This is a genomic window from Mycobacterium montefiorense (genome assembly GCF_025823255.1).
GTDB classification, from domain to species: domain Bacteria; phylum Actinomycetota; class Actinomycetes; order Mycobacteriales; family Mycobacteriaceae; genus Mycobacterium; species Mycobacterium montefiorense.
The window spans coordinates 57,672-113,479 of sequence record NZ_JACKVL010000003.1 but is presented as its reverse complement, the minus strand read 5'-3'; the positions used below and the strand labels follow the sequence as shown (position 1 = coordinate 113,479).

The 55,808-nt window shown below is 63.8% G+C and carries 58 protein-coding genes and 4 pseudogenes (2 of these 62 cut by a window edge); 33 read left to right on the top strand and 29 right to left on the bottom strand.

From position 1 onward, the window contains the following. Together H7K34_RS01295 and H7K34_RS01290 are read left to right on the top strand one after the other, a co-directional pair. Positions 1-832, top strand: partial view of an AAA family ATPase gene (locus H7K34_RS01295; RefSeq protein WP_264059001.1) — the 3' portion only. 347 nt of this gene lie to the left of the window's left edge; 832 of the gene's 1,179 nt are visible here — the last part of the coding sequence; its start codon lies beyond the left edge, outside the window; its stop codon occupies positions 830-832. 168 nt (positions 833-1,000) lie between these two features. Then, the gene (locus H7K34_RS01290; protein ID WP_264059000.1) at positions 1,001-2,143 is read left to right on the top strand and encodes a glycosyltransferase; all 1,143 of its coding nucleotides are present in this window, start codon (positions 1,001-1,003) and stop codon (positions 2,141-2,143) included. A gap of 3 nt (positions 2,144-2,146) precedes the next feature. Here H7K34_RS01290 and H7K34_RS01285 read toward each other — a convergent pair whose 3' ends face one another. Next, a complete protein-coding gene (locus H7K34_RS01285; protein ID WP_264058998.1) occupies positions 2,147-2,611 on the bottom strand; it encodes a hypothetical protein in 465 nt (154 codons plus the stop codon). A gap of 111 nt (positions 2,612-2,722) precedes the next feature. On the opposite strand from H7K34_RS01285, the gene H7K34_RS01280 reads away from it, so the two are divergent. Then, on the top strand, positions 2,723-3,577 hold the full coding sequence (locus H7K34_RS01280) for a sulfurtransferase (RefSeq protein ID WP_264058996.1): 855 nt from the start codon (positions 2,723-2,725) through the stop codon (positions 3,575-3,577). Here H7K34_RS01280 and H7K34_RS01275 read toward each other — a convergent pair whose 3' ends face one another. After that, positions 3,578-4,537, bottom strand: a complete 960-nt coding sequence (locus H7K34_RS01275) for a 5'-methylthioadenosine/S-adenosylhomocysteine nucleosidase family protein (RefSeq protein WP_264058994.1) — start codon at positions 4,535-4,537, stop codon at positions 3,578-3,580. Here H7K34_RS01275 and H7K34_RS01270 point away from each other — a divergent pair. After that, complete coding sequence (locus H7K34_RS01270; RefSeq protein ID WP_264058993.1) at positions 4,536-5,381, top strand: alpha/beta hydrolase; 846 nt, start codon at positions 4,536-4,538, stop codon at positions 5,379-5,381. The genes H7K34_RS01275 and H7K34_RS01270 overlap by 2 nt on opposite strands. On the opposite strand, the gene H7K34_RS01265 is transcribed toward H7K34_RS01270, so the two are convergent. Continuing rightward, positions 5,334-6,593, bottom strand: coding sequence for a cytochrome P450 (locus H7K34_RS01265; protein ID WP_264058990.1), 1,260 nt, complete (start codon positions 6,591-6,593; stop codon positions 5,334-5,336). The genes H7K34_RS01270 and H7K34_RS01265 overlap by 48 nt on opposite strands. 8 nt (positions 6,594-6,601) lie before the next feature. Next, positions 6,602-7,168, bottom strand: coding sequence for a TetR/AcrR family transcriptional regulator C-terminal domain-containing protein (locus H7K34_RS01260; protein ID WP_264058988.1), 567 nt, complete (start codon positions 7,166-7,168; stop codon positions 6,602-6,604). Between the two features lie 145 nt (positions 7,169-7,313). Here H7K34_RS01260 and H7K34_RS01255 point away from each other — a divergent pair, with 145 nt between their 5' ends. From H7K34_RS01255 to H7K34_RS01230, 6 genes are read left to right on the top strand one after another with little or no spacing between them, the layout of a single operon-like run. After that, entirely contained in the window at positions 7,314-8,096 is a 783-nt protein-coding gene (locus tag H7K34_RS01255) for an SDR family NAD(P)-dependent oxidoreductase (RefSeq protein WP_264058987.1), read from the top strand. Continuing rightward, positions 8,093-8,971, top strand: a complete 879-nt coding sequence (locus H7K34_RS01250; RefSeq protein WP_264058986.1) for an LLM class F420-dependent oxidoreductase — start codon at positions 8,093-8,095, stop codon at positions 8,969-8,971. The genes H7K34_RS01255 and H7K34_RS01250 overlap by 4 nt, the downstream gene beginning before the upstream one ends. Then, positions 8,971-9,693 (top strand): hypothetical protein, encoded by a 723-nt coding sequence (locus tag H7K34_RS01245; protein ID WP_308203177.1) that lies wholly within the window; start codon positions 8,971-8,973, stop codon positions 9,691-9,693. The genes H7K34_RS01250 and H7K34_RS01245 overlap by 1 nt, the downstream gene beginning before the upstream one ends. A 37-nt stretch (positions 9,694-9,730) precedes the next feature. Further along, entirely contained in the window at positions 9,731-10,246 is a 516-nt protein-coding gene (locus tag H7K34_RS01240; protein ID WP_264058983.1) for a lipoprotein LpqH, read from the top strand. 59 nt (positions 10,247-10,305) lie between these two features. Next, on the top strand, positions 10,306-11,307 hold the full coding sequence (locus H7K34_RS01235) for an alpha/beta fold hydrolase (RefSeq protein WP_264058982.1): 1,002 nt from the start codon (positions 10,306-10,308) through the stop codon (positions 11,305-11,307). Positions 11,308-11,343: 36 nt separating this feature from the next. Further along, on the top strand, positions 11,344-12,558 hold the full coding sequence (locus tag H7K34_RS01230; RefSeq protein ID WP_264058980.1) for an MFS transporter: 1,215 nt from the start codon (positions 11,344-11,346) through the stop codon (positions 12,556-12,558). Positions 12,559-12,575: 17 nt separating this feature from the next. On the opposite strand, the gene H7K34_RS01225 is transcribed toward H7K34_RS01230, so the two are convergent. Further along, positions 12,576-13,778, bottom strand: coding sequence for a cytochrome P450 (locus H7K34_RS01225; RefSeq protein WP_264058979.1), 1,203 nt, complete (start codon positions 13,776-13,778; stop codon positions 12,576-12,578). Between the two features lie 15 nt (positions 13,779-13,793). Next, positions 13,794-14,444 carry a TetR/AcrR family transcriptional regulator gene (locus H7K34_RS01220; RefSeq protein WP_264058975.1) on the bottom strand — a complete coding sequence of 217 codons (651 nt, stop codon included), beginning with the start codon at positions 14,442-14,444 and terminating at the stop codon, positions 13,794-13,796. A gap of 219 nt (positions 14,445-14,663) precedes the next feature. Between H7K34_RS01220 and H7K34_RS01215 the strand changes: the two are divergent. Continuing rightward, positions 14,664-15,450 (top strand): annotated as a pseudogene (locus tag H7K34_RS01215) (spirocyclase AveC family protein). Between the two features lie 11 nt (positions 15,451-15,461). Next, on the top strand, positions 15,462-16,574 hold the full coding sequence (locus H7K34_RS01210) for an ABC transporter substrate-binding protein (RefSeq protein WP_264058971.1): 1,113 nt from the start codon (positions 15,462-15,464) through the stop codon (positions 16,572-16,574). Between the two features lie 3 nt (positions 16,575-16,577). Here H7K34_RS01210 and H7K34_RS01205 read toward each other — a convergent pair whose 3' ends face one another. Genes H7K34_RS01205 through H7K34_RS01195 form a run of 3 tightly spaced genes read right to left on the bottom strand, consistent with a single transcriptional unit; the run spans position 16,578 to position 19,649 of the window. Continuing rightward, complete coding sequence (locus H7K34_RS01205) at positions 16,578-17,552, bottom strand: LLM class flavin-dependent oxidoreductase (RefSeq protein ID WP_264058969.1); 975 nt, start codon at positions 17,550-17,552, stop codon at positions 16,578-16,580. A gap of 45 nt (positions 17,553-17,597) precedes the next feature. Continuing rightward, positions 17,598-18,659, bottom strand: coding sequence for an NAD(P)H-dependent amine dehydrogenase family protein (locus H7K34_RS01200; RefSeq protein WP_264058968.1), 1,062 nt, complete (start codon positions 18,657-18,659; stop codon positions 17,598-17,600). A 12-nt stretch (positions 18,660-18,671) separates the two neighbouring features. Continuing rightward, entirely contained in the window at positions 18,672-19,649 is a 978-nt protein-coding gene (locus tag H7K34_RS01195; RefSeq protein WP_264058966.1) for an LLM class flavin-dependent oxidoreductase, read from the bottom strand. 187 nt (positions 19,650-19,836) lie between these two features. Here H7K34_RS01195 and H7K34_RS01190 point away from each other — a divergent pair, with 187 nt between their 5' ends. Then, a complete protein-coding gene (locus H7K34_RS01190; protein ID WP_264058964.1) occupies positions 19,837-20,934 on the top strand; it encodes an NAD(P)H-dependent amine dehydrogenase family protein in 1,098 nt (365 codons plus the stop codon). A gap of 35 nt (positions 20,935-20,969) precedes the next feature. Next, complete coding sequence (locus tag H7K34_RS01185; protein ID WP_264058961.1) at positions 20,970-22,169, top strand: MalY/PatB family protein; 1,200 nt, start codon at positions 20,970-20,972, stop codon at positions 22,167-22,169. Positions 22,170-22,192: 23 nt separating this feature from the next. Here the strand turns inward: H7K34_RS01185 and H7K34_RS01180 are convergent, their stop codons facing one another. Next, positions 22,193-22,921, bottom strand: a complete 729-nt coding sequence (locus H7K34_RS01180) for a DUF2652 domain-containing protein (RefSeq protein ID WP_264058957.1) — start codon at positions 22,919-22,921, stop codon at positions 22,193-22,195. 115 nt (positions 22,922-23,036) lie between these two features. On the opposite strand from H7K34_RS01180, the gene H7K34_RS01175 reads away from it, so the two are divergent. Continuing rightward, positions 23,037-23,942, top strand: coding sequence for a haloalkane dehalogenase (locus H7K34_RS01175; RefSeq protein ID WP_264058952.1), 906 nt, complete (start codon positions 23,037-23,039; stop codon positions 23,940-23,942). Here H7K34_RS01175 and H7K34_RS01170 read toward each other — a convergent pair. From H7K34_RS01170 to H7K34_RS01155, 4 genes and pseudogenes are all read right to left on the bottom strand, one after another. Further along, positions 23,875-24,894: pseudogene (locus H7K34_RS01170) on the bottom strand (amidohydrolase family protein). The gene H7K34_RS01175 and the pseudogene H7K34_RS01170 sit on opposite strands and share 68 nt — an antisense overlap. A 21-nt stretch (positions 24,895-24,915) precedes the next feature. Next, entirely contained in the window at positions 24,916-25,920 is a 1,005-nt protein-coding gene (locus H7K34_RS01165; protein ID WP_264058950.1) for a VOC family protein, read from the bottom strand. Further along, entirely contained in the window at positions 25,917-26,768 is an 852-nt protein-coding gene (locus tag H7K34_RS01160) for an alpha/beta fold hydrolase (RefSeq protein WP_264058948.1), read from the bottom strand. Before H7K34_RS01160 ends, H7K34_RS01165 begins: the two co-directional genes overlap by 4 nt. Next, positions 26,765-28,354: a bifunctional 3-(3-hydroxy-phenyl)propionate/3-hydroxycinnamic acid hydroxylase gene (locus H7K34_RS01155; protein ID WP_264058947.1), complete on the bottom strand. Its 1,590-nt coding sequence runs from the start codon at positions 28,352-28,354 to the stop codon at positions 26,765-26,767. Before H7K34_RS01155 ends, H7K34_RS01160 begins: the two co-directional genes overlap by 4 nt. A gap of 127 nt (positions 28,355-28,481) precedes the next feature. Here H7K34_RS01155 and H7K34_RS01150 point away from each other — a divergent pair, with 127 nt between their 5' ends. The 3 genes from H7K34_RS01150 (at position 28,482) to H7K34_RS01140 (ending at position 30,353) form a co-directional block, all read left to right on the top strand. Next, positions 28,482-29,111, top strand: coding sequence for a TetR/AcrR family transcriptional regulator (locus tag H7K34_RS01150; protein WP_264058946.1), 630 nt, complete (start codon positions 28,482-28,484; stop codon positions 29,109-29,111). 76 nt (positions 29,112-29,187) lie between these two features. Continuing rightward, on the top strand, positions 29,188-29,643 hold the full coding sequence (locus tag H7K34_RS01145) for a hypothetical protein (protein WP_108921542.1): 456 nt from the start codon (positions 29,188-29,190) through the stop codon (positions 29,641-29,643). Positions 29,644-29,735: 92 nt separating this feature from the next. Further along, entirely contained in the window at positions 29,736-30,353 is a 618-nt protein-coding gene (locus H7K34_RS01140; protein WP_264058943.1) for a TetR/AcrR family transcriptional regulator, read from the top strand. On the opposite strand, the gene H7K34_RS01135 is transcribed toward H7K34_RS01140, so the two are convergent. Continuing rightward, on the bottom strand, positions 30,350-31,498 hold the full coding sequence (locus H7K34_RS01135; protein WP_264058940.1) for a DUF1214 domain-containing protein: 1,149 nt from the start codon (positions 31,496-31,498) through the stop codon (positions 30,350-30,352). The two genes, H7K34_RS01140 and H7K34_RS01135, sit on opposite strands and share 4 nt — an antisense overlap. Positions 31,499-31,577: 79 nt before the next feature. Here H7K34_RS01135 and H7K34_RS01130 point away from each other — a divergent pair, with 79 nt between their 5' ends. Continuing rightward, complete coding sequence (locus tag H7K34_RS01130; RefSeq protein ID WP_264058938.1) at positions 31,578-32,852, top strand: sulfotransferase family protein; 1,275 nt, start codon at positions 31,578-31,580, stop codon at positions 32,850-32,852. Here H7K34_RS01130 and H7K34_RS01125 read toward each other — a convergent pair. The 3 genes from H7K34_RS01125 to H7K34_RS01115 form a co-directional block, all read right to left on the bottom strand. Continuing rightward, on the bottom strand, positions 32,735-33,859 hold the full coding sequence (locus H7K34_RS01125) for a hypothetical protein (protein WP_264058935.1): 1,125 nt from the start codon (positions 33,857-33,859) through the stop codon (positions 32,735-32,737). The genes H7K34_RS01130 and H7K34_RS01125 overlap by 118 nt on opposite strands. A gap of 14 nt (positions 33,860-33,873) precedes the next feature. Then, positions 33,874-34,788 carry a metal-dependent hydrolase gene (locus H7K34_RS01120; RefSeq protein WP_264058934.1) on the bottom strand — a complete coding sequence of 305 codons (915 nt, stop codon included), beginning with the start codon at positions 34,786-34,788 and terminating at the stop codon, positions 33,874-33,876. Between the two features lie 172 nt (positions 34,789-34,960). Further along, a complete protein-coding gene (locus H7K34_RS01115) occupies positions 34,961-35,689 on the bottom strand; it encodes a 3'(2'),5'-bisphosphate nucleotidase CysQ (protein WP_264058928.1) in 729 nt (242 codons plus the stop codon). A gap of 128 nt (positions 35,690-35,817) precedes the next feature. On the opposite strand from H7K34_RS01115, the gene H7K34_RS01110 reads away from it, so the two are divergent. Further along, complete coding sequence (locus H7K34_RS01110) at positions 35,818-36,429, top strand: hypothetical protein (RefSeq protein WP_372510659.1); 612 nt, start codon at positions 35,818-35,820, stop codon at positions 36,427-36,429. A gap of 4 nt (positions 36,430-36,433) precedes the next feature. On the opposite strand, the gene H7K34_RS01105 is transcribed toward H7K34_RS01110, so the two are convergent. Next, entirely contained in the window at positions 36,434-37,609 is a 1,176-nt protein-coding gene (locus tag H7K34_RS01105) for a thiolase family protein (protein WP_264058922.1), read from the bottom strand. Between the two features lie 146 nt (positions 37,610-37,755). On the opposite strand from H7K34_RS01105, the gene H7K34_RS01100 reads away from it, so the two are divergent. Next, positions 37,756-38,886, top strand: a complete 1,131-nt coding sequence (locus H7K34_RS01100) for an NDMA-dependent alcohol dehydrogenase (protein WP_264058920.1) — start codon at positions 37,756-37,758, stop codon at positions 38,884-38,886. Between the two features lie 91 nt (positions 38,887-38,977). Then, positions 38,978-39,367: a DoxX family protein gene (locus H7K34_RS01095; RefSeq protein WP_108921549.1), complete on the top strand. Its 390-nt coding sequence runs from the start codon at positions 38,978-38,980 to the stop codon at positions 39,365-39,367. Positions 39,368-39,377: 10 nt separating this feature from the next. On the opposite strand, the gene H7K34_RS01090 is transcribed toward H7K34_RS01095, so the two are convergent. After that, positions 39,378-39,740, bottom strand: coding sequence for a bleomycin resistance protein (locus H7K34_RS01090; protein ID WP_264059234.1), 363 nt, complete (start codon positions 39,738-39,740; stop codon positions 39,378-39,380). 163 nt (positions 39,741-39,903) lie between these two features. Between H7K34_RS01090 and H7K34_RS01085 the strand changes: the two genes are divergently transcribed. The 4 genes from H7K34_RS01085 to H7K34_RS01070 all read left to right on the top strand — a co-directional run bounded on the left by H7K34_RS01085 (position 39,904) and on the right by H7K34_RS01070 (position 42,907). Continuing rightward, positions 39,904-40,653, top strand: a complete 750-nt coding sequence (locus H7K34_RS01085; RefSeq protein WP_108921551.1) for a sensor domain-containing protein — start codon at positions 39,904-39,906, stop codon at positions 40,651-40,653. 99 nt (positions 40,654-40,752) lie between these two features. After that, complete coding sequence (locus H7K34_RS01080) at positions 40,753-41,259, top strand: DUF2505 domain-containing protein (RefSeq protein ID WP_264058916.1); 507 nt, start codon at positions 40,753-40,755, stop codon at positions 41,257-41,259. Between the two features lie 152 nt (positions 41,260-41,411). Beyond that, complete coding sequence (locus H7K34_RS01075; protein ID WP_264058913.1) at positions 41,412-41,879, top strand: hypothetical protein; 468 nt, start codon at positions 41,412-41,414, stop codon at positions 41,877-41,879. 173 nt (positions 41,880-42,052) lie between these two features. After that, positions 42,053-42,907, top strand: a complete 855-nt coding sequence (locus tag H7K34_RS01070; RefSeq protein ID WP_264058912.1) for a GNAT family N-acetyltransferase — start codon at positions 42,053-42,055, stop codon at positions 42,905-42,907. On the opposite strand, the gene H7K34_RS01065 is transcribed toward H7K34_RS01070, so the two are convergent. Next, positions 42,901-43,512 (bottom strand): TetR/AcrR family transcriptional regulator, encoded by a 612-nt coding sequence (locus H7K34_RS01065; RefSeq protein ID WP_264058910.1) that lies wholly within the window; start codon positions 43,510-43,512, stop codon positions 42,901-42,903. The two genes, H7K34_RS01070 and H7K34_RS01065, sit on opposite strands and share 7 nt — an antisense overlap. Positions 43,513-43,624: 112 nt before the next feature. Between H7K34_RS01065 and H7K34_RS01060 the strand changes: the two are divergent. The 3 genes and pseudogenes from H7K34_RS01060 to H7K34_RS01050 all read left to right on the top strand — a co-directional run. Then, a pseudogene (locus H7K34_RS01060) lies at positions 43,625-44,323 on the top strand (GMC family oxidoreductase); the annotation flags it as partial. 67 nt (positions 44,324-44,390) lie between these two features. Next, a pseudogene (locus H7K34_RS01055) lies at positions 44,391-44,492 on the top strand (GMC family oxidoreductase N-terminal domain-containing protein); the annotation flags it as partial. 48 nt (positions 44,493-44,540) lie between these two features. Next, positions 44,541-45,257 carry a GMC family oxidoreductase gene (locus H7K34_RS01050; protein ID WP_264059231.1) on the top strand — a complete coding sequence of 239 codons (717 nt, stop codon included), beginning with the start codon at positions 44,541-44,543 and terminating at the stop codon, positions 45,255-45,257. Positions 45,258-45,272: 15 nt separating this feature from the next. On the opposite strand, the gene H7K34_RS01045 is transcribed toward H7K34_RS01050, so the two are convergent. Next, a complete protein-coding gene (locus H7K34_RS01045) occupies positions 45,273-45,674 on the bottom strand; it encodes a VOC family protein (protein ID WP_264058908.1) in 402 nt (133 codons plus the stop codon). A 265-nt stretch (positions 45,675-45,939) separates the two neighbouring features. Then, positions 45,940-46,806 (bottom strand): nitronate monooxygenase, encoded by an 867-nt coding sequence (locus H7K34_RS01040; protein ID WP_264058906.1) that lies wholly within the window; start codon positions 46,804-46,806, stop codon positions 45,940-45,942. Positions 46,807-46,876: 70 nt separating this feature from the next. On the opposite strand from H7K34_RS01040, the gene H7K34_RS01035 reads away from it, so the two are divergent. Next, the gene (locus H7K34_RS01035; protein ID WP_264058900.1) at positions 46,877-47,557 is read left to right on the top strand and encodes a PadR family transcriptional regulator; all 681 of its coding nucleotides are present in this window, start codon (positions 46,877-46,879) and stop codon (positions 47,555-47,557) included. On the opposite strand, the gene H7K34_RS01030 is transcribed toward H7K34_RS01035, so the two are convergent. Continuing rightward, positions 47,511-48,950 carry an MFS transporter gene (locus tag H7K34_RS01030; RefSeq protein ID WP_264058897.1) on the bottom strand — a complete coding sequence of 480 codons (1,440 nt, stop codon included), beginning with the start codon at positions 48,948-48,950 and terminating at the stop codon, positions 47,511-47,513. The genes H7K34_RS01035 and H7K34_RS01030 overlap by 47 nt on opposite strands. Before the next feature lie 32 nt (positions 48,951-48,982). On the opposite strand from H7K34_RS01030, the gene H7K34_RS01025 reads away from it, so the two are divergent. Further along, complete coding sequence (locus H7K34_RS01025) at positions 48,983-49,627, top strand: GntR family transcriptional regulator (protein WP_201263465.1); 645 nt, start codon at positions 48,983-48,985, stop codon at positions 49,625-49,627. Here the strand turns inward: H7K34_RS01025 and H7K34_RS01020 are convergent. Next, on the bottom strand, positions 49,624-50,067 hold the full coding sequence (locus H7K34_RS01020) for a cupin domain-containing protein (protein WP_264058891.1): 444 nt from the start codon (positions 50,065-50,067) through the stop codon (positions 49,624-49,626). The two genes, H7K34_RS01025 and H7K34_RS01020, sit on opposite strands and share 4 nt — an antisense overlap. Before the next feature lie 17 nt (positions 50,068-50,084). Continuing rightward, on the bottom strand, positions 50,085-50,861 hold the full coding sequence (locus H7K34_RS01015; protein ID WP_264058889.1) for a class I SAM-dependent methyltransferase: 777 nt from the start codon (positions 50,859-50,861) through the stop codon (positions 50,085-50,087). Between the two features lie 249 nt (positions 50,862-51,110). Between H7K34_RS01015 and H7K34_RS01010 the strand changes: the two genes are divergently transcribed. Next, positions 51,111-52,883, top strand: coding sequence for a DUF3556 domain-containing protein (locus tag H7K34_RS01010; RefSeq protein ID WP_264058886.1), 1,773 nt, complete (start codon positions 51,111-51,113; stop codon positions 52,881-52,883). Here H7K34_RS01010 and H7K34_RS01005 read toward each other — a convergent pair. The 3 genes from H7K34_RS01005 to htpG form a co-directional block, all read right to left on the bottom strand. Beyond that, the gene (locus H7K34_RS01005; RefSeq protein ID WP_264058884.1) at positions 52,880-53,098 is read right to left on the bottom strand and encodes a hypothetical protein; all 219 of its coding nucleotides are present in this window, start codon (positions 53,096-53,098) and stop codon (positions 52,880-52,882) included. The two genes, H7K34_RS01010 and H7K34_RS01005, sit on opposite strands and share 4 nt — an antisense overlap. A gap of 70 nt (positions 53,099-53,168) precedes the next feature. Then, complete coding sequence (locus H7K34_RS01000; protein WP_264058878.1) at positions 53,169-53,441, bottom strand: hypothetical protein; 273 nt, start codon at positions 53,439-53,441, stop codon at positions 53,169-53,171. Between the two features lie 49 nt (positions 53,442-53,490). After that, complete coding sequence (htpG, locus tag H7K34_RS00995; RefSeq protein WP_264058877.1) at positions 53,491-55,428, bottom strand: molecular chaperone HtpG; 1,938 nt, start codon at positions 55,426-55,428, stop codon at positions 53,491-53,493. Positions 55,429-55,521: 93 nt separating this feature from the next. On the opposite strand from htpG, the gene H7K34_RS00990 reads away from it, so the two are divergent. Continuing rightward, a protein-coding gene (locus H7K34_RS00990; protein ID WP_264058871.1) for a TIGR03085 family metal-binding protein crosses the window boundary here: on the top strand, positions 55,522-55,808 show its start. 334 nt of this gene lie beyond the right edge of the window; 287 of the gene's 621 nt are visible here — the first part of the coding sequence; the start codon lies at positions 55,522-55,524; its stop codon lies beyond the right edge, outside the window.

The following is a 55,808-nucleotide window of genomic DNA, read 5'->3' as shown; positions in this document are numbered from 1 at the left end:
GTCGGTTTTCGTCCTGGATCCGGAGATCAAACGGGAAGTGTTGTTCGCCGGACCGGTGCTGCGGCGCAGTACGACGCTGGTGCGCCGATCGCGGGTGTTCGCCGAAGCCGTCAGCTCGGGCAACGGTTTTGACGAGCTGTGCCGGTCGTTGCCGTTGTACCGCAGCGTGCTGGCCGAGTACGCCAACCCGCACGCGCTTCCAGAACTCGCGGCCGTACGGGATCGGTTGCGTGGATGGCGATTCTACGACGGTTTCCGCGTCGACAGCGGGGCGCTGGCCCGGCACCCGCAGGTGGGCACCCGCACCACGGTGCTCTCCGACGACGGCAGCGATCTGGCCGCGGCGATTCAAACGATCCTCGAGTCCGGGTCCGACGACTTGAGCCGTGTCGTCGCCGATGCCTTCGATGACGCCACCATCGCCGTCGCCATTCATGACGGGCTGTTCGACCTACAACTGCGCCAGCGCGGCATGCTGCGCCCATTGCGCGCGGCCGAATTATCTGATGGCACACTGCGATTCCTGCTGTGGGCCGCCGCGTTGTTGAGTCCGGAGGTGCCGTCGCTGATGGTGCTCAACGAGCCGGAGACCTCGCTGCATCCCGACTTGGTACGCCCGCTTGCCTCGCTGATCCGCGCCGCGGCCGCGCTGACTCAGGTTGTGGTCGTCACACACTCGCGGTCGCTGCTGGAGTTCCTCGACACCGTGCCGGTCGCCGAGGGCGATTCCGACGGGGCCGTCGAGATCGAGCTCTACAAGGATTGGGGCGAAACCCGTATCACCGGCCAGGGCCTGCTGACCACGCCGCCCTGGGATTGGGGCAAGCGCTGAGTGTGTCCTGGGCGGCAGCGCCCGGCGTGTCGCCGCACTAGCCGCACGCTCAAATCCCTCAACGCACAGCCTCTTCGGCGGGCGAGAATCAGCGGAATTCATGGAGTGTTAAGGCACGCGACAGGCCTGCATTGTTGAGTGCACACAAGCGCCGCGTGTCCTCAGCGTATGCGCGTTGTACAGGTCGCCAACTTCTATGGCCCTCGGTCCGGCGGTCTTCGTACCGCGGTGGATCGATTGGGCGCGGAATACAGCGCCAACGGGCACGAAGTGTTCTTGATCGTTCCCGGTCCGCGCTCAGAGCGTACCCAGCTGCCGACGGGTGTGGTGCGAATCACTATGCCCGCCTGGCTAATTCCCTTCACCGGCGGTTACCGCGCAGTGATGCCGGGTCCCGTCAAGGCGCTGCTGGAAGCACTGCAACCAGATGCGCTGGAGGTTTCCGACCGGCTCACGCTGAGATCGCTAGGGCGATGGGGCCGCGAACACGGCGCCACCACAGTGATGATCTCGCACGAACGTCTGGATCGCCTTGCCGGCCAAGTACTTCCGCGCCGGCCGGCGCGTAGCCTCGCCGACTTCGCCAACGGCCGCACCGCCGCTGACTATGACACCGTGGTGTGTACCACCGGATTCGCACGCGAGGAATTCGACCGCATCGGCGCGACCAACGTCGTCACGGTGCCCCTGGGCGTGGACCTGAAGACGTTTCATCCGAGTCGGCACTCTCCGCTAGTTCGCCGCAAATGGGCCACACCCAAGCAGCTCCTACTAGTGCACTGCGGCCGGTTGTCGGTGGAGAAGCGAGCCGACCGCAGCATCGACGCGTTGGCCGCATTGTGCGATTTCGGCGTCGACGCCCGACTCGTCGTCATGGGCGAGGGACCGATGCGAGCCAAGCTGCAACGACAGGCCACCGGGCTGCCGATCGATTTCACCGGCTTCATCTCCAACCGGGATACCGTCGCCGGCCTGCTGGCCTCCGCGGATGTCACGCTGGCGCCGGGGCCGCACGAGACATTCGGGTTGGCCGCGCTGGAATCGCTGGCCTGCGGGACGCCGGCGGTGGTCTCCCGCACCTCGGCGCTGACCGAGATCATCACGCCGGACAGCGGCGCCTCGGCCGACAACCACCCGGAGGCGATCGCCCGGGCAGTCGGCACCGTCATCAGCCTGCCCGAATATCACCGCCGGACCTGCGCGCGGCGCCGAGCCGAGAACTTCACCTGGCAGCGGGCCGCCGCCGGCATGCTGGCGACGTTGGGACCGGTAATTGCCGGCCCGGGCAACGATTCCGAGCACACCGCATAGCGCTTAGAAGTCCGAAGCCGCCCAGGAACCCGCCGGATAGGGCGGAACGTGGCCGGCAAAGGCGCCATCGGTCAGGATGCACAGCGTGTCGGTGATGGTTCCCGCGTTTGCTAACACCTTCGGCTGGTTGCCGGGCAGGACGCGCGCCACCACCGCTTGCCAGAAATAGCCCACACCGCCGTGCTCGTACCAAACGAACCAGTCGGCGTCCCGATTGCCGGCACGGATCAGGCGCCGGAAGGGCAGCGTCGGGTCGTTCACCGAATCCGTCGTGTTGAACGGTGCGCCGATGTCGGCGATCGGCGGCAACAGTTTGACCAGCTCGGGTGGCAATTCGGAGATGCTGCGCACTTCCCGCACGGGTGTCGCCAGCGGGCACTGGGTGTTTGGCATCGCCCCGGCCGGCGTCGCCGTCATGACGGCGAGGGCGAGGCCCGCCGCGACTGCAACCCGATAGATGTTGCCCATGTCGGCTCCCGTCGCCCCCGGTGATGATCGGGACCTTACGCCGCACTTTGCTGAGCGCAAATGCTTTTCAACCGACGGCTAGGCTCGTGACAGACAACAAGGAGGTGGATCGTGGAAGCCCGCGACCAGGTGCTGATCACCGCTACGGAGCTAGCCGACCTTATCGAGGCCGGCGACCCGCTGACCGTATTGGATGTGCGTTGGCGACTCGACAAGCCTGACGGGCGTGCGGCTTACGAGCAGGGCCACCTTCCCGGCGCGGTGTACGTGTCACTCGACGAGGAACTCAGCGATCACACCGTCACCGGGCGGGGCCGTCACCCATTGCCCTCGGGGCCAAGCCTTCAGGCCGCGGCACACCGCTGGGGCATCCAGCAGGACTCGCCGGTTGTGGTCTACGACGACTGGAATCGGGCCGGGTCCGCGCGAGCATGGTGGGTATTGACCGCGGCCGGGCTTCCCAACGTCCGCATCCTGGACGGCGGCCTGGGTGCGTGGCAGTCGGCCGGGCAAGACCTCGAGACGGGTCCGGTCACCCCGCAGGCGGGGAATGTGACTGTGCCGCATGATGATTTGTATGCCGGGGCTCGACCCACCCTAACGGCCGAACAAGCCGGCGCGGGCGCCGTGACGCTGCTCGATGCACGCGCACCCGACCGCTACAGCGGCGACACCGAACCTGTCGACGCCGTCGCCGGGCACATCCCTGGCGCGCGGAATCTGCCGAGTGGCTCGGTGTTGGCGGCCGACGGCACGTTTCTCGGCGAATTGGCTCTTGCCCAGCAGCTGTCCGACCGGGGCATCGACCGCACCGGTCCGTTGGGCGCCTACTGCGGCTCCGGCGTTACCGCCGCCATCGACATCGCGGCGCTCACGGCGATGGGTTGCGAGGCGGCGCTGTATCCCGGGTCGTGGTCGGAGTGGTCTTCGGATCCGAGTCACCCGGTGGCGCGCGGTCCCGAATAGTCAGCCCGCGGGCCAGCTCTGCAGGAAGGCGGCCGTCACGCGCGCGGCGTTGGTCGCGGCGACCTTCTTGTAGACGAAGAACTGAAACGGGAAGCCGGGCAGCCGAAGCGGATCCCCCGGGCCGTCCGAGATGCCGCGGATACCAAGGAACGGAATGCCGTGCGCATCGGCGACGGCCTGCGCCGCCGCTGTCTCGTTGTCCGTCGCGACGAAGGCCGGGTCCGCCGCCGATACGATCTTCGCGTTACTGATCAGCCCGTGTCGCAGCCACGGCCACGCTGCCCGAAAGAGGTTGCCGGTGTAGAAACGCGAGCGATCGGGAGCGGTCCGAGGCTGGCAGCCGAACACCCCGCCGCCGTTGGGGATGCACGGGAACGCCTGACCGTTGTTGTTGTCGTATGTGCAGCCGTCACCGCCGACCTGCAGCAACGGCAGGTGCACCATCCCTCTGGCGTGGTCCAGTGCGACGGAGAGCTGTTCGGCCACCGCGAGCATGACAGCATCGACCGGATGGAATGCCGCACCGTTGTCCAGCGTCCAGCGCGCCGGCACGGCCACGTCGGCAATGCCTGTCCGCCCGGCACCGCCGGCCACACCCGAAAAGACCACTGCGCCAACGGTATCCGAGAAACGAGCCAACGCGGTCTCAGTGCTTTCCGCCGCGTTCACCGCACCGATACCGGTCATCGCCACGATGACCTTCTGGCCGCGGATCGAGCCAAGGTAGAAATGCCGGCGGTCAGCGACCACTACCGGGTCGCAGTCCAGCACGGTATGGGACAGCACCGCCTCGGCCTCGACGGGAAACGCCGTCAAGACCAGCGTGCGCTGCTCGCATGAATCCACCGGCACGTTCGACACTTCCTTGGGTTCGGCGGTGCCCCAACAGTATCGTCCTTTTCCCTCGTCGACGGTGGCCAAGAAGCTAGTGTCGGAGCGCGACAAAGGAGTCAGCCGCATGCTCGAAGTGATCGAGAGAACACCGCAACGCGAGTCCGGCAAAGCACCGTTGCTCTTCGTGCACGGTGCCTGGCACGGAGCCTGGTGCTACGACGAATACTTCTTGGACTTCTTCGCCGAAAAGGGCTATCGGGCGCTGGCGTTGAGCCTTCGCGGCCACGGAAACAGCACCGCACCAAAGTTCCCGCGGTTGTGTTCGACAGCGGACTTCGTTGACGACGTCGATTCAGTGGCAAGAAGACTTCCCGAGCCGCCGGTCCTGATCGGCCACTTCATGGGTGGCTTCGTGGTGCAGAAGTACCTGGAATCGCACGACGCACCCGCCGCCGTGCTGCTCGCCTCCGTGCCGCCGAGCGGGATTACCGGATTCTTGCTGGGCAGGTTCAAACGGCACCCGTGGCTCACCGTATCGACGCTGACCAGAATGAGGTCACTGCGCGGTATCGGCGGTACGCCCGAATTGGCTCGCGAAGCCTTCTTCTCCGCATCGAATTCCGACGCCGATGTGGCGCGCTACACCGCGCTGCTGTGCGAAGAGTATGCCGCGAGAATCGCGATCGATATGTTGTGGGTGAACCTGCCCAAACCGCACCTCGTCACCACCCCGCTGTTAGTTCTCGGAGCCGAGGACGACGCCTGCTTCACCCAAAAGGAAGTCCTTTCCACCGCGGCGGCATACCGGACCGAGGCCGAGTTCTTCCCCAAAATGAGCCATGACGTGATGCTCGATCCTGGTTGGGTCGCCGTGGCCGAGCGAATTCACGTCTGGCTCGAAACACTTGCCGCGCAACGTAAGTCAATCGGTGCTGCAGGGCAGGCGTTTGATCCCATGAAAGAACGATGAGCGCAGCCGGTCGGGCGGCCCAGTGACCGTCAGCGCCGGCACGTTTAAGTAGAGCTCCTCGAGCATGACCCGCAGTTCCAGACGGGCCAGCTGAGCACCCAGACAGAAGTGCACTCCCCCGCCGCCGAATGCGGCGTGATCTGCGTCGGGGCGAGTGACGTCGAATTCGTCGGCCCGGTCGAACACCTCCTCGTCGCGATTGGCCGACAAGTAATGCAGCAGCACCCAGTCACCTGCGGGGATGTGCTGCCCACGGATTTCGACGTCACTGGTGACGGTACGACGAAAATGCATGACCGGCGTTGCCCACCGCAGCAGTTCCTCGACCGCGGGCTTGACGGCTTCTGGATCGCGGTTCAGCAGGGCCTGCTGCTCTGGGTGCTCGGATAGCGCCAAAATGCCATGGCTCAGCGTATTTCGGGTGGTTTCATTGCCCGCAATTGCCAGCAGCAGGAAGAACTCGTTCAATTGGTCCCGGTTGAGCTTTTCGCCGTCCACCTCTGCAGCCAGCAGTGCCGATAAGATGTCGTCGGTGAGCCCGTACTTGCGCCGGTGTGCCACCAATTCGCCACAGTAGGTGAATATTTCAGCTGCGGCTTGTCCGAGGGCCTCCGGGGTCGGAGCGTAGTCGGGGTCTTCGATGCCCAGGCTTCCGATGGCGTTACTCCACCGGAAAACGTCCATTCGGTCTTCGGCGGGCACCCCGAGCACATCGGCGATCACCTGCAGTGATAACTCCGCGGAAATGTCTGTCACGGCGTCGAATTCACCCTTGGTGGTGATGTCGGCGACGATGTCGCGGGCGACTTTGCGCATTTGCGGTTCCAGACGCTGCACATTGCGGACGGTGAAGCCTTGGTTGATCAGCTTGCGGTAGAGGACGTGACGAGGTGGATCGATACCGGGCAGCAGTGCCGAATTCGGTCCCGCCTCGACCTCGACCAAGGTGTTGCCCTGGCTACTGGTGAAGGTGTCGGTGTCACGGCTGACGAGCCGAACGTCGGCATGCTTGGTCAGCAGCCATGCTCTGGGCAGGCCGGGCAATTGCACCGGATGCACCGGTGAACCGGCCCGCAGCCGGGTCAACGCATCGAACGGGGCGCCCGTGACAAAAGTATCGGGGTCCAGCACCGCCGCGGCATCGCGATCGGATGCGGTCTGCTGGTTCTCGACGATCAGCGACCCCAGCACATTGGGCTTGGGAATGCTCATCGCCTCAGTCATCCCCCTTTCGAGGACGTCGTGATTCCGGCGACGATCACATCCAGCCCGGCGCGAAAGTGTGCCGCCATCTGGCGCCTGGCGCGGGGCGCGGCCTCAGCGGAGCGTGTTTCCTCCAGCGCTATCGAACCCAGTAGGTACGTGTACAAGACGGTGTGGGCCGCAGCCGCAGTGGCTTTCGCGAGTCCCGCCTCGGCCAGCAGCGAGCGGCTGTGCCGATCGAGCCGGCGAGCGGGCTCGTTCCCGGTACTGGTTTGCAGGATGCTAGCGACACCTGGCACACCGAGGATCAATTCCCTTGCAGCACAATATAGCTCGATGAGTCTGGTCATCCACGGTCCATTGTCCGGCATCGGGACTTCCGCGAGTATTGACTCGGCAACCAGCTCAAGCGCCGCTTGCTTACTGGGGACGTGGTAATACACCGAGGGCACGGCGGCGCCGAGTTCGGCGGCGAGCTCGCGCATCGTGACGCGCTGCACGCCCACGCGGCGCGCCAGATTGCGCAAGGCGACTACCACCTCGTCGCGATCGAGCTCGCCATAAGTGCGGCGAGCTCCAGCCATCGTTGCGACCTGATCCCCCTTGGCTACCAAGATGTCAATCCCCCATTCAGATTCGAGCGTTGATAAAGATGAATTCGAGCATTGTTAAAATCTACCCGCTATCGGGCCGCCTAAATCAAAGAATCTGCTATGTAATATTTGCCCAATGACTGGCCGGTTAGCGGGCAAGGTGGCGATTATCACCGGGGCCAGCAGTGGCCTGGGGCCGGTTCTGGGCGCGGTGTTCGTCCGCGAAGGTGCGCGGGTACTACTAGCGGCCCGGCGCGAGGAGCTAGTCCACGACGCGGCGGCAGCGGCCGGGGCCGGCGCCATCGCGATGCGAGCCGACGTCACCAACGAGGACGACGTCGCCGCCATGGTGGCACGGGCGGTCACGGAGTTCGGCCACGTCGACATCCTGTGCAACAACGCAGCCGCACCAGGACAGGACCGGTGGATCTGGGAGCAGACGCTCGACAACTGGAACGCAACAATCGCCATCGACCTCACCGCCGCGATGCTGTGCACTCGCGAAGTGCTCAACCAGTCGATGCTGCAACGCCGCGCCGGTGTCATCCTGAACTTCTCCTCCACGGCCGGTTACCACGGCATCGTCCGCAAAACCCACTACGTCACCGCGAAGGCGTCGCTGCGTGCCTTCACCAAGTCCGTCGCACTCGAGGTCGGTCCGCACGGCATCCGCTGCAATTGCATCGTGCCGGGTGCTATCGACACTGACCTATATCGCAATTGGTTACAGCGGACGGCCGACGAGCAGGGTGTCGAGGTCGCGACCGTGCGGGCGAAGTCCCTCAAAGACGTCGCGTTGCGTGATATTTCGTCTCCCGACGACGTGGCCAACTTGGCATTGTTCTTGGCCAGCGACGAGAGCCGAACCATCACAGGGCAATCGATCCCTGTCGACGCCGGAGGGTACATGCAGGGATGAACACGCCGCGCGCAAAGTTGTCGGTGTCCACACCGGTAGTGATCACGATGCCCCAACTCAGTGCCGACTGGGAGCGGGACGCCTCGATCGAGGAGCTGACTCAAATCGCCGAAGCCGCAGACCGGCTCGGCTACTACCACCTGACCTGCAGCGAGCACGTCGCGCTGCCCGCAATAGAACACCAGCGACGGGGCATGAGTTACTGGGACCCGCTGGCGACGTTGGGCTATCTGGCTGCGCGCACACAGCGAATACGGTTGGCTACCAACGTGTTAGTGCTCGCTTACCACCACCCGCTGGAAATCGCCAAGCGCTACGGCACGTTGGATAAAGTCAGCAATGGGCGGCTGATTCTCGGCGTCGGCGTCGGCAGCCTCAAAGAAGAATTCGACCTTCTCGGAGCTCCTTTCGACGACCGCGGACCTCGCGGCGACGATGCACTGCGCGCATTGCGCGCGTCCTTGTCGGTTCCCAAACCCGCCTACCATGGCGAGTTCTATTCGTTCGACGGCATGGTCGTCGACCCGTGCGCCGTCCAGGGTCACGTCCCGATCTGGATCGGCGGACGCACGCAGCGATCGTTGCGCCGGGCCGTAACCCTGGCCGACGGCTGGGCTCCCTTCAACGTGACGCTGCAACAGGCCCGAGAGTGGTTGGGTCGCTTCGAACTTCCGGCAGGCTTCGAGGTGGTGTTGCCGCCGCCGGCGCCACTGGACCCGATCAACAATCCCGACCGCACCCGCGAACTGCTCGCCGATACCGCCGCGCACGGCGCCACCATCGTCAGCGCCTGGTTCAGGCATGACTCGCTGCAGCAATACCTGGAGAACCTGCACGCTCTTGCCGAGCTTCACCCCCCGGGCGGCCCCGCGTGATCCGGGTCAGGGCAGGCATTTTCAGCCTCACCGCACCGGCCGACGATGAAAGCGGTTATCTGCGTTGGCACCTGCTCGATCACATGCCAGAGCAATATCAACTCGTGGGCATCGTGCACGGGCTGCGTTGGATCGCGGACGGCGACTACCTCCACCACCGTTTAGCGGCTCACGGGCCGCTCGGCGAGGTTGGCAACGTGGTGCACTATCTGGTCAGCGACCCCGTTGAAGAGACCTTCGACGACTTCGTGGCATTAGGGCGCACATTGCGGGACAACGGTCGCTTTCCCGTCGCGCGGCCGCTACTGCAAATCGCGGGGCTGCGCCTGCTGCAGTGGCACTGTTCACCGCACGCCCTCATTTCCCCTGAGGTGGTGCCGTTTCGGCCGCACCGCGGCATCCTGCTGATCGTCGAAGAGCCCACCGACGGCCGCTCCAACGACTGGCTGCAATGGCTACACGCCGAACACTTCCCAGCCCTGCTCGCCACCCCGGGCACGGCGGGCGCATGGACATTCGGTTCGAGCGCCGGCTGGAGCCACATACCCCGCGGATGGCGAAACGATCATCAATACATCACCGTCGTTTACCTCGACGGCGACCCACTCACCACGACAGCCGCCCTGGCCCCGCTCGTCGAAGAACGCTGGCGATCACGAGCGGTGCGACCCGTATTCGCCGGTCCGCTGCGAACGATGATCAATTGGGAGGCCTGGCCGTAGCGTAGGAACGACTGGCGACGTTCGAGAAGGGCTTGCGATGACGAATCCCGACGCTCGGCGGGGAATCAGCCGCCGTGTTGCCGGGTTCGGCGTGGTCGTATTGGTCGGTTTGTCGGCGTGTTCCAGCAAGGGCGGCGGACCCGCGTCTCCGGCCAGCTCACCTCCGGTTCTCACGCACACGACCGTCATGCTCGATCAGCACAGCCATACGATCACCGCAAAAGTCGACTGCACCACCACCGCCTCGGCACCGCACGCCACTCCACCGGAGTCGGGGGATCTGACTACGCGCATCGGCGTTCACGACGATTCGGCGGCGGTGTCATTGTCGTTGTCGGACGAAACGCCGCCAAGCGTTGACGGTATTTCGATTTCACTCAAGGTGGGAAACGGCCAGTACCAGTTGCCCTATCAACCGACCCAGCCCGCCAACCACGTGCAGGTAACCAAAGACGGCAAGAGTTACACGATCACCGGCAGCGGCCAGGGGACGATGCCGGGCCAAACCGGTATGCGACAAGTCACATTCGGCATACACGTGACCTGCCCTTGAACACGCCCTCGGCCAAGCACCGGTTGTCTAACCACGATCCCCTCTGGGATGCTTGCAGCTTGGACATCTTCGCGGAGTGGCAAAAGGGTGGTACCGAACTTCGCTGGCGGTCGACCACTGCTGCCAACGATGGGCAGGAACTGCGGGTGTTCAGTCGCCGCTTCGGCATACCCGAAGCCCCGCCGCTCGTGCTCGTCCACGGCTTTCCGACGTCGAGCATGGACTATTTCGATCTGGCGCATGAGCTGAGCTCCGATTTCGACATGTACATGTTGGACTTTCCGGGCTACGGATTGTCCGACAAACCACCGGAGCCCTACACCTATTCGTTGTACGACGATGCGCGGCTACTCGTGCACGCCATCACCGACGTGTGGAAGCTGAGCGAATTTCGAATCCTCACCCACGATCGCGGCAGCAGTGTCGGCATGATCGCGCTCGACATGTTGGCGGCACTGGATCCGCCGGTGGTACCTCTCGACCTCATCCTGACGAACGCGAACATCTACCTTCCGCTGGCGAACCTCACGCTGTTCCAAACCGCACTGCTCGACCCGGAAACGGGGCGCGCCACCGCCGCGGCGACCACGCCCGAGACCCTGGCCGCCGGCATGGGGGCCAGCACCTTCATGCCGAGAAGGAAACTGACCGATCCCGAAATCGCGGCGCTGGCCAAGTGCTTTGCGCACAACGACGGAATCCGGGTACTGCCGGACACCATCCAGTATCTGCACGAGCGCGCTGCGGACGAAACCAATTGGCTTGAAGCGCTTTCCAGCAGCCAGGTGAACACCACGATGGTTTGGGGCCTGCACGACAACGTCGCGCCGCTGCGGGTCCCTAACCACGTCTGGCTGACCTACCTCAAAAGCAAGCCCGGCCGAAACCGCTACTGGGTGGTGCCGGACGCCGATCACTACGTTCAGTGCGACGCTCCCCGGCAATTAGCCCAGATCATTCGTCTCACTGTGCAAGACGAAGACATTTCGTTGCAGACACTCGGAAACCAGCCCGGCGGCGCGGTTCTCGTCGATCAGAGCACTGGCGAGCCCGAGCAGTAGAACCGTAAGGGCACAATCCGTGGTGAGCCCCCTGCCATGACCGTCGAATCGGATGGCGACCGCAAGTGGCTGACTCGCGGCGTCGGGGCCGTTGGGGCGACGAGCTTTTTCTCCGACGCGAGCCACGAGGTGACCACCTCGGTTTTGCCCACGTTTCTCACCGGGACGCTAGGAGCATCCGCCGCGGCCCTCGGTGTGGTCGACGGGGTCAGTGACGCGCTGATCGGTGTGATGAAGCTGGTCGGCGGACCGCTCGCGAACGACCCCGAACGTCGCGGACGGATCGCGTCCGGCGGCTACCTGGCTACGGCAGCGGCGACGGGAGCGATCGGCCTAGCCGCAACGGTCTGGCAGGTCGGCGTGCTCCGTGCGCTGGCTTGGATGTCGCGGGGCGTGCGGTCGCCGTCGCGCGACGCCCTGCTGTCGTCCCTGAGCCCAGAGTGGGCGCGCGGCAGGACATTCGGGCTCGAACGGGCCGGCGACAACCTCGGCGCGGTGGTGGGCCCGCTGCTTGCGGCCGGGCTGGTGGCCTGGGTGGGCATTCGGCCCGCCCTGTGCCTGGCGGTGATTCCGGGTCTCTTCGCCGCCGTGGCGATCCTGATAGCAGCCCGCGAAGCCCGTCGCCACCACCTGGCCGGCGGCCCGGCGGTCAGACGGCGGTTAGAGTTCGCAGCGCTGCGCGACGCCGGCATGCTGCGGGCCCTGCTCCCGGTGGCGCTGTTCGAATTCGGCAATATCGCAACGACGCTGTTGATCCTGCGCTCCACCCAGCTCCTCACCTCGCCCGAGCGGACGGTGACCGCGGCGACTTCGCTGGCGATCCTGATCTATGCGGGCCACAACGCGGTCGCGACAGTGGCGTCGCTGGCCGCGGGCCGCTGGTACGACCGGACCGGACCCCGCGCGGTATTCGCCACCGGCGCTGCCGTCTACGTGATCGGCTACTTGGTATTCGCGGCCGAGACACACAATGCGGTCGTCATCGCACTGGGCTTCGCGCTGGCCGGCGCGGGCACCGGGCTCGCCGAGCCGACCCAATCGGCCGTCGTGTCCCAGCTGCTGCCAGATCGCCTGCGTGGTAGCGGGTTCGGCGTGCTGGGCGCGGTCCAGGCAACCGGCGACGTGATAGCGACCGTCGTCGCGGGTGTGCTCTATACCGTTGCCTCACCGGCCATCGCCTTCGGCTACGCGGCCGGGTGGATGGCGTTGGCGGCCCTCGCCTCGGGCATGTTGCGTCCGGCCAGCGCCTGACGCCACGAGCAGGGGCATCACCCCACGAGAACAGGCAAGCGCGCCCACCCACGCACGCTCGCAGTGTGCGCCCGTTGGGCGTTGGCATAGTCGACTTCCCAGTCGGGCCAGCGTTTGAGGACCTCTTCGAAGGCCACCCGGGCTTCCAACCGGGCCAGCGCCGAGCCCAAGCAGAAATGCAGGCCCTGCCCGAAGCTGAGATGAGCGCCGCGACGGTGGATGTCGTAGCGGTCCGGATCTGGGAAATGGCTTTCGTCGCGGTTGGCGGAGGCGTTCAGCAGCAGCATGAACGATCCTTCGGGAATGCGACGGCCGTAGAGCTCGGCATCGCGCGCGACGTAGCGGGCCTGCACCGGTGACGGCGGCTCGTAGCGCAGTGTCTCCTCGATCGCGCCGGGGATCAGCGACGGGTCCGCCGCAAGTTCGCGGCGTTGATCGGGGTGATCCGACAGCAACTGTCCCATGAAACCGATTAAGCGAGCGGTGGTTTCGTTACCGGCACCGGCGATCATTGCGGTGTAGGACAGCACCTCGGTCCGCGACAGGGGGCGCCGGGTGCCGTCCGGCTCGTCGATCTCGGCCCGCAACAGTTCGGTCATCAGGTCGTCGGACGGATGACTGGCGCGCCATTCGATGTATTCGGCGAACATGGCAATGGAGCTGGCGAAAACATTCGCATCGACCGCAGCGGGATCGCTGCCCTTGGGCAGTTCGATGTTGGCGACGCTGCGGTCCCGGATCTTTTCTTGATCCTCTTCGGGGATGCCTAGGAGATACCCGATGGTCCGCATCGGCATCATCGCGCCGAGGTCGGCGATGAAATCGAAGCCACTCGCGCCGACCAACGGATCGAGCTCGCGGATACAGAACCCGCGCACCATGGACTCGACCGCGAGCATGCGCCGCGGCGTGAAGACACGGGACAGCAGTTTGCGGTGCAGATCGTGCAGCGGAGGATCTTCGAAGAGCAGAATGCCGGGCGGCACTTCGATATTCGCGAACAGGATGTCGGCGGTGGTCCCGCGGCCGGACCGGTAGGTCTCCCAGTTCGGCAATTCGCGCACCACGTCCTCGTATCGACTCAGCGCGTAGAAGTTGTACTTGTCGTTGTGGTACAGCGGCGCTTCTTCACGCATCCGCTTCCATACCGGATACGGGTTCGAGTCGATGTCGACATCGAATGGGTCGTAATACAACTCAACGGCACTGGGGCTTGTCATGGTCGGATCCCTAACTCAGTCGTTGCGGTGTAAGAAGCCGTGCAAGAGGGCTTGAACGAGTTCCTCGACGATCACCTCTCGCGGCGGTGGTTTGTCCCCGAAGTAAGTCGAACGCAGCGCAGCCATTCCCGCGATCATCGACACCGTTGAGTGGGCCGGTAGGTCTGGGTGGTCGGACTGTAATCCCCGTAATTGCATTCCCTCGACGCTGATTTGGCCCAGCACCGTGACCGCCCGGCGGATCTCGGCGATGCCGGCGTCCGCCTTTTCCTCGGCGCTGAGACTCTCGGCCGCCATCAGGGTCAACAACAGACCCTGATGTTCGACGAACACGTCGTAGAGCTGCGAGACGAAAAGCCGAGTGAGCTCCTGTTCGTCGGTCTCCTCGGGCACCAGCGACTGCCAGGTTCGGCCGAATTCGTCGACGAAGCTCACGAAGGGCAAAACGAGTGCCTCTCGGAACAACGCGGCCTTCGAACCGAAGTTGCGGAACAGCAGGTGTTCGGTGACGCCGGCGGCCTGGGCGATTTCGCGTGTCGTGGTACTGCGATAGTCCTGGCCGGCGAAAAGCTCTCGGGCGGCGTCGAGCAGCAGCCGGCGCGGCTCCCCGCGGGGCCGTCGCACCGCCGTGGCCGGTATCTGCCGCTTAGTTGCTCGCTGGGGCACCGACGTCCACTCCTGTCGCAACGGCTCGTTGTCGGGATAGTATCCACTATCCAGATAAGATAGTATCCACTACCTTAAAGAAGCGCATCGTCGAAAGGGTGACACCATGGGCGCTGTCATCATGCTTGGCACGCTGTTCGGGCTGATCGTCCTGATATTCGGGCTGGTACTCCGCTTCGATCCTGAGGCCCGGCGCTCCCCACGCGACGAGGGACGCCAGTGAACACCGAGATGACGCCGGTGATGGCCGGGGCTCAAGTACTTTTCCTACGTCGCGAGCATCGCGTTCCTGATTGTCGGGATCTATCTGAGCTACCGTCGCCGCCGCATCCACCCGCTGCTGCTTCTTGACATCTCGGCGATCTCGTTCTCGTGGATCGAGTCACCCTACGACTGGGCGATGTACGCACAGTTTCCGCCCGCTCTGCCCCGCATGCCGTCCTGGTGGCCGTTGAACGTGACGTGGGGCGGGTTGCCTCTAGCGGTGCCGATCGGCTACGTCTCCTACTTCATCATTCCTGCCATCACCGGGGCCGCCCTCGGATGCTGGTTGAGCGCAAAGTTCAACTGGCGCAGGCCGATTACCTTGCTCGTGGTCGGCCTCGTCGTCGGTGTCTGCTGGGCATGGTTTTTCAACGGCTACACGGGGGCCCAGCTCGGCAACTTCTACTACGGTTACGTGATCCCTGGCCTCGCGGTCTTTGAGGGGACCAAACACCAGTACCCGCTCTACGACTCGCTGGCGATGGGCATCCAGATGATGGTCTTCACCTATCTGCTCGGACGCACCGATGCGCAAGGACGAAATGTCATCGATATGTGGGCCGACAAGAGATCGAAAACTCGGCTGCAGTCGTCGGTGCTCTCGATCGCGGCCGCCGTCGTCGCCGGGCACCTGGTGTATGGCGCGGTGTTTGCGCCCCATCTCATTACGAAGCTGGGCGGCTGGGTGACTGCGGGCCCGACCGAGCAGCTATACCCGGGCGTACCGAACCAACCCAAGTAAGGCGCGATCGAGTGAGTTACGAAAGCAAGGCCGAGCCCATCAAAATCGGCTACCTGATGGACTTTCTGCTGCCCGAAGGCTTTCCCAAGACGTACTTCGAAGATCTGACAAAGCCTTTCGACCTCGTCTTCGAAAAAGGTGTCGAGCAGGGTCTCATCGACCGGCCGATCGAGATCATCTACCGCGAAGTCGAAGGCCTACCCAAGGGATCGGTCAAAGCAGTCATCGACGCCTATGGCGAACTGTGTGACGAGGGGTGTTTGGCCATTTTCGGCCCGAACATCGGCGACAACGTGATCCCGGCCCGAGAAGCCATCGAGGAGCGTTTCAAGGTTCCCTGCATCAGCGTCACGGGATCCGACGGAGCGCTGGGTGAATGGGTCTTCGCCTTCCCGATGGGCTCACACACCGACGAGCCGATCTTCTGGTTCGACCTGATGGCCAAGGGCGGACACACCGAAGTCGGCGTACTGGTGGAGCAGTCGCTGGTAGGCGAGACATATCTCAAGAACTTCCGGGAAGCCGCCAAGCGCAGGGGAATTCGCGTGGTCGCTGAAGCGTCGATCGCGCAGACCGCCGGCGACGTCACCGCCGCCGTCACCGCGCTGCACGACGCCAAGGCACAGGCCATCGTGCACTGCGGCTTCGGCTTCGGGGTGGTATTCGTCAATCCGGCGTTAGCGGCGCTGGGGTGGGATCCGCCCCGGTTCTGCGGCACCGCCTTCCAGAACGCCTGGCTCAACCCGATCATGTGGAGCGCGTTCATGGGCTGGACCGGCGTCGACCAATACGACGAGGGCAATACGGTCGGGCAGAATTTCCTCGACGAGTACCACGTCGCGTACGGCCGGCGACCGGAATGGTGTGTGCCCGTGGTCAATAGGGACGTCGCCTACACGCTGCTGCGCGCGCTCGCCGACGCCCACCCGTTAAGCCCGCGGGGCGTCAAGGAGGCACTCGAGCGCGTCAAGATGATGCCGGCCGCATCTGGGGCGCCGGGAACCCGAGTGTCGTTCGGCAACTGGACGCGACGAGCCTGGATGGGTGCGGGCTATCTAGTGGCACGCCGACTTGATGCCGACGGCGTCAATTCCCATCTCGTCGATCGCTTCGGCGAGGAGTAACCGTTAGCCCAGAGCCTGCGGCAGCACCACGTCGCCCACCCGCCTGAGATACGGCCACGCGATCTGAGGCGGCAGTCCGCCACACAGCGGCGACAGGTTGAGCACCTGGCCTGCTTTTACCCGCGAGATCGCTTCTGGCACAGAGATAATGATGTGCGATGTGCCCGTCTCGCGCAGCTCGTCGACGGTGTTGACGTGGCTGAATCCCGCCGTCGTCTCATCCCCGGGATTCCAGGCCGCATAGGTTCGCACATCGTGCAGCAGATGCTCGCCGATCTCTTTCCACGCCTGGTCCACATCGTCGGCGACGAATACCACCGAGGGTGTGTTGCGGTCGGGAAACATCGTCGGCCCCGGCGTATTTCCGTGCTCGCGGCATGCCTCTTCGTAGGCCTCCCGCATGCCCGATTCGTTAGCGTTGCCCAGCATGCCCAGGCCGTATCTGCCGGCGCGGCGGGCCGCAGCCACCGTGCCGCCACCCCACATCAGCCCCGGCCCGCCGGGCGTCAGCGGTCGCGGAGTCACAGTGATCCGTCGTCCGTTTTCGACGACCGTCTCCCCGGCAAGCAGTGGCCGCAGCAGCGCGAGTTTCTCGTCGCACAGCCGGCCACGTGTCTTGATCGACAAGCCGAAGTGATCGAACTCCTCGGGCCGGTAACCCAAGGCCAGGATGTACGACGCCCGCCCCTTGCTGATGATGTCGAGCACCGCCATGTCCTCGGCGAGACGGACGGCTTCGTAAAAGGGAAGGATCAGGATCAGGCTCAGCGCCAGCCGCTCCGTGCGTGCGGCCACCGCTGAGGCCAGCAAAAACGGTGATGGCAGGTGGCCGTCCTCGGAGCCGTGATGCTCACACAGCACGGCGGCCAGACCACCGTGTTCTTCGGCCCACGCACACATTTCAGGAGCCGCGGCGTACAGATCGGCTGGGGCCGCAGCCCATTCGGGATCGCGCATATCGAAGCGCAGTGTGTACACGGCAAACTCCTAGGTGGCCTAATCTGTGTGGCGTACGTTACACGTTCAGCCGAAGGCGTAAAGCGGCAGCGTGGTCGGGATGTCCAGCGAGCTCAGCAGGCCCGGCGCCGCCTCGACGACATACGGGATCGCATTGACGACGCGCATGGCCGTGGACGCCATCGCGGCATGTCCGGCAGCATGGCCCTGCGCCGCCCCGAGCGTCATTACGCAATGGATATCGGGAACGCCCTCGATGTCGACCCGGTAGGTTGCGTCACAGTCCGACGTCGGCCAGTCCGGTGCGACATCGCGTGCCATCCGGATGATGTGCTCGATGACGATCGCTTCCGCACCGTTGACGACCCCGGCCGCCCGGGTGCGGACCGCACCGCAGGTGCCCGCCTTGACGGTCCCGAAGGCAACCTCGACGTCCCGGTGCGTCGGTTCACGATCGAGCGAGCCGCGAATTTCTTCCACCTCGACACCAAGGCCCTTGGCGATCAGATAGATCGGTGCCTTCCAAGCCATTTCGATGAACCCGGGCGTTTTGAGCATCGGCTCGAAATCCAGCGGCCGGCCAAAGCCCATCCCGTCCATCATCACGTCGGCCACCGGATAGTGGTCGTTGAGCGCAACCTCGCTGGCGGTGATGCGGCGGATGCTCTTGGCCTGTGTCGTCATCAGCAACGCGAGCTGATCGGAAGCGAAGCCGGGAAAGATGCCCGATGCGTAGAACGACGCCCGGCCGGCTTTGGCCGCCGCGTCCAGCTCGTCGCGCCAGTTGGGCGCAAAATAGGACGGCGGGTACACCAGGCTCGTGGACGTCGTCGACACCACGTTGATGCCCGCCGTCAACAGACGCACGTAGTCGGGCACCGCCGCCCCATCGCGGTCGGGCCCACTCGCCGCATACACCACGCAGTCTGGCGCCAGCGTGATCAGCGCGTCGGCATCATTGGTGGCCGCGACGCCGATGGGCTCGAGGCCGGCCAGCTCGCCGGCGTCCTTGCCGACCTTGTCGGGCGAATGCACCCACACACCAACAAGTTCTAGATCCGGTCGGCGGCCAATGGCATCGATCGCGATGGAACCGACTCCCCCGGTCGACCACACGACAACCCGCATCAGCAATGCTCCTTACTTGTCGTGGGCTCGGCCGGCCGCGGCCGCGGCGCGCTCGAGATATGGCCAGGCCACATCCGGTGCGACGCCGCCACACAGCGGAGCCAGCGGCAGCAGTTGCCCACCGCGCACATGGTCGATCGCCGCCTCGGGTGTGACGATGCGGTACGGGCCGGTGTCCTCGCGAAGCGCCGCCACGCTATCGGCACGGGTGATACTTGCTACCGAATCGTCGTGCGGCCGGTAGGACGCCGCGGCTTTCGCGTCGTGCAGTAGGTGCGGCCCCAGCTCGTCCCATGCCTCGTCGACATTGTCGGCCACGAAAACCGCTGTCGGAGTAGCTGGTTGGGGAAGCTGGATTATTCCGGGTTGGTGTCCGTGCGCGCGGCACTGCTCCTCGTAGTACTCCTTCAAACCCGGCGAGGCGGTCTGGGAGATGAACCCCAGGCCGTGGCTGCCGGCGCGGCGCGCCGCGGCCAAGCTGCCGCCGGCGATCAACACCATCGGCCCGTTGGGCGACGCACCCGGTGGAGTGACGCGGACCTCGCGGCCCCGGTACTCGACGGTTTCGCCCCGCACCAGCGGGCCCAGCACGGCGAGCGTCTCGTCGGCGACTCGACCGCGCGTGCTGATGTCGACGCCGAAGTGGTCGTATTCCTCACGTCGATGTCCCACGCCGAAGGCATAGGACACCCGCCCACGACTGATCAGGTCCAGCACGCACATCTCCTCGGCGAGCCGGACAGGATCCCACAGCGGAATCGGCACGGCCGCCAGCAGAATCGGCAAACTGTTCGTCCGGGCCGCGATCGCCGAAGCCAACGTGAGCGGTGCCGGTAGGTGGCCGTCGTCGGCACCATGGTGCTCAGATAGCACGGCCAGCGCGGCGCCGCGCGTCTCCGCCCACGCGCACATGTCGATGGCCGCGACGTACAGATCGGCCGCCGGCCCGGCCCACGCCGGGGCGCGCATGTCGAATCTAAGCGTGAACAATTGCCCGCTCGTACCTCACACCCCGCACATTAACCTAAGATTTGTTCATTAGGATAGTACTTGCTCTCTTAACCTCTTGACCGTGCGGGCTCGCTGCTGTTAGCTTCCGAAGCGGACGTGGGTAACTGCTGCCGTAAGGGCAACGGCCACCACAGGTTTCATCGCGCATTCAACTGAGGAGAACCAGATGATGGCTCAGCGTGTAGTTGTGTGGGCGACGGGCGGAATCGGTTCAATCGCCATCCGCGCCATCCAACGGCGCCCCGATCTGGAGCTAGTCGGCGTATGGGTGCACTCCCCGGAAAAGGACGGCAGGGACGCCGGCGAACTCGCCAATGGCGAACCGATCGGCCTGAAGGCCACCAACGATGCCGACGCACTGATCGCTCTCAAGCCGGACTGCGTGATCTATGCGGCCAGCGGCCCGGAACGCGACGCCCTGGCCATCCCGGACTACGTCCGGCTGCTCGAAGCCGGAATCAACGTCGTCACGACCAGCACCACGCGACTGGTCAATCCGCATGCGTACGAACCCGCCCAGTGGCGCGACCAACTCGTCGCCGCGGCCAAACAAGGCCAGGTATCGCTCTACGCATCCGGGATCGAGCCGGGCTTCGCCGCCGATTATCTGCCGTTGGTGCTGTCCACGCAATCGTCGTCCATCGACAAGATTCATGCATACGAGATCGGCCTGTACGACGACTACGGCGTCCCCGACATCATGAGTGACGCACTGGGTTTCGGCCGACCGCTCGACTACGAACCGTGGATCGGCTTTCCGGGTGCGATTGCCGGCGAGTGGCAGGGCCAGATCCGGTTGATCGGTGACGCGCTGGGAGTCGAAGTCCAGGAAGTCCGCGAGTTTTTCGACCGCGCAGTCACCAACCGAACGCTGGAGGTCGCCATGGGCACCGTCGAGGCCGGAACCTGCGGTGCCCTGCGCATGCGGGCGACCGGCGTGGTCGACGGCCGCGAAGCCATCGTCATCGAGCACATCACCCGGCTCGCGCACGACGTTGCCCCGGACTGGCCGGAAGGGATCGGCGACCTGTCTTACCGGGTCGTGATCAATGGCGATCCCGACATCGACTGCTCGCTGGCAGCAACGCTGAAGGATCCGCGCAAGGCCGGAGTCGGGGGCATGACGTCGGGTGCGGGCGCCATGGTCGCCACCGCAATGCGCGTGGTGAATGCCGTGCCGTACGTCGTTGCCGCGGAGCCGGGCCTGTTGAGTTCGGTTGACCTGCCGCTGACGATCCCCCGGGGCGCGTTTGTCACCGGGTGAGTCCGCGTGCGGCGTCCGCAGCTTAGTCTGCGAGAGTGACGCTTAATCCGTTCGAGGAACTCACCCTGCAGCACCTGCAGCAGCGCACCAGCATGAAGTGGCGCGCGCATCCCGCTGACGTGCTGCCGTTGTGGGTTGCCGAGATGGACGTGCAGCTGCCGCCCACTGTGGCCGACGTGCTGCGTAGGGCTATCGACAACGGCGACACCGGCTATCCGTCGGGCACCGCGCTCGCCGAGGCGGTCGGTGAATTCGCTTCGCGGCGTTGGGAATGGCACGATTTCAGGGTCAGCCGCACCACGATCGTTCCAGATGTGATGCTCGGAATCGTTGAGACACTGCGACTTATCACCGATCCGGGCGACGCGGTGATCGTCAACCCGCCGGTCTATGCGCCGTTCTACGCTTTCGTCGCGCACTCGGGCCGTCGGGTGATCGAGGCACCACTCGATCACGAGGGACGAATTGCGTTGGACGCCTTGGAGGAAGCGTTCACGCATGCGCGAGCCTCGGGCCGAAAGATCGCATACCTGTTGTGCAATCCGCACAATCCGACCGGGACGGTGCACACCTTCGACGAATTGCGCAGCGTGGCCGAATGTGCCCAGCGCTCACGGGTCCGGGTGGTGTCCGACGAGATCCACGCGCCGGTCATTCTGCCGGGCTCGCAGTTCACTCCCTACCTGAGCGTCCCGGGCGCCGAGGACGCGTTCGCCCTGATCTCCGCCTCAAAGGCGTGGAATCTTTCCGGGCTGAAGGCGGCCCTGGCCATCGCCGGACCCGCGGCGGCGGCGGATCTGCACCGGATGCCCGAGGAGGTCAGCCACGGGCCGAGCCACCTCGGCATCATCGCGCACGCCGAAGCGTTCCGCAGCGCCGACGACTGGCTCGACGCGCTAATGGAAGGCCTGGACGCAAACCGGACGTTGCTCGGCGACCTGGTCGCCGAGCATCTGCCCGGCGTGAAATACCAACGCCCGCAAGGTACTTACCTCGCTTGGCTCGATTGCCGAGAGCTCGGTTTTGCCGAAGATACCGCGGATGGCCTTGCGGTGGTGGCCGACCTATCCGGGCCTGCTCGCTGGTTTCTCGACCATGCACGCGTCGCGCTTAGCTCCGGCCATGTCTTCGGCACCGGCGGCGCCGGACACGTGCGGCTGAATTTCGCTACCTCACAAGCCATTCTGACCGAGGCCGTATCACGCATGGGTCGTGCGCTCGCCGATGCCCAATAACGCTGTACGACATAACGTTTGCGTTATGCGGGGATGTCCTCGGCGCCGCGACCCAGATTCCGGAAGCCTTCGGCAGGCTTCTTGAGGCCCAACAGGAACGGCACTGTGCTCAACTCGAACTTCGCCGTCATACCCAGCCGGCCAAAAAAGCCGCGCTGTGGGGGTGCCGGTGGCACCTCCGACGTGGCGAGGTCGATGTAATGCGTCGACGTTGCACCGATGCCCTCGAAATCGTGCGTCAGCGGCATCGAAAGCCCCCGCATCGACTCGTCGAGGCACGCCGCTACCGGATCGGTCATCAGCACGTACTCCGGCACTGGCACCTGATTTTTCAGCATCCGGTGCACCAGGATGACGTCGACGCCGGCCAGTTCGACGTGGCGTTTGACCTTTTGTTCGGCCACCTCGCCTTCGTGCGCGACGAACTTCAGCGACAGGCTGTCGAGTTGGGAGCAGCTCGCACAATCGCAGGCGATGTCGGCTTTGATCCGCTGCCGCCGCGCGAGGAACGACTGTCGCATGTGCCAGAGCCGATCGCACACCAGCGCTTTGGCGTTACCGTCCGGCGCCCAGAAGAATGCGGCGTCGCCCTCCAACTTCGCCAACTTTAGGCCTTTACCTGCGTCGATAATCGACTCCAGCAGCTGCGCCACCGTCTGCTGCGCGTGCGCGAGGTGCGTCCGGTTCCAAGCCATGTACTGCGTGTAGCCGCCGATATCGGCAATCAGCAGAACGGCGCGACGGATGGCCATAAGTTCGCTATTTTAGTGGCCTGCCGGCTTCTTCCCCAATGAAATCTCGTACTGGACGAAACGCGCTCTGCGGAGAGAGGCTTGCAGGGGTGCCCGTCCACCGGAGGAGCTGAATATGGATGTGCTGCGAACCCCAGACTCCCGATTCGAAAACTTGGAAGGCTATCCGTTCGTAGCGAACTACATTGACGTGGCGGCAAGCGACTGCCCTCCGGTGCGCATGCACTTCCTCGACGAGGGACCTTGCGACGGGCCGCCGATCGTGCTGCTGCACGGCGAACCCACCTGGAGCTACCTGTACCGCACGATGATTCCGCCGCTGGTCGAAGCGGGAAACCGCGTGCTCGCACCCGATCTGATCGGCTTTGGCCGCTCCGACAAGCCCAGCCGGATCGAGGATTACACCTACCTGCGGCACGTCGAGTGGATCACGGCGTGGTTCGAACGCCTCAGGCTGAAGGAAGTCACGCTGTTCGTCCAGGATTGGGGCTCGCTGATCGGTTTGCGCATCGCCGCCGAGCAGGGCGAGCGGATCGCGCGCATCGTCGTCGCGAACGGCTTTCTGCCGACAGCCCAGCGGCGTACCCCTGCCGCCTTCCACGCGTGGCGAGCTTTCGCGCGCTACTCCCCCGTACTGCCCGCGGGTCGCATCGTCGCGGGCGGCACCGTCCGCCGGGTACCTCCGAAGGTGCGAGCCGGTTACGACGCGCCATTCCCCGACAAGACCTATCAAGCCGGGGCCCGCGCGTTCCCGCAGTTGGTACCGACCACGCCCCAGGATCCTGCCATTCCGGCCAATCGAGCGGCCTGGGACGCGCTGGGCCGGTGGGAGAAGCCCTTCCTCGCCATCTTCGGAGCTCGCGACCCGATCCTGGGCCAAGCCGACCGACCGCTGATCAAACACGTCCCGGGGGCGGCCGGCCAGCCGCACGCCCGCATCAGGGCCAGTCATTTCATTCAGGAAGACAGCGGACCTGAACTGGCCGAACGTGTTCTGTCCTGGCAGAAGCCGCTGCTATGAAACCGTCACCGGGTGCTCCTGTGGACGTGCCGAGACGGGGGAACAGTCGCAGCGCATTGCTGCGCTCGATTGCCGCGCGGGCATCGGCGCCGAGTCCGGGGTAGCTCTGAAGGCCTGCGGCGAACAACTGTGCCGCCGGGATAGGCGCGACGGGATAGTCGGAACCGAAGGTCACGTGTCCGGGTTTGGCGAATGCGAGCAGGCTCGGCAACGCGGCGGCGGTGGACGACAAAGCGGTGTCGAAGTAGAACCCCGCGAAGTCGTCCAGGGTATCCGTCAGGCCGTGTCCGGTGTCGCTCATGATGCCGATCGCCATGCGAGGCGTAGGGCACGAAGCCGCCCGCGTGGCTCAGGATGAATTTGATGTTGGGATACTTACGACGAATTTCGTTGCGTACCAAAAGGTATGCCGCGCGGGTTGTGTCGAGCAGAAAATCCGTCGCGAAGGGCAGAATACCGCTGATGGCGGGTCCCGGCAGATCGGCCGGATGGATGAAGACCACCGCCGAACGTGCATCCAGCGCCGCGAACAGGTCGTCCTGACCGTCCTGGCCCAGGTAGACTCCGGCCGCGTTGGCCAGCAAGATGACGCCGTCAGCGTGCAATTCGTCGAGCGACCTGACAACCTCGCTGACTGACTCGTCGACATGCGGCATGGGGATGGTCGCGAAGAATCCGAACCGATCCGCCTGAGCAGCGACCACAGTGGCCAGGTAGTTGTTGAGGTCGCGAGCCAACGCGGCAGCGTCGGCCGGATTCGGCAGGAACGTGGTGCCCGGCGCGGACACCGACAGAATCGCCGTCCCCACGCCGAGTTCGGACATGGCCTGCAGTGAGCCGTCCGGACTCCATTCCGGCACAGCACGACCACCAGCTTCGTCAATACCGGCTTTTGCAACAACTCTCGGTAGGAGGAGGGGACGGCGTGATGGTGGGTGTCGATCCGCATCAGCGTTGCTCCTTGCGTGGTTTTTCAGCAGTCTGGGATACCCGCACCGGCGAGCGCGGGAACGACGTCCTCGCTGTGCAGCAGCGAAGCGGCGCCGGCCTTGAACTGAGCGAGCTTGTCGACAATCGTCTGGCCCTCCGGCGTGTGGCCCCAGATGCTGATGCCCTGGTAAGTGCTGGGTTTCCAGGTCGTCTCGTCGACGACGATGGGATTCCAGCCGAGTTCCCATTCGAATCCGGAGGGCGTGACGGCATAGAAGGACAGTTCCTTGTCGTTGGTGTGCTGGCCGATCCCCAGCGCCATACGGAAGCCGAGTTCCTTGACCCGTTGGTAGGCCTCAGTCATGTCATCGAGGTCGGCGACCTGGATGTTGACGTGCTGCACCCGGGTGCGAATTGGGTTGAGAGGCATGCGATTGACCGCTGCGATCGCGATGGAGTGGTGGCGCTCGTTGACTCGCAGGAACCGGATCTTCAGCTTCAGACCGCTGATCGTCTCATCGATGTAATCGGAGAGCCGCGCGTCGAACACGGTGGTGTAGTACCCACGCACCTGGTGCGGTCGGGTGGTGGTAACCGCGACGTGGCCCATACCGGCCGCCCCGGTGATGAATCCGCTGCGCGCTGCTAGCCGCGGCGGGGTACCCGCAGACCGGGCGCGGATGAACACCTCCTGGGTCAGGCCATTGGGTCCGGGGAACCGCACCAGTCGCTCCACCCCTCGCAGAGCGGCCTGGTCGTCGGTGCCGTCGGTGAACGGCACGCTGTGCTGGGTGACACGGGCGAGCACCGCATCGAATGACTCGTGGTCATCCAGTTGCCAACCGAGTGCGGTGACATCCTCGGCGTCGCCGCGTTCGATTAGGAACCGGCACTCGTGGTCATCGAGGCGAAATCGCATCGCATCCGTCAGCGCGTCATCCAGATGCATGCCGATGGCGTCGCGGCCGAAACGCCGCCAGTCGCCGAACTTTTGGCTTTCTATCACCACGTAGCCCAAACGAACGTTTCCGAACACCGAGGGACTCATGGCGCACCTCCCAGGAAATCGATGGCCAGCCGATTGAACAAATCCGCTCGCTCCCACTGCATCCAGTGCCCGGTGCGCGACGTCATGACCAGCTCGGCATTCGGCAGCAGGTTCAGCAACATCGGACCGCCGGTGGGGCGATTCACCCTGTCGTCCCGACCCCAGAGGATCAGCGTCGGCGTCGTGAGTTGCCCCAGCCGGCGGTCACGGGTGAGATCCATCCGCCACAGCGTGCGCAAACCGGACGGACGGCGCAGCGGCGGATCCGCCACCACCTGCGGGTCAATCGAAGCCTGGTAACGCACGTCGATCAGGTCGTCGGGCACCGACGCGCCGTCGTAAACCAGGTAACGGCGGATGAACGTGGCGAGCTTGTCTCGGCTTGGACCGTCTCCGGTGTAGTACGACAGCAGACTTTTGATCCCGGCACTGGGCAAGCTTCTGGTAGTACCGATCCCGCCCGGCCCCATCAACACCAGCCTGCCGACCCGGTGTGGGGTGTCCAGCGCAAGCCGTAGTGCCGCCGCACCGCCATAGGAGTTGCCCACGAAATGGGCTGTGTCGATGCCGAGTTCGTCGATGAGGCCGCGCATCATGTCGGCCAGATAGCCGAACGGGTCGTGCTGGTCGACGCCCTTGGCCGACCTGCCGTAGCCAGGCATGTCGGGCACGATGACCCGGAAATGCGTCGCGAGGGCATCGATATTGCGCGAGTAGTTGGACAGGCCCGAAGCGCCCGGGCCTCCGCCGTGCAGCAGGACGACGGGCCGCCCGCTCCCGGCTTCGGTCAGGAAGATCGGCTTTCCCGCGACGTCGATAGTGCGCTCGATCAGTTGGGCGGCGGTCATGCAATGGCTCCGGCCGGGATCGGTGCGCTCACCGACAGGTTGGCGACACCTGCCGGGGGTGGCGGCAGTCGGTGTCCGCTACCGGCTGCGGCGAATATGAATCCATCCGGGCGAACCACCATCGCGGCGGCGTTCTTGTCACGAACCCAACGGGTCAGCACACCGTCCTGGTCCCAGATCGCACCCGGATAAGGGTGGTTCTTGGTGACGGCCACCGGCAATGCACCCAGCCTCTCCCAGAAATCCATGCCGACTGGCCGGACACCGAAATACACGACAGCCCAACGTCCACCGATGACATCATCCAGCCGTCGTCTGTCTCCGCCGCAGTCGGTCACCCACGGTTGCGGCAGCTGCCAGCCAACTGCGGGATGAGCAACGCGCGTGAAAAACCCGTCGCGGAAATGCGCGTCGGGGATCCATATCAGTTTCCGCCCGGCCTCGATCACACCGGGTATGCGAGTCAGCGTGCGCAGCAGGTGATTCCGCAGAAAGACCAAAGCCTTTCGTCGTTCGGTGATGAGCCGCCCGTTACGCACCGTGCGGCGGGTGACCTCGGTGACATGGGGTTTACGTTCGACCTGGTAGGTGTCGAGCAGTGATTCGGGCGCTTGGCCGCGGATCACCGCCGCGAGTTTCCAGCACAGGTTGGCCGCATCACGCACACCGGCGGACATCCCTTGGCCGATCCAAGGCGGCATGGCGTGCGCGGCATCGCCGGCCAGGAAGACACGGCCGACGCGCCATCGGTCGGCCACCCGCACGTGGTGGCTGTAGACGACGGCCCGCAAGATCTTCACCTGGTCCTCGGTGATGCCCTGTTCGTGCAGAACCTTCCACACGGCCGCCTCACTCACAAGATTCTTCTCGTCCTCACCGGCACGGGCCGGGTACTCCCAGCGGTGGTGCCCCAATGGCGTCGGACAATCCACGGTCGGGCGTTTCGGGTTGCAGTGAAACCGCATCCGGTCGTGACCGTCCCATTCGCGAAGCATCTTGGTGTCGATGACTACCCAGCGTTCGTTGTAGGTACGACCGGAGTATCCGACTCCGAGCAGGCCGCGGGTAGGAGAAGAACCGCCGTCCGCGGCGATCACGTAAGACGCGCGAATCCGCTTGAGGGTGTCGGTCCGCAAGTCGGCAAGCAGGAGATCGACCCACTGAGACTGTGCGTCAACAACATTCAATACCCGAAAACATTCGTGTTCGAGGAGGACCTCGACGTTGTCGAAGCGCGCGACGCCCTCGCGCAGCACGTGGTCGACCGCCGGTTGGTAGAGGAACTGCTGCGCTGGGTAGCCGCAGTCGCGCGGCGTCATGGTGGTCTCGAGAAACGGCACCCCGTTGGCGTCGACCCAGGCCAGCGGGCGGTCGGCCAGCATGTCCCGGTGCAGTCGATCGGCCAGGCCGATTGACTGCCAAATACGCATGACCTCGTCATCGGTGGAAATGGCACGCGCTCGCCCGTACACGTCCGGATCCCGCTCGATGACGATCACATTGAGGCCAAGGGCCCCAAGCATATTGGCGGCGGTAGCGCCCGTCGGCCCGTAACCGATGACTGCGACGTCGTAGCTGGAGATCATCGCTGTCCCTCATTCGTATCGCCCGGTAATCGGGGGTGGAATCTGTAGTGATCACTACAGTAATGTAGTGATCACTACAGTAAGATGGGATTGAGTCGAAGTCAAGACCCGAGCGCAAGGAGTTTCGATGGCCGACACCAAGCGGCAGCCATCCCAGCGACGCCGCCGCGTCGACGGTGAAGCGTCCCGGGTCCGCATCCTGGATGCGGCAACCCAGATCGCCGGCGAGCGCGGTTACGAGGGCACCAGTATCGCGCTGGTCAGCACCAAATCGGGGCTACCTGCCAGCTCGATCTATTGGCACTTCAAGGACAAGGACGACCTGCTGGCCGCCGTCATCGAACGCAACTTCGAGCGTTGGCGAGCGGCCTGGGAGGTGCCCGACGAAGGCACCGGTCGCGAGCGGCTGATAACAATGGCGCTGCAGCAGGCCAAGGCGTTCTTGGACTCCCCCGATTTCCTCCGGCTCGGTTTGATGCTTGCCCTGGAGCGCCGGCCCGTCGAGCCCCGCGCGCGGGAGATGTTCATCGATGTCCGGACGCAGATGCGAGCCACGCTCGCGACCACCACCCGCGAGATCGTCCCCGGCCTCACCGATGTGCAACTGCAACAATTCATTACCTACGCGATCGCGGGCGCCGACGGGCTCTTTGTCGCCAAGGAACTCGGCGGGGACTCCGTCGACCTCCTCGCATTATTCGAAATGCACGCGACCGCGCTCTACGACCTCGCTACCCGCATGGTTGCCGAGCAGTAATCCTCGACGCCACCCCGACACATGCAAATGCCTCAGTTTTCTTTTGTCACGCGGCCCCGAGTGCAACGATCGGCAGATGGACATGATGACGATGGGCCTGATGGGCACGGTCGTGGGCGCATCGGCCATGGGCATCGCGGGCATCGCAAAGTCGGCCGCCGATAACCTGCTTCCCGGGATGGCGCTAAACGGCACCAACAAGCATCAGATGAGGAGCCAAATACATTCGCAGCGATGCGAAGCGATCCAACAGTGGCGGTGTGGCTTGGCCGGGGCACGCGATGCCTACCGGCAGTGGTCCTGCGGACCTCGCGTCGATGACCCGCCCAACGTCGTGGGCGACGAGTGGTTCGAAGGTTTGCGGCCCCACCTACCCAGCACCGGCGAAGCGGCTAAGTTTCGCACTGCGCACGAAGTCCACTGCGACAATCCCACCCTGATGCAGCTGTCGCTGCAGATCGGACGGGTCGAAAAGGAGTGGACCGAAGAGGCGAAAGGCCGTCGGCGCCGGAGGCGAAATCGGGATCAATAGCCGCGGCCGCAGTTGGCCAGATTCATTTGACAGCACTAGACTCTTTGTATGATCAGGCATTCCCGCGCCGCACTCCGTTAGGCCGTCGAGTCATGGGCCGAAAAGGTTGGGGCGGAGCACCACCGGCCGACGATGAGGAAGCGCGCAAGCGCATCATCGACGCGGCCCTGCGAAGTATCGAACGGCGGGGCCCGCAACACACCAGCCTGTCGGTGATCGCGGGCGACCTCGGCGTTACCCGCCCCACCGTGTATCGCTACTTCGCGACGCTCGACGAACTGGTCACGGCCGCAAGCGACGTCGCCCTCGGAGGCTGGACCTCCCGGATCGCCGAGCTCACCGCCGGCAATGGCGATCCGGTCGATCTCCTCGTCGAAGCCGTCGCCTACCTCGTCGAGCAATTGCCGGAAGAGCCCGTGCTGATGATGCTGCTGGAAACCGATCAAAGCCGCTCGATGAGCCGCCAAATGGTCTTGGGCGAATCAGTCAGGCGATCGCGCGTGCTGCTGGAGCGCACTGAAATCGGCTGGGCTGCTTTGGGTTATCGCGGTAAGAATTTCGACGACCTGGTCGAGTACCTGCTACGCATCATCCAGTCGATGGTCTTGGTGCCACCGGACCCGCCGCGGTCTGCGGCAGAGTTGCGAGCCGTGCTGCGGCATTGGATCGGGCCGGTGGTGCAGACTCCCCCGGCCCGCAAGAGGCGCTAGGACAGCGCGCACGGCGCCTCGCCGGCCGGCACAACCTCGGTAGCCGGCTGCTCGGGCAAATCGTCGGCGTGAAACCAGCGAAACGACATCAACCCTTCCGGGTGGTCTTTGGTCGAGATGGCATTGGGGTGGTCGAGCTTCTCGCGGCTGATCACGATAGTGATGCTGCCGTCCCGGTTGGGGACCGCGGTGCCCGAATTGATACTGCCACGGCCGTATTCGAGGTCGGGCGCGGCCATGTACTGGTTCCACAGCGTCAGATTCCAGAACCGGCAGGTGGGATGGCGCGAGGTAATCACCAGCGCCTCGCCGGGTTCCAGGGCGTACGCGCCCAGGCTGTACACGGCGTTCTGCATGGAGTAACCGTGCGTGGCCGCGCCCGCCCGGTACGGCGGCGCAAGGACGTTGTGGGACAAGTTTTGTCCGTCCGCAAGCTCAGTCGGGATGCGCTCCTGCAGTACCAACGGCACGAGTGCGAGCATGTCCTGGGTGTAGCGCAGCGCCGCCCGCAACGACTTAGCCACCGCCGCATCAGTTTTCGTCGGCGTCGCGGGCTGGCCGCCGTGGTCGATGACCTCGATCTCCCAGTCCACCCTGCGCGTTCGGGTGGGATCCTCGTGGTAGTCGCGGGTGAGCACGCCGTGCGCGTCGTCGTCCAGCGCGATGAACGCGCCGTCATACCCCGCCGGGCATTGCGGACCCAGCACGCAGCTGAACCGCCCGTCGTCGTCGAGCGGCATGTCTTCGTCGTAGAGCACCCCGATGGTGCGGTTCGGCCAGGCGCCCGGCTCGGGTTCGTTGTACACCGCAATGGAGTACAACGAGCTGCCGTTGGCCGCGCCGCTGAGGCGATACGTCCGCATCGGGTCGATGACGACGTAGCTGTAGTAAGCATCCGTGTTGTCACCACCCCAGCGACGGTCGCGGCGAAACGGCGTCAGCACATCGTGGAAGCGGGGTGCCACCGGGTCCGCGAACAGCGTCACGTCCAACGACAGACCGAGCATCGTGGCGAGAAACTCGTAGCCCTCGGCGACGGCCAACTCGCCCCGCACCGCCTTCGGTCCGTCGAGGAACAGAGTCTCGAAATCCGCGAAGGCTGTGAGCAGTTCGCGCCATGCGGCTGAACTCTGAGGATTGGCCATGGGTGGCATCATAAACTCGGGTCAAAATACAGCACAACGTAGGTTGTAAAATGTGTAATGGCGACTGTAGGGTCCGGATGTGACCGACGCCATCCGCATCACCGACCTCGCCAAGCCGACCTTCACACCCCAAGCTCAGGTGATCGTCGACGGCATGGCCGCGATGGCCGACTACTGTCCGCTGACCACCGACGCCCTGCACGACCAGGCCACTACGCAGACCGGCTTGACCGACTTCGGTGAGCAGGATTATCGCGAGCGGATGGCGGTGCTGCTCGAAGCTTTTCACGAGTTGCCGCGCCTAACCGCGTTCGGCCGCACCTACGCGTTCTCACTGATGCTGACCTTCCTCAAGGGCAGGCTGCGCGTCATCGATCATCTCAAGCGCCACCCCGAGATCTTCGACGTCAGCATCCAAGCGCCCCTGGTGATCGCCGGGCTGCCGCGTACCGGCACCACGCATCTGCACAGTTTGTTGGCCGCGGACCCCGCGCTGCGGTCATTGCCGTATTGGGAAGCCCAGGAGCCACTGCCCGCGCCCGGAGAAGAAGGCACCATCGAGCCTCGCCGCCAGCGCACCGGCGACGCACTCAACATTTCCAACACGCTTATGCCGTACTTCACGCTGATGCACGAGATGACGATCGATCACATCCACGAAGACATCGGGCTTATGGTGCAGGACTTTTCGAGCGGCTTCTTCACCACGCTCACCCATCTGCCGCGCTGGTCCGACTACCTGAGCGACCATGACCAGACCCCGGGCTACCAGTTTCTGCGGATGATGCTGCAAGTGCTGCAGCATCAAGACGGCTACGACCGACGATGGGTGCTCAAGTCGCCACAGCACCTCGAGCAGTTCATCCCAATCCTCAACGTATTTCCCGACGCAACATTCATCGTCACCCACCGCGACCCGGTGGACGTCGCGGTGTCGATGGCCACGATGATGACCTACACCATGCGGATGAGCGTCGACGACGTCGACGTGAACACGGTGGCCGAATACTGGATTACGCGGATCGACGAGCTGCTCAGCGCTTGCCTGCGCGACCATGATCGATTGCCGGCGCAGCGCACCATCGACGTCCGCTTCGACGAGTTCATGGCCGACGACCTGGCGATGGCACAGCGTGTCTGGGACACAGCCGGCTACTCACCATCCGAGGACTCGAGAAAGGCTGTGGCACAGTACATGGCCGGCCACCAGCGGGGCCGGCTAGGTCGCGTCGAGTATCACGCCGCGGATCTTGGACTGCACAAGGCCGAGCTGCGGGCACGGTTCGCGCCGTATGTGGACCGGTTCGTCACACCCACCAGCAGCACCGCGACCACGAAACACCCACCGGCGTAAATTAGATTGCCGGTGGGTGTTTCGTCGCTGGTGATGCCGTCCTTAGCCGCGAGGTAATCGGGAAGTGCGGTGAACCAGAGGATTCCGAGGACCAACAGATAGATCGGCCCGAAGATCCGAACGAATAGATTCGGCAGGGCAGCGCGGCGGGCGCTGATCAACACAGGAATCGCGATCGCCGCGAACGCCACGAGTTCGACGACGAAGACAACGGCCTGGGCGGTAATGTTCGGATGACTGCCACCGAAAATCGACGACGGAATACTCAGGATCGCCACCCCGACCGGGACCAGCGCGCCGGCAACGATCGTGCGCCACAACAGGCTTGCCGCGCTGAGCCGGCTTCCGGCCTTGCGGCCGACGAACAGCATCACCAGCAGCGCTAGCACGGCGGGGCCGAGCGTGGCAAAGATGAAGACACTCGTCATCGGCACCGAGGCGAACATCGGACGGTTGAGCGGGTTCTGCGTGTTCCATGCCCACCAACGCAGCTGCGGACCCAACTGGTCGAAGACTTCGTAGCAGCACTGGTGTACCAGGCCGACACATACCGAGCCGACCAGAATGCCACGTGATCGGAAAATTCCTAGCGTGCGGACGATTTCGAATGCCAGGGTCGTCACCGCGGGATACAGCGCGACGATGTAGAGCGGCAGCCGTTCATACATGAACTGAACGGTGAAGACGTTGTGGTCGAAGACCACACCGATCTGATCTTCGACCATAAACAGGTGGGGAAAATACAGCGGAATCTCGGTGACAAGTAGATAGACGATGGACGCAAACCACAGCGCCAGATTGGTCGGGTCGTTGTCCCGCCGAATCCGCCGAATCGACCACCACAGTGCGAGTAGGGCGCCAACGACCATCATCAGTTCCAGCACCGGCAGCGTCGGATTGGACAACGCGAACGGGTTGCGAATGTGAACGATGGCCGGAGCGTCCGTGCACGTGAAATGCCCTAGCGTTGCTGCGATCTCGTTGAATCGCGCATTACACTGAGACATTGCCTAACCCGCCCTTAGCCGTTCGCGGCGGCGCTGTACCAGCGGGCGACGTCCTCGCCCCGTTTCCAGCGCGCGAACCACTGATCGGCGAATTGCGGCAAGGGCTCGTGTTCCGGTTTGTGATAAGGGGTTTGACTCATCAGCACGCGGCCCGCGGCGACGAGTATCTGCTTGCGCGGCACGCTGCCGAACGCCGACGGCACTGATTGATTCGCCGCGGCCAGCGGCAACTTGCTCTTGAGGTTCTCCCATGCCCCATACGCTGGTAGCAATGTTCGCGCATCGACCTTGCGATCACCGAAAGGCACGTGTGCGTTGACGCCGTCGGCAATAACCGACAGGACCCCCAGCAGATGCTTGACCACCCCCGGCAGGGCGCGGATGCGATACCAGTTGTCGCCTACCACCGCGTCATAGATCAACAGTGCCGAGCTGCGATGCTCGACCTCTTCGACGAAGTGCCACAAGAACAGTGACGCCACCCGGTCGTCTCCCGGCCGGAACAACGTCGCCTCGTTGTCGAGCATCAGCTTGAACGAGGGCGTGAAGGTAGCCTCCAAATCGGCGATGTAGGCCAAGCGGAATTCCAGCGATTTCGTCGCGGTGAGCGTGTCGAAGCATGCCACCGCATCGTCGAAGGTCTGCTGCAGGCCCGGGTACCGCTTGATCAGTGCGCTGACATGCTTGCGGTGCGAACTGGAATGCTGCGCTTCCTGACGCAGGAACGCGATCGCCTCCGCTGCCACATCGGCGTCGGCCATCAGCGGCTTGGCTTCCTGCACCGCGGCCACGATCATCTGCTCGAAACAGATGGCAATGATCGACGTGGCGTTCATGAAGAACGAGAACGCCGGGTTCTGGGGATGCCAAACCCACGGAACGTCGCCGGTGAAGTCGAACTTCGGCCGCCGTACCTCGAGATCAGTCACAGTTCATTCCCGCGGAACTTGATTATACAGAGTTACATCTAATGTAAGATCTGATTGTTGCGGCCTCATCAGGATGAGTCAAGGCCTGATGGGGCGCAATCATCAGCCACCAGGTGCCGGTACGGCGGAATCACCTGGCGCTGAGTCAGTTACGGCGGGACCCGCGAGTGTGTCAGCTTGTGACGGCGAGTACGGCTTCCGCTAGCTCGGGACGGCACACCACCACGTCCGGCAATTTCGGGTCGGCCTGGTTGTAAAGCAATGCCGATCCGTCGATGCGCGAGGTGTGCAAACCGGCGGCGCGAGCCACCGCCACGGGGGCAGCCGAGTCCCACTCGAACTGCCCGCCGGCGTGGACGTAGACGTCGGACAGACCCTGAACGATTGACGCGACCTTGGCTCCGGCGGAACCCATTTCCACCAGCATGCCGTCCAACGCGTCGCGAACCGCTAACGCGATAGCCGGTGGCCGGGTACGCGATACGACAATGCGTGGCTTGGCCGGTGCTGCCGGTGGCGCAGCAAGCTGAGGCGTCGCCAGCGTAATTCCCTGCGCCGGCAGCGCGACGGCGCCGGCGACGAGTTCACCGGCCTGCCAGAGCGCGACGTGCACCGCCCAGTCGTCGCGCCCGAGCTCGGAGAATTCCCGCGTACCGTCCAGCGGATCGACGATCCACACCCGCTCGGAGCGCAGTCGCACCGGGTCGTCGGCGCCTTCCTCAGAAAGCACCGCGTCCTGGGGTCGCTCAGCCGAAAGCGCTTGCATCAGAAAGTCGTGGGATCTCTTGTCCCCCACCGCTTTCCGCTCGCTCGCATCGGCGTCGGCGAACTCCTCCCGCATCCCGAGCAACAGCTGCCCCGCCTCGGTGGCCAGGCGCGCGGCTAGTGCATGGTCATTCATCGGTTACTCCTAACCCGTCGCGAGGGTCTCGATACTTCCTTATGTTGGTAGCGTTGACCAAATTTACCGTGCCAGGATTTTCGTCGACCCGGCACCCCGCAGGCGACTTCTGGCATAGCCTGGAAATCGTGAGCGGCAACGTCTCCTCGTCGAGCGGGCCGCGGCGGGGGCGCCTTACAGTGATCGTCATCGTCGTGGCCCTTATCGTGGTCGGTGCGCTGATCTTTGTCGGCGTGGAACTGACCGGCGGTCAGCACAGCACGACCGCCCAATCCACCAGCCAACCACCAGCTCCGCCCGACAGCTACGCCATTCCTGGTTGCTACAACCCGGCGGTCCAACCGAGCGCGCGTCCAAAAAAGCTCAATGTCCTGGGCTGTGCGAGTGTTGCGGTTGCGCTGCAAGACATGTCATGGAGTTCGTGGGGTCCGCAGGGCGCCGATGGCAGCGGCACAGCAGTTTTCAAGTTGTGCGATCCGAATTGCGCCGCCGGCTCCCAACTCACCGAACCGGTCGTTGTTCACGCGTGGAATGCGCAGAAGCCGCGTACGGATGCGATCTGCCAGCTCAACCTCAAGATCTTCGGCGACATGATCTTGGCGTTCCCCAAAGACGTCCCGCCGCCCAACGCGCAGCGGATCGACGCCCAGTACAACGGGATGCCGGCGGTGCACTACGTGAACTACTCGCCCAGCGACACCCACGAAACCGAATTCATCGGCTACACGTTCTGCAACTGAGCGCTTAGACCTCGACGAGGACGGCGCCGCCCTGGCCGCCGCCAGCACACATTGCCGCGACGCCGATACCTCCGCCGCGGCGGGCCAGCTCGTAGACCAGCGTGGTGACCATGCGGGCGCCCGAAGCCGCAATGGGGTGGCCCAGGCTGCAGCCGCTACCGGAGAAGTTCACCTTCTCCTCATCAAGGCCGTACTCGCGGCAGGCCGCGATCGGCACCGATGCAAATGCCTCGTTGATCTCCCACAGCGCCACGTCCGACGGCGACAAACCGGCCCGCTGCAGCACCTTTCCGATCACCTTCACCGCGCCCAGACCGCAGTCCCGCGGCGCGACGCCCGCGGCGGCCCACGCCTTGACCGTGCCCATCACATTGAGCTTCTCGGCTTGGGCGTATTCGCTATCGACAAGCGCGACGGCTGCCGCGGCGTCATTGGTGCCGCTGCTGTTGCCCGCCGTGATCGAGAAGCCCTCGATCTCGGGGTGCAAAACTTTGAGGCCGGCCAGCTTCTCGACCGTGGTGTCGCGGCGGGGGTGCTCGTCGACGGCGAACTCGGTCACCGAGCCGTCGAACTGGGTGATCTTCAACGGCAGGATCTCGGCGGCGAACTTGCCGGCGTCCTGGGCCGCGACGGCGCGCTGATGCGAACGGGCCGCCCAGGCGTCCATCTCCTCGCGACTGATCCCGACGGACTGCGCGGTGTTCCAGCCCACCGTGATCGACATGTCCTTGGCGGGCGCATCCGGGGTTTCGACGTGCGTCGGCGGCATCCACCGCTCTTCGAACTTCAGCTCCGGACCGGGGATGCGCCAGTTCGTCAGCGGCGTCATCGACAGCGACTGCACACCGCCGGCGATCAGTACCCGCTCCATACCCGAGCCGATCTGGGCGGAGGCATTGCCGATGGCGGTGAGGCTGCCGGCGCAATGGCGATTCACCGACTGGCCGGGAACGTGCTCGAGACCAGTGGCACTGGCGGCATAGCGAGCCAAATCGCCTCCGCCGTAGTGCGATTCGGCAAAGATGATGTCATCGATGACGGACGGATCGACACCGGAACGGCGGACCACCTCCGGGAGCACCGCGGTGATCAGTGTCTCGGGCGGCGTGTTGACCAACGTCCCTTTGAACGAGCGGCCAATTGCCGTCCGGACTGCTCCGACGATGACGGGTGTACCCATGTTCTCAACCTCGCTGCGGTGGGCGGTCAGACGACGCGAATCGTATCAAATACTGTATAGGCAATAGTAATGGTCTAAATTCGGTACGCCGGGGTCTGTGACGGCGCTAACAATTAAGCGGTTCGGGTAAACACGGAGGCCTACCGTTGAAGACCAAAGGTGCGCTGGTCTGGGAATTGAACGAGCCGTGGTCGATCGACGAGATCGACATCGGCGATCCTCGTCGCGGTGAGGTGACCGTCCAGCTGGAGACGGCCGGCCTGTGCCACTCCGACCAACATTTATTGACTGGCGACTTCCCGATCCCGAGCTTTCCGGTGCTGGGCGGTCATGAAGGCGCCGGGATCATCACCGATGTCGGCGAGGGCGTCGAGAACCTGGCCGTCGGCGATCACGTGGTGATGTCGTTCATCCCGTCCTGCGGGACGTGCAAGCCGTGCCAGACGGGGCTGCGCAATCTGTGCGACCTCGGCATGGGCCTGCTGTCGGGCCAGTCAGTGTCCGACGGATCGTTCCGGGTGACCGCGAAAGGACAGAACGTGCTGCCGATGTCGCTGCTGGGCACTTTTGCGCCCTATGTGGTGGTGCATCAAACCTCGGTAGTCAAGGTCGACCCCTCGATCCCCTTCGAAGTTGCGTGTCTGGTGGGCTGCGGAGTCACCACCGGTTTTGGCTCGGCGGTACGCAGCGCCGCGGTCAAGCCCGGCGACGACGTCGCGGTCATCGGCATCGGCGGTGTCGGCGTCGCCGCGGTGCAGGGCGCCCGAATCTCAGGGGCCCGAAGGATATTCGCTATCGATCCTTTCGAATGGAAACGTGAACAGGCGGTGAAGTTCGGCGCCACAGAAGCTTTCGCCGATACTGCCGGCGCCGCCGCCCGCATCGCCGACGCCACGTCGGGCCTGATGTGTCACAAGGTGATCGTCACCGTCGGTCGCAGCGAAGGACGCGACGTCGAGGCATGGATGGGGCTGACAGCGAAGGGCGGCACATGTGTCGTCACGGCCATGGGAAGCGTGCTGGCCACCGACGTCACGCTCAACCTCGCCGGGCTGTCGCTGATGCAGAAAAGCTTGCAGGGCAGCTTGTTTGGCGGCGGCAATCCGCAGCACGACATTCCCGAAATCCTTGCGCTGTACAAGCTGGGCCAGATCAATCTTGACGACATGGTCACCCGCGAGTACAGCCTCGAGGAGATCAACGATGGCTACCGCGACATGCTCGAGGGACGTAACGTCCGCGGCGTCATCCGATTCACCGACGCCGACCGCGGTTGACTTCGGCCCTCTTTTGCCGCGAGCGGGACGTGCCCCCAGCTCGCGAGCCCCGGAGACCCCGACATTCACCGGACGTGAGCACAATGGGTCCATGACTACCACATCCCTGGCCCAGCGCGAGGCCCAGACCGCCGCATACCGAGTCGCAGCCATGTTGATGGGTATCGGCGCCGTGCATTTCCTTGCCCCAAAACCGTTCGACACGATCGTCCCCGTCGAGCTGCCCGGAGATCCACGCTTCTACACCTACGCGTCGGGTGTCGTCGAGATCGCCACCGGTGCCTTGCTGGTGCCGCGACGCACTCGGCGCACAGCCGCGCTGGCGGCCGTCGTGCTGTTCCTCGGCGTCTTCCCGGCGAACGTGAACATGTGCCGATTGTGGTGGAGCAAGCCATGGCCGATGCGCATCGCAGCCTTTGCCCGGCTACCGCTTCAGATTCCGATGATCACCACGGCGTTGAAGATCAGGCGCAACAGCTAGCCCGCTGTCGTCATTGTGGCAGCCGCGAGCCGACCCGGTGCGCGGTGCCGTCGGGATCGACATAGGCGAATTCCCTTAAGCCGTAGTCGGTATCGACCGGCTCCACGAATCGGCCGTCGAGATCTTTCAGCGCCGTCCATTCGGCGTAAAGGGCGTCGGCGTCGCTGACGTAGAGGTACACACTGGCCGCGGTACGTAGCGGATCGTGTTCGGCCCACTCGCTGAGGTGCATCGACACCGAGCCGCGGTCGACAAAGCCGTAACGCGCCGCACCCTGGTAGCCGCGGGCTTCGAACCCTAGACGGCGGTAACGATCCAGGGCAATGTCCAGATTTCGGACGGGGACGATCGGTGATACCGAGGCGAAATCAATTTCGGGCACACCACAGTTTGTCAGCTGTGTCAGCACCCGCCGTCCAGAAACCTCGCACGACCTGCGTTGCTGTCGTATGCTCCACCCGCAAACACCTCGCATAGCAAACGCGTGGGTCCGCGGAACGCTTGTCGAGTCAACTTCAACAGGAGGGCACTCAGCCATGCGTCAGCTACCAGCCGTCGTCACCGTTGTCGCTGCGGGAATAGCGGTCGCCGCCTGCGGAGGTGGTCACGGTGGCGGCACGTCGTCGACGACTACCACGACTACGTCGAAGCCTCCTATCGCGCAGGCCGCGCTGCCGAATCTGCTGCTCACTCCGGCCGAGGTCGACAGCGTGCTCGGGGTTACCGGCTCGAAGACCGACAAATCGTTCGACACCCTGCAAGAGGACAAAAGCACCGACGTCTTTCCCAAGGGATACAAGTTCCCCGCCGAGTGCCTGTTCATCACCGGTGAGGCCTTGACGCCCCTGTATAGCGGCAGCGGCAACACCGCGGTGCACGGCGAGCGTGACCTCGCCCCGATTCCCTCGGGGTCGAGTGATCCGAACCCAGATGTCAGCCAGTTTGTGGTGTTGTTTCCGTCCGCCCAGCAAGCGAGCGCCTTCTTCGACGCGTCGACACAGAAATGGCCGGCCTGTGCCAACCGCCAGGAGACCGTTCCCGGCGGTGACGCCGACGCACCCGACATTCAGTGGAAGGTCGGCCCGGTTGCCAACGCCAATGGCGTGTTGAGCACGACCGTCAACGTGACGCTGGGCAAGGGCGGCGACACGATGTCTCAAAGCTGCCAACGGGCGCTGACCGTCCGCAACAACGTCGTGATCGACACCGAGGCATGCCGCAAGGATCCGGGGGACGCCGGCATCAACGTCGCCAAACAGATCGCCGGCAAGGTCGACAAACAGTAAGCAGCGCCACCGGAGAAGCCCGCGGTCAGTTCCGCTGGCGTCCAGCCCATTCGGGTCGGCGCGAACACGCGGCCGGGACTTTGGTAAGAATGGGGTGCTATGCCGCGCTCATTCGACGTCCTGACCGAATCGCCTGCCAGCGTTGACCAGATTTATTCGGCGTTCAGCCGCGAGGACTATTGGCTGGCCAGAATCGCCCTTGGGGACGGCGCGACCACCACACTGGATTCACTGAATGTCGACTCCGACGGCAGGGTGACAGTACGCGTGACGCAGCACGTGGGTCGCCAGCTACTACCCGGGCCGGTTGCTAAATTCGCGCCCGGCGAGTTGAAACTCATTCATGACGAGACATGGACGCCCGCCGGGAACGGACACGTTCTCGGGCAGGTCAACGTCACGGCTGCACCCCGGGTGGGAGGGGGCCGCGCGGAAGCGAGGCTGGAGCCGACCGGAAACGGCTCGCAGCTGAGATTCGCCGTCAAAGTGGAGGTCAAAATCCCGTTGGTGGGCCGCAAACTCGAGAAGACCCTCGGAGCGGGCCTGGCCGAAAGCATTCCCGCGGTGCAGCGCTTCACCACCACCTGGATCGCCGACCACCCCTGACCGGCCATCCGGGCCTCCCTCTTGCCATGCGAGCGCGTCGAGGTGTTAGCTCTGTATTCGTCAGCGAGCAACACTGTTCTGCTACTGGGAGGCTTATCACGATGCTTCGCCGGCTATTCGCTCTGGGAGCAATTGCGCTAGGGGTTGCGGGAGTGTCTGCCTGCGGGTCACAACAGGCATCGCCGCCAAAAGCGTCCAGCTCGAGCTCGGCGAAACCATCCACCAGCAGCGCCTCTCCCAGCCTGCCCTCAAGCACCACCGTTTCGCCCGCCGCGACAAGCAGCCCACCCGACTGCGTCGGGCTTTCGATCTGCACACCACCCCCGCCCGACGCTGAGGGCAACCCCGCGTGCTTCTACTCCGATGGCTGGCAAGCCAATTCGGGTGGCGCCGGGATCGAAATCTGGTATTTCCACGAGCCGCAGAACCTGTCGAAACCCGACAAGGTCACGGCAATAGTGCGTAAAAAGGACGGCACCAACGAGTCCCAGGACGCCACGATCGACGCCGGTCAACAAACACACCGCTTCGAATTCCCGACGATCGACAAGGCCTCGGTTCAAGAGGTCCTGCTCGCTACTAACAGCGGCCGCTGTTTCGTGATCGGGCCCGGCAGCTAGCGACGTGTTGGCACGTACCCGCCTCTCCCCCTTGCATTTTCGCTGCATGGATCGCAGCGCTGTAAGGGGCTAACTCCTTCCTGGAAGGGGAAGCCTTTCAGCCGCTGGGTGTTTAGCTGCCGGCCAGCTAGGTAGGCTACGGCGTTAAGGCAGGCGACGGATAGGAACACCAGATGACCCGCATACGCACCATGACGCAGGCGGACACCACCGAGTGCGCTTGCATCTGCTACAAAGCCTTCAACGCGATCGCCGCTCGGCACAACTTTCCGTCGGATTTCCCCTCGGTACAACATGCCCACGATCTCGTCACTGCATTACAGTCTCACCCCGAATATTTCAGCGTCGTAGCAGAATCCGACGACGGGCTGATCGGCAGCAACTTTCTCGACGAACGTTCGGCGATCTCGAGCGTGGGCCCGGTCAGCGTCGCTACCGATGCACAGGACAGCCGCGCCGGTCGCGCCTTGATGCAGGCCGTGTTAGACCGAAGTGCCCAGCAGCAGGCGATGGGAGTGCGGCTGGTACAGGTCGCCTATAACAACCGTTCGATGAGCCTGTACACCAAACTCGGCTTTCAGACGCGTGAGCCGCTTGCCGTAATCCAAGGCACACCATTATCGATGCAAATCAACGGATTTGACGTTCGCGCAGCGCACGAAGAGGATCTGGCCGACTGCGACAAATTGTGTTTGCAGGTGCATGGCCACGACCGAAGTGGCGAACTGCGCGACGCGATCGCACACGGATCGGCCAAGGTTGTCGAACGTGACGGCCGAATAACCGGATACACAACCGATGTCGGCTTCGCGGGCCACTCGGTGGCCGTGAGCAATGAAGACATCATCGCCTTGATCGCTAACGCAGACCAGTTCACTTGGAATGGATTTCTCATACCGTTGCGCAATGCCGAACTGATGAGGTGGTGCTTCGACCAAGGCCTGCGGATCGTCTACATGCTGAACCTGATGGCACTGGGGTACTACCAAGAACCACGCGGTTCCTTCTTGCCATCGATCGGCTATTGACGGCTGGCGAATCGCCCGGCAATCGAGTCGAATACCTGCGCCACGAGGTCGACCACGCCTTCGCGCGACATACCCAATTCACCGTCCAGCCAAGCGAGTAGGTAAGCGTCGGCGGCGGCCACTACACCGACGCCGAGCAGCAGCCGTTCACGGTCGTCGACGCCGTCCGCCGCCGGCAACAGGTCGGCGACAAGCTGGGCCAGCTTGCGAAGCCCTTCTCGACGCTGGACTTGAACCATTGGCCCGCCCGAGAACACCTCACGAAGCTTGATGCGCGCATGGCCGGGATTGCCCTGAAGCCCGCGGCTGATGGCGTCGATCATCGCCCGCGCCCCTTCCGAGGCGCCGGTGGTGGCGTCGATCGCGACACGGCATTCACTGACCTCCTCGTCGATGAGTTGGTCGTAGGCAGCCGCCAGTAGCGCGTCCAGGTCGGCGAAGCTCTCACCGAAATACCGATCGCGTAGCCCGGCTTGGCGAAGTACCGCGCGGATGGAAGTGCCGGCGTAGCCATGTTCGCCAAACAACTCGATGCCGGCGTCGACCAGCCGCGCCCGGCGACCGGCGACCCGCTCGGCTGCGGTCTGCCCGTCGTAGTCCCTCATTCAATACCTTCTGATTGCGCCCGTCCCATGATCTTGAATCCTAGGTCAACCTGCGCACTTGAGTCCCAACAATGTGGGGGCAATCACCATCTGATTGTATTTGCCTTCAGATATGGGTAGCGTTCAGCGCATGATCTCCTCACCGCAACTCTCACCACACAATTCCTTCGACTACGTCATCGTCGGCGCTGGTAGCGCCGGATGCGTGCTGGCCAATCGCCTGTCCGAGAACCCGTCGACTCAGGTGCTCTTGCTCGAGGCGGGCCCCGAGGACACGCATGACGCAATTCGGGTACCGGCCATCTTCGGCTCTCTATTCGGCACGGAAGTCGACTGGGACTATCGCCTCGAGGAACAGACGCACTATCAGGGTTCGATGGCCTACCCGCGCGGCAAGACACTTGGCGGTTCGTCCTCGATTAACCTGATGGTCTACATCCGTGGAGACCGAGCCGACTTCGACGGGTGGAGCGACCGTGGCTGCGCGGGTTGGGATTACGACAGCGTGCTGCCCTACTTCATCAAAGCCGAGAACAACAGCCGTCTCGGTCAACCGTTCCATGGTCAGAGCGGTCCGCTACACGTCGAGGACAGGATGTTCACGCATGAGCTCTCGCACAACTGGATCAACGCGGCGCGTGAATGGGGCTTGGTTAACACCGATGACTTCAACGGGCTATCCCAAATCGGTTCGGGTGCTTACCAAGTCAGCTGCCATCAGGGCTGGCGGTGGTCGGGCGCCGATGGCTATCTGAGACCGGCAGTCGGCCGCTCTAACCTGACCGTGCAGGTCAATGCCCACGCAACCCGGATTCTGGTGGATGGAGCCCGCGCGACCGGCGTGTCCTACCTGCACGACGGCGCCGAGGTGACCGCTTATGCCGGAGGTCATTCTGTCCGGAGGCACCATCAACTCCCCGCAACTGCTGCTGTTGTCGGGCATCGGCCCGGCCGACCAGCTACGTGCACTCGGCATCGACGTCAGAGTCGATCTGCCCGGCGTTGGGGAGAACCTGCACGACCACACGATGACCCCGATTGTGTGGGCGACTCAAGGGTCTACTGATCTGCTGGAGATGGCCAGCCCGGAAAACCTTGCACTCTGGCAGGACCGACGCGGCGGCCCATTTACCTCCAACGGCGGCGAGGTGGGCGGATTCATGTCGACCAACGGCGACGCCGCACCGAACGTCCAATTCATCGGGGGGCCAACCTCATTCGTTGACCACGGCCGCTTCAGCCCACCGCTACCCAATTTCACGATGAATGCCGCCGTGACCCACCCGCGCAGCCGAGGTCGGCTGTGGCTGGATTCTGCCGATCCACTGGCACCTCCGCGCATCGATCCCGCCTACTTCACGGATCCGGCAGATGTCCACGACGTCGTCGCCGGCCTGCGTGGGGCTATCGAGATCGCACACCAGCCGTCGTTCGCGAAGTTCGTCAAGGGAGTGAACCTGCCCACCGAGGCGAACCTCGACCAGGCCACCCTGATCGCTCACGCGAGGAACTGGTCGCAGACCGAGTACCACGCGGTCGGCACCTGCGCGATGGGTGTCGACGATCGAGCGGTCGTCGATCCCGATCTCAAAGTCCGTGGCATCGAAGGACTTCGGGTTGTCGACGCATCGGTGATGCCCGCGATCGTCAGTGGGAACACCAACGCAGCGACGGTCATGATCGCCGAAAAGGGCGCCGATCAGATCAAGGCGTCGCGGCACCCGCTGCGCGGTGTCCGCTGCTGAAGGCCGCACATCTGGTTACGGGTGATCGGCCTTGAAGAACATTTCGAACTGAATGCCGTCGGGATCCTTGAACGTGAGCACCGCACCGTATTCGCGATCGGCGATCGGGGTGTGATCGACGCCGAGCTGCTCGAAACGTGCCAGCCACTCATCGAGTTCACCGCGGGTGTCGACTTTGAATGCCATGTGGTCCAACCCGGTACGCCGCGGATCGAAGCCTTCGCCCTGATTCGCGTCGTGCTGCTGGAATTCGATGATGGTCCGTGTGCTCGGATGCATCAGCAAGACGCCACGCCATCCGTCGCCGGCTACCCGGTCGATTTCGGTCAGGTCAAGCAACGCAGCCCACCATCGGGCGCTGGCCTCGGCGTCACGAGCGGAGAACGAAATATGCGACACCCTACTAAAAGTTGGCATAGTCAACCCTCCGGTCTTCGGCTCAAGCCGTCAATGGCCGGCGCGTAGCGGCGCCAGGCGATGAGTGTCGGCTTTCGAGAACGTTGTACGCCTGGCTCATCATCTGCTCGATGATTTCGGCGGCCGGCGTTACGCGTCGAACCGCCCTCACCCCTTGTCCGGCCGGGTAGACCATCGACTCCCAATCGCCGCTGGTCTCGGGCGTGGGGGGCAACGCCGACCTGATCGGCAAGTCGTACGGCATGTTGGCGGAATGCGGAAACAGTCACGTACTGCCGATGCTGTCGCCCTGCTGCGGTGCGACACCACCAGCACTTACCTCGGCGTTGTGCACTGCGGGGGTCGCGAGAAGGCGGTAAGGCTGGTCGGGCCATTCCGGTCCGAAGGCATTAGTGCGCAACGTCTTGCCGGGCGAATCGATCAGGCGGCACTTGTACTCGGGATGGGCATTGGCTTCCACGGCCACGACCAAAGCCGTGCCCACCCATACTCCATCCGCGCCTGCCCGCAAAGCCGCGGCTGCGGCCGTCCCGTCGGATATGCCGCCGGCCGCAAGCACCAGTATGTCGGGCCAGTTCTGACGAATCGTCCGCAACAACGCATGCAAGGGTGTGCGTCCGCGGGCATGACCGCCGGCTTCGCTGCCCTGGGCGACTATTCCATCGACACCGAGGCCGATCGCGGTCGAGGCGATCTCCGGCGATGAGGCCTGCATCCACACACGTATTCCCGCCGCGCGCAGTGCGCCGACCCAGCGGGCCGGCGGTGGGTCATGGTGAAACACCACCAGCGGTACGTTCAGCCGGATACATTCGTCGATGTGCGCGTCGGTGCTGGCCGGGCCGAACCCGGTGTCGGCGCAGATTAGATCCACCCCGAACGGCCCAGAAGTCAAGGCGCGCAATCGTTCTACCATTACGGCCAGACTTTCGGCCGGATCCGGAGATGCGCCGAGCACCCCCAATCCGCCGGCGCTGGTAACCGCCGCGGCGAGCTGTTCGTGTGCGATGAACCCCATGCCCGCGCCGACGAAGGGATGGCGAACGTGGTATTCGCGGGTCAACCGCGTCTGCAGACCGGGCGCGTTCGGATGGTCGTCGTCGACCGCCGAATCATCGGGTGAGTCAGGCATGGCCCCTCCTACTGAATACTCCATACCGGAGTATGCACTACGGTAGTCCGATCTGGAGTATTGTCAACCCATGTCTCGCAAGCAGCTCAGCCCGACGTCCTTCGCGATTCTCGGGCTGCTTTCGATCCAGCCGTTCACGACTTATGAACTCGCTCAACAGATGGAGCGGACACTGAGCTGGTTCTGGCCGCGGGCCGCCAGCATGATTTACGAGGAGCCGAAGAAGCTGGCGTCTGCCGGCCTGGCCGACTCGACGGTCACCTTTACCGGCAAACGGCGTAGCACCGTCTACCAGATCACCGACGCCGGACGTGCCGCACTGCGCGATTACCTGGATGCGCCCGCCGCCGGAATGCGGATGGAATTCGAAGCAATGATCAAGGTGGCTTTCACCGACGCCGGAGACGTAAATCAGTTCCGCGCGACCGTGCGGGAAATCCGGGCCGACGCCGAGTCGCGACTCGCCGAAATAATGGACAGATCGACGGAGTACGACACTACGGGCGGGCCTTTCCCGGACCGGCTGCCCGTCGCGGCGATCGCCGGCAAGCTGCTGATGGGCCAACACGAGGCAGTCATCCGCTGGGCCCGTTGGGCCGAAGACGCGCTCGCGGGATGGACGGGCGTCACGCCGACGACCGGAGCCACGGTGCCAGCCCATGCTTTTACGCCCGGCTTGCCCGCGCGGTACGACGACAACTCCCCTACGGCGGCAGCACCTCGCCGTGCGTCTCGGGCGCCAGCGGGATGATGAACAGCCCGATCACGAAAACGACGGCCGTCAGGGCAACCGGCAGCCCCAAGGTATGTGTGTGCAGCACTGCCGCGCCGAGTAGGAAGTTCACGCCGGCGCCGACAAATCGGCCGAACGATGTGCAGAATGCGAACGCCGTTGCACGCACTCGTGTTTCGAACTGCTCGGGCAGCCAGAGGCTGAACAACGCAAAGTTGCCGCCGAAGAAGCCGAGTACGAACAGCCACGCGATAAACGGCCCGAGGCCGTTGGGCAGATAGAACGCCCAGCCAAAGCTGCCGGTAATCGCGACCGCCATCCCGGCAAAATAGATCGCGGCGGTCTTCCTACGTCCGATGCGTTCCGCAATTAGCGGCAAGACGAGACAACCCAGGATGGTCCCGATCGACAGCAGGCCCGTCGCCCACGATGCAGTTCTCGTCGCGTCGTTCTTGTCCATACCGGCTTTGTGCGCCAGCTGAATCACGGCGGTCGGTTCATATACCGTCCCTGCCCATAGACCCACGATCGCAATCGTCAGCAGCGCGCACGCCACCCAGGTGCGGCGCCGGTAGCGGGCACTGAGAATTTCGCGCAACGGGTTCACGCGGACCGAGGTACCCACCTCCACCCGCTGCCACTTCTCGGTCTCCTTTACCCGCGTCAAGATCAGAATCGCCACGACGATCGGCACGGCACCGGTCAGAAACATTGCACGCCAACCGAATTGAACACCAATCGTGTAGTTGAGCGCCGCGGCCAAAAAGAAGCCGGCGTAGTAGCCGGTCTGCAAATAGCCTGCGCCCATTTTGCGCCGGTCCTCTGGCCATGCCTCAGCCACATAAGTTCCGGCGAGCGCCCATTCGCCACCGATCCCCACACCCGCGATGAAACGGAAGCTGGCAAGCTCCCAGACGTTTTGAGCGATCGCAGAAAGCCCGGTGAAGATCGCGAAGGTGAAGATTGTCGCCGCCAGCACCTTCGTTCGCCCGAAGCGGTCGGCGAGCGGCCCCCAGATGAATGAGAGACCCCAGCCCACCAGGAATAGCGCGAAAAGGATCGATCCCGCGAGGCCGACGTTGGCCGGCGTTGGGGCGAAGCCCGACCTCGGCAACAGTTCAGTCAGCGCGGGCGTGAGCACCAATGCGTAGATGAACGAATCCATACCATCGAGCGTCCAACCCGTCCATGCCCCCCAGAATCCGGCAATCTGCGAACGATTCAGCGGTGTGCGATGACGTACGGGTACCGCCCGGTCTGTCGTTGAACTCATACAGCGCCTCCGGCTGAACGACCATGACTGGTGAATTTTGGGATCGAAACGAGTACATAATTGTATATAATATAAAGATGACGCGCGCAACGAATCGTTCTGCCCTCCTCGGTCCGGCAACCGCACTACCCGCGTCACTGTCGTTAGCGGAGCGGGGCAGCACGTCCCGGATGATCGCGAACGCGCTGCGCGCCGCCATCGTCGACGGCACCCTCGCGCCCGGCACGCCGCTGCGCCAGGACGCGATCGCACGGCACTTCTCCGTCAGCGCGATCCCGGTTCGCGAGGCCCTGCGCCAGCTCGAAAGCGAAGGCTGGGCCAAGGTCGAGATCAACAAGGGCGCGACGGTGGCGCCACTGTCTGCCGGTGAAGCGCGAGAAATCTATGAAATCCGAGCCGCGCTCGAAAGTCTCGCCATCGGTCTGGCCATACCTGCTCACACACCGGCCTCACTGCGGCATGCGGCCGCACTCTGTAAAGCAGCGTCGGCCGAGCAAGATCCGTCGCTCTACGTCGCTCGTAACGAAGCCTTTCACTTGAGTCTCTACGTCCCCGCCGCGCGACCGCAGCTCCTCGAAATGATCGAAATGCTGCATGGACGGGGTGAGCGCTATCTGCGGCTCAAGTTCGGGCTGCCGGTGCACAAGCGATCCTCCGACCGCGAACACACTGCGTTGCTCAGGGCGGTTCGGCAGCGCGACGTTGAAACCGCACAGTCGCTGGTCACCGAACATCTCCTCGAAACCGGGGAGCTGCTCTATCGGTTCCTTTGCCAGGACACCGAGATCGCCGACGAATATTCGTCCCCGCGTTAGGCCACCGGCGGGCCGAGAATGTCACACCCGTACCGGGCGGCGAGTTCTCGAATCTGGTCGGCAGGGGTGCGCGCGACCTGGTAGGCGATTTGCTCAAATCCTCCCGGGATGAGAATCGCCAGCAGTCGACTCTCCGCCTGAGCAATGTTGCGCCAACTGTGCGGCGAATTGCGTGGCACCGTGACGCGTGCACCCGGGGGTGCATCGAAGAGCTCGCTACCGACTGCGATTCGGTACCGCCCCGAGATCACCAAGAAGTGTTCGTCCTCGTTGCGATGCAGATGGGTCGGTACAGCGCACCCGGGTTGTGCCGCGGACTCGATAATTGCGTAAGCACCGCCCGTGGTCCGGCTGTCGACGCGGATCGCTTGCCGTTCCCCTTGCGCCGCGGCAAGCCAGGTGTCGCCGCACGACGAAAACGGTTCTCCGGTAGTCGACATGAGTAAATCCTCTCGAGTCAGCATTCTCGGTAAGCCTTGAGCCCGTACATCAATGGGAACCGCGGTTCGCCTTCCGGCATTGCCCACCAGCCGCCGGCCGCCGGCTCCATCAACGGCCAGCGCTGCCACGGCAAAAGGACAGTCTCCGTGAGTCTTTCGATTGCAAGACCGGCTCGGGTGATGGCGGTGACGACTTCGCCTAGGCCGTGCGGCCACTCGTAGTGGACCGTGTCGCCGGCCAGCGCTGGACCATCGGTATAGCTGTGCGTGCTATCGCGTTCGACGGCACCGCGGCCACCAAGATAGTCGTGGCGGATCACCAAATCATTCGGGAATCCTGGCTTCTGGGTAGGTCCGAGTGCGTTGAGCAGCGGGTGAAATTCCACCAGGTACAGGAAGCCGCCCGGTTTAAGCAGGCGCGAAATCGTCTGCGCCCACTCTGCCAGATCAGGCAAGTAGCACAGTGCGCCCTTTCCCGTATAGACGATGTCGAACCGTTGCGTGCCGAGTACGTCCACAGCGTCGTAGACGTCGGCGCGGACATACTCGATGGCCAGACCGGCTTGGTGCGCGATGCGCTGCGCCTCCCGCACCGACGCGGACGAGAAATCCAGCCCGGTGGTGTAAGCGCCTTTGAGCGCGAAGGCCAGCGTCTCCACGCCCAAGTGGCACTGCAGATGTACTAGCTCTTTGCCCGCCAGCTCACCGAGGTGGTACCACTCGAACGGGGCAAACCAGGTCGTGGGGTCGCGATCGCCGATTCCGTAGAACGCGCTATTCACGTGGATCGGCACCCGCGCATTCCAATTACATTCGTTAGCACTAATTTTGGCCCGAATGCTCTCGTCGTTCATCTACCCACGACTCTCGCGTTGCACGTCAGCCAATTCTGCCGCATCGTGGTCGTCAAAAAGACCGTCGTGCGGGGTTTGTCTGCAACGACGCGCGAACTGGATAGCGGCATTCATCAGGTACTGGCTAAATCGCGCGGTGACGCTAGATTGAATATTCGCCTACTGGGTTCAACGCGGAACGAGGCCATCATGGGATTCATCACGCCGGACCTGCCAGATGTCGATCACGACACCTGGCCCACGCTGCCCCGGTCCACCAGGATGCAGGTGGTGACGCGGCACTGGGTGGAGCACGGCTTCGGCACCCCGTCTGCGATCTATCTGCTGTACGTGCTCAAGATGGCCGCTTATGCCGGCGGGGCCGCAGCGGTCATCGCGTTAACTCCGGGCCTGGGCGGGCTGGACCGCATCGAAGTGTGGTGGACCCAGCCGATCGTGTATCAGAAGGTCGTCGTCTTCACCCTGCTGTTCGAGGTCCTCGGCCTGGGCTGCGGCTCCGGTCCGCTCACCGCCAGATTCTGGCCCCCCATCGGCGGATTTCTGTTTTGGTTGCGGCCCAACACGATTCGTCTGCCACCCTGGCCGCGTGTGGTTCCCTTCACGAGGGGGGACAGTCGCACGATCGTTGACGTGGCCCTCTACGTGATCGTGCTGGCGTCCGGTATCTGGGCGTTGCTGTCGGCCGGCCGCGGCGGCCCGGTCACTGCGGCCGGCGACGTCGGCTTGCTCGATCCGATGTTGCTGGTGCCGGCGATCATCGCGCTGGCGCTGTTGGGCCTGCGCGACAAGACGGTCTTCCTTGCGGCGCGCGGCGAACACTACTGGTTAACGCTGTTCGTGTTCTTCTTCGCGTTCACCGATCAGATCGCCGGATTCAAAATCATCATGCTCGCGCTGTGGTGGGGCGCGGCGACCTCCAAGCTCAACCATCATTTCCCGTACGTCGTGGCGGTGATGACGAGCAATCACCCGCTCTTGCGGAGCAAATTGTTCAACTGGGTGAAACACCGGCTCTACCGCGACCCGGTCAATGACCTGCGTCCGTCGTGGGTGCCGAAATTCATGGCACATGTCGGCGGCACCACGGCCGAACTCCTGGTGCCCTTGGTTTTGGTCTTCTTCGCCGACGGCCACGGCTGGGCGTGGTTCCTGATCGCCTTCATGGTGATCTTCCACCTCAATATCATTTCCAACCTCCCGATGGGAGTTCCGTTGGAGTGGAACGTGTTCCTCATCTTCTCGCTGTTCTATTTGTTCGGGCACTACAACACGATTCACGTGACGGACCTACAGTCTCCGTTGTTGCTGACCATCCTCGTCGTCGCGCTGGCCGTGGTGCCGATCCTGGGAAACCTTTTCCCCCAGCAGTTTTCGTTTCTTCCGGCGATGCGCTACTACGCCGGCAACTGGGCGACCAGTGTTTGGTGCTTCCGCGCGGGCACCGAAGAGAAGGTCGAAGCCGACGTCGTCAAAAGCTCTGCTCTTACTGCCAAGCAACTGGCCAAGCTCTACGACCCGGCGACTGCAGAGATCACAATCGACAAAGCCGGCGCCTTTCGGTCGATGCACACCCATGGCCGGGCGCTCAACGGACTCCTATCGCGCGCCGTCGACAACGAAGCCGACTACCGGATGCGCGAGGGCGAAATCGTCGCCGGTCCCCTGGTCGGCTGGAACTTCGGCGAGGGTCACCTGCACAACGAGCAACTGCTGGAGGCCTTGCAGCGGCGCTGTCACTTCGAAGAGGGCGATGTCAGAGTGGTCATCCTGGAAGGCCAACCCATTCAGACCCAACGGCAGTGCTATCGCATCGCGGATGCCAAAAAAGGTGTGATCGAGGAAGGCTACGTCACCGTCGCCGACATGCTGGCGCGCCAGCCCTGGCCCGAGCCCGGCGACCAGTTCCCTGTCCACCTGACCCACGGCGGCGATGCCGCGAAACGGCTGTCCACCGCCGACTAACTGCGCCTTTCTGGATGGCGGCTCGCCGGGGCGGTAAAGCCACCGGTGTCGTCGAAGTGTGCCCAATTCCCGTCGTCGCTGACCTCCATGCGCCAACCCAGCTCGGAGCTGTCCCCGGTAAGGGCGATGAACCAGGAATACGCGGCCTCGGCACTGGAAAAGTTCATCGACGCGATGACTTTCCCATCTGGGTTGATCGCTCGAAAGTCGGGCATGAGACGTAACTATCCCTGTTGCTGGGCTTTTAATCCACGACGGATGTCTCCTGCAAGTGTTACGACGTCGCTAACTGATGTCTATCAGCGAGTCGCCACCATCACGATGGGCGATGACGTTCGACGCCGAGAACTGCAGAGTCCACAGGTTGCCGTGCTGCGAATACTTGGCGGTCATCGCGGACACCAGATTGTCGACGATCTCGGCAACCTTGGACTCCTCAGCGAAATCCCTGATATACGACTGTGTTTGGGCAATCGTGGAGTCGACGATGCTGGTCGGATTGACGCCTAACCGCCTTTGATCGCCGCGGCTGCGAAAACCCAAATCTTCTGCAGCCACGATCGGTTCAATGCTGGCCAGCTACAGCTGACGGGCAAAGCTTGCGCTGCTACAGCGTGCGGGCCAACTGGTTCGCCAGCAGCTCAGCGAATCTGGCCGGGTCCTCTAGCGAGCCGCCTTCGGCCAGCAGTGCCGTGCCGTACAGCAATTCCGCGGTCTCAGCGACCGTGGGATCGTCGGCACGCTCTTCGTGAGCTTTGCGCAGCCCGGTGATGAGCGGATGGTCCGGATTGAGTTCCAGAATCCGCTTCCCGATGGGGATACTTTGCCCTGACGCTTGGTAGATGCGAGCGAGCGCCGGACTTATCCCGAACGCGTCGGTGATCAGGCAGGCCGGCGAGTCGGTCAGGCGGGTAGACAGCCGGACTTCCTTGACGTGCTCGGTCAAGGTCTCCTGCAACCAACTCAGCAGGTCGGCGAATTCTTTGTCCCGCTCCTCGCGTTCGGCGTCGCTCTCGTCCTCACCGGAGCCGAGATCCACCTCTCCCTTGGCCACCGACTGCAGCGGTTTGCCGTCGAACTCGGTCACGGTGCCCACCCAGACCTCGTCGACGGGGTCGGTGAGGACCAGGACCTCGTAACCCTTGGCCTTGAAGGCCTCGAGGTGCGGCGACTTCAGGATTTGCTGCCGCGTCTCGCCGGTGGCGTAGAAGATCTGCTCCTGCCCCTCCTTCATGCGCGCGACATATTCGGCGAGGGTGGTGGCGTCCTCCTCGCTGTGCGTCGACGCGAACGAGGAGATTTGCAGCAAGGTGTCTTGGTTGTCGACGTCGGACAGCAGGCCCTCTTTGAGAACCCTGCCGAACTGGGTCCACAAGGTGCGATAGTCCTCGGGCCGCTCGGACTGCAGATCCTTGATCGTGGACAGCACCTTCTTGGTCAGCCGCCGACGAATCGCGTTGATCTGCCGATCCTGTTGCAGGATTTCGCGAGAAACGTTGAGCGACAGATCTTGTGCGTCGACCACACCCTTGACGAACCGCAGATACTCCGGCATCAGCTGGTCGCAATCGCCCATGATGAATACGCGCTTGACGTACAGCTGGACACCGATCTTGGCGTCCCGGTTGAACATGTCAAACGGGGCATGCGACGGGATGAAGAGCAGGGCCTGGTACTCGAAGGTGCCCTCGGCTTTCATCGCGATAACCTCGAGCGGATCGTCCCAGGCGTGCGCGATGTGCTTGTAGAACTCCTTGTACTCCTCGTCGGACACTTCGTCTTTGGGCCTAGCCCACAGCGCCTTCATCGAGTTCAAGGTCTCGGTCTCGATGGTGACGACCTCTTCGCCGCCCTCCTCCCCTTCTTCTTGGGAGGCAGGTTGTCGTCGCACGACCTCCATGCGGATTGGCCATGCAATGAAGTCGGAGTACTGCTTGACGAGGCTCTTGATCTTCCACTCCGAGGTGTAATCGTGGAGCTCGTCTTCGGCGTCCTCTGGTTTGAGGTGCAGGGTAACGGCGGTCCCCTGCGGGGCGTCTTTGACGGATTCGATGGTGTAGGTGCCCTCGCCGCTGGATTCCCACCTGGTGGCTTCGCTCTCACCGGCCTTGTGTGTCAGCAGCTCGACCTTGTCGGCCACCATGAAAGACGAGTAGAAGCCGATACCGAACTGACCGATCAGCTCCTCCGAGGCCGCCTCGTTCTTGGCCTCCCGAAGCTGCTGGCGCAGCTCGGCGGTGCCCGACTTGGCCAGCGTGCCGATCAGACCGATGACCTCGTCGCGCGCCATGCCGATGCCGTTGTCGCGGATGGTCAGCGTGCGGGCGTCTTTGTCCACGTCGATCTCGACGTGGAGGTCAGACGTGTCGACGTCGAGATCCTTGTTGCGAAACGCCTCAAGCCGAAGTTTGTCCAGTGCGTCCGAAGCGTTCGAGATCAACTCCCGCAGAAACGAGTCCTTGTTGGAGTAGACCGAGTGGACCATCAAATCCAGGAGTTGCCGTGCCTCGGCCTGAAACTCCAACTGTTCAACACCCGCATTCATGAGATGTGAATCTACCGAGGCGAGAATCGTTAACATCGCGGGGTCCGGCCTGCCTACTCTGAGGGGGCAGGCCAGCCGGTGAAGGGAGCTCAGGTGTCTGTTGCTCAACGCGAACGTGCCGCCCTCGTCGACACCATGCGCAGCGTCGGGCCGGATGCGCCCACCCTGTGCGACGGCTGGACAACACGAGATTTGGCCGCCCACCTGGTGATTCGCGAATACCGTCCCGACGCCGCCCCCGGCATCGTGATCCCATTCTTCGCCGGCCACACCGCCAAGGTGCAAAACGACGTGGCCGGGCAGACCGACTGGGATGCGCTGCTGGACAAAGTCGCGTCCGGCCCGCCGGTCTACTCACCGCTGAAGCTGCTCGACCCGGT

Coding starts and splice junctions, on each gene's coding strand:
- H7K34_RS01290 (WP_264059000.1), top strand. CDS start 1,001: ATGCGCGTTGTACAGGTCGCCAACTTCTATGGCCCTCGGTCCGGCGGT.
- H7K34_RS01285 (WP_264058998.1), bottom strand. CDS start 2,611: ATGGGCAACATCTATCGGGTTGCAGTCGCGGCGGGCCTCGCCCTCGCC.
- H7K34_RS01270 (WP_264058993.1), top strand. CDS start 4,536: ATGCTCGAAGTGATCGAGAGAACACCGCAACGCGAGTCCGGCAAAGCA.
- H7K34_RS01275 (WP_264058994.1), bottom strand. CDS start 4,537: ATGCGGCTGACTCCTTTGTCGCGCTCCGACACTAGCTTCTTGGCCACC.
- H7K34_RS01265 (WP_264058990.1), bottom strand. CDS start 6,593: ATGAGCATTCCCAAGCCCAATGTGCTGGGGTCGCTGATCGTCGAGAAC.
- H7K34_RS01260 (WP_264058988.1), bottom strand. CDS start 7,168: ATGGCTGGAGCTCGCCGCACTTATGGCGAGCTCGATCGCGACGAGGTG.
- H7K34_RS01255 (WP_264058987.1), top strand. CDS start 7,314: ATGACTGGCCGGTTAGCGGGCAAGGTGGCGATTATCACCGGGGCCAGC.
- H7K34_RS01250 (WP_264058986.1), top strand. CDS start 8,093: ATGAACACGCCGCGCGCAAAGTTGTCGGTGTCCACACCGGTAGTGATC.
- H7K34_RS01240 (WP_264058983.1), top strand. CDS start 9,731: ATGACGAATCCCGACGCTCGGCGGGGAATCAGCCGCCGTGTTGCCGGG.
- H7K34_RS01230 (WP_264058980.1), top strand. CDS start 11,344: ATGACCGTCGAATCGGATGGCGACCGCAAGTGGCTGACTCGCGGCGTC.
- H7K34_RS01225 (WP_264058979.1), bottom strand. CDS start 13,778: ATGACAAGCCCCAGTGCCGTTGAGTTGTATTACGACCCATTCGATGTC.
- H7K34_RS01200 (WP_264058968.1), bottom strand. CDS start 18,659: ATGCGGGTTGTCGTGTGGTCGACCGGGGGAGTCGGTTCCATCGCGATC.
- H7K34_RS01190 (WP_264058964.1), top strand. CDS start 19,837: ATGATGGCTCAGCGTGTAGTTGTGTGGGCGACGGGCGGAATCGGTTCA.
- H7K34_RS01180 (WP_264058957.1), bottom strand. CDS start 22,921: ATGGCCATCCGTCGCGCCGTTCTGCTGATTGCCGATATCGGCGGCTAC.
- H7K34_RS01175 (WP_264058952.1), top strand. CDS start 23,037: ATGGATGTGCTGCGAACCCCAGACTCCCGATTCGAAAACTTGGAAGGC.
- H7K34_RS01165 (WP_264058950.1), bottom strand. CDS start 25,920: ATGAGTCCCTCGGTGTTCGGAAACGTTCGTTTGGGCTACGTGGTGATA.
- H7K34_RS01160 (WP_264058948.1), bottom strand. CDS start 26,768: ATGACCGCCGCCCAACTGATCGAGCGCACTATCGACGTCGCGGGAAAG.
- H7K34_RS01155 (WP_264058947.1), bottom strand. CDS start 28,354: ATGATCTCCAGCTACGACGTCGCAGTCATCGGTTACGGGCCGACGGGC.
- H7K34_RS01150 (WP_264058946.1), top strand. CDS start 28,482: ATGGCCGACACCAAGCGGCAGCCATCCCAGCGACGCCGCCGCGTCGAC.
- H7K34_RS01145 (WP_108921542.1), top strand. CDS start 29,188: ATGGACATGATGACGATGGGCCTGATGGGCACGGTCGTGGGCGCATCG.
- H7K34_RS01140 (WP_264058943.1), top strand. CDS start 29,736: ATGGGCCGAAAAGGTTGGGGCGGAGCACCACCGGCCGACGATGAGGAA.
- H7K34_RS01135 (WP_264058940.1), bottom strand. CDS start 31,498: ATGGCCAATCCTCAGAGTTCAGCCGCATGGCGCGAACTGCTCACAGCC.
- H7K34_RS01125 (WP_264058935.1), bottom strand. CDS start 33,859: ATGTCTCAGTGTAATGCGCGATTCAACGAGATCGCAGCAACGCTAGGG.
- H7K34_RS01115 (WP_264058928.1), bottom strand. CDS start 35,689: ATGAATGACCATGCACTAGCCGCGCGCCTGGCCACCGAGGCGGGGCAG.
- H7K34_RS01105 (WP_264058922.1), bottom strand. CDS start 37,609: ATGGGTACACCCGTCATCGTCGGAGCAGTCCGGACGGCAATTGGCCGC.
- H7K34_RS01095 (WP_108921549.1), top strand. CDS start 38,978: ATGACTACCACATCCCTGGCCCAGCGCGAGGCCCAGACCGCCGCATAC.
- H7K34_RS01085 (WP_108921551.1), top strand. CDS start 39,904: ATGCGTCAGCTACCAGCCGTCGTCACCGTTGTCGCTGCGGGAATAGCG.
- H7K34_RS01080 (WP_264058916.1), top strand. CDS start 40,753: ATGCCGCGCTCATTCGACGTCCTGACCGAATCGCCTGCCAGCGTTGAC.
- H7K34_RS01070 (WP_264058912.1), top strand. CDS start 42,053: ATGACCCGCATACGCACCATGACGCAGGCGGACACCACCGAGTGCGCT.
- H7K34_RS01065 (WP_264058910.1), bottom strand. CDS start 43,512: ATGAGGGACTACGACGGGCAGACCGCAGCCGAGCGGGTCGCCGGTCGC.
- H7K34_RS01050 (WP_264059231.1), top strand. CDS start 44,541: ATGACCCCGATTGTGTGGGCGACTCAAGGGTCTACTGATCTGCTGGAG.
- H7K34_RS01045 (WP_264058908.1), bottom strand. CDS start 45,674: ATGCCAACTTTTAGTAGGGTGTCGCATATTTCGTTCTCCGCTCGTGAC.
- H7K34_RS01040 (WP_264058906.1), bottom strand. CDS start 46,806: ATGCCTGACTCACCCGATGATTCGGCGGTCGACGACGACCATCCGAAC.
- H7K34_RS01035 (WP_264058900.1), top strand. CDS start 46,877: ATGTCTCGCAAGCAGCTCAGCCCGACGTCCTTCGCGATTCTCGGGCTG.
- H7K34_RS01025 (WP_201263465.1), top strand. CDS start 48,983: ATGATCGCGAACGCGCTGCGCGCCGCCATCGTCGACGGCACCCTCGCG.
- H7K34_RS01020 (WP_264058891.1), bottom strand. CDS start 50,067: ATGTCGACTACCGGAGAACCGTTTTCGTCGTGCGGCGACACCTGGCTT.
- H7K34_RS01010 (WP_264058886.1), top strand. CDS start 51,111: ATGGGATTCATCACGCCGGACCTGCCAGATGTCGATCACGACACCTGG.
- H7K34_RS01005 (WP_264058884.1), bottom strand. CDS start 53,098: ATGCCCGACTTTCGAGCGATCAACCCAGATGGGAAAGTCATCGCGTCG.
- htpG (WP_264058877.1), bottom strand. CDS start 55,428: ATGAATGCGGGTGTTGAACAGTTGGAGTTTCAGGCCGAGGCACGGCAA.